Raw genomic sequence first — 57,671 nt, forward strand, 5'->3', positions numbered from 1 at the left:
TCGTATCGGTACGCCTGCAGCAACTTCACGCGGCATGAACGAAGAAGCGATGGTCGAAATCGGTAAAATCATTGCCAAGACACTGAAAAACGCTCAGGACGCAACCGTGCTGGAAGAGGCAAAACGACAAGTAACTGCATTAACTGACAAATTCCCGCTTTACCCAGAACTAAAGTACTAAAACCATATAAAATTTCCCATACTAAGAATTAGCTGACTCGGCTATTTTCTAAAACAAAGGACCGGACTGCTATCACAGTAGATCCGGTCTTTTTTTATAATGTTAGAAGTGCACAGCCAATGAAGGTGCATTTTAAGGATAGGGAATGATATAATATACAGGATTTATCGACTTGCCTGTCTATCATTTCTTATAATGGGGGCTGTTGATGAAGAATGAAGAACCTACCGGAGGGACAAGCAATGGGAAAATTGGTGGTATGTGATCACCCGTTGATTCAACACAAATTGACAATTATTCGTGACATGCGCACGAACACTAAGGATTTTCGTGAACTCGTAGATGAAGTCGCTACTTTAATGGCATACGAAATAACACGCGATATTCCGCTCGAAACCATAACTGTACAGACACCTGTAGCCGAGACAGAAGGCAAGGTCATCTCAGGACGTATGCTGGGACTTATCCCCATTCTGCGTGCTGGGCTTGGTATGCTTGATGGTGTCGTGAAATTGATTCCTGCTGCCAAAGTAGGCCATGTTGGTCTGTTCCGCGACCCTGAGACTTTGCAGCCTGTAGAGTACTATACGAAGCTTCCTACGGATGTAACGGAACGCGAGCTTATCGTAATCGATCCGATGCTGGCAACAGGCGGCTCTGCGATTGCGGCTATTGATGTGCTGAAGAAGCGTGGCTGCACTCAGATCAAGATGATGAACCTGGTTGCTGCACCGGAAGGTGTCAAAGCCGTTCACGATGCGCATCCGGATGTGGACATTTATGTGGCTGCACTCGATGAAGGCCTGGATGATCACGGCTATATTATTCCTGGTCTTGGTGATGCAGGAGACCGCTTGTACGGTACGAAATAAGAAATCAATTTGAATGCAAAGGGGCTCAAACGCGAAATGTCGAAGATTAAAGTTATGACGGTTTTCGGAGTCCGCCCGGAAGCGATCAAGATGGCGCCGCTTATTTTAGAACTGGAACGTCATCCTGATGAAATCGAATCAATTGTATGTGTGACTGCTCAGCATCGTCAGATGCTGGATCAAGTACTGGAAGTGTTCAACATTACACCGGATTACGATCTGGATGTCATGAAGGACCGCCAGACGCTGAACGAAATTACTGTAAGAGTCCTTCAAGGACTTGAGCCGGTTCTGCAGGAAGCAAAACCGGACATTGTGCTGGTTCATGGAGATACCCTGACAACATTCCTTGCCAGCTATGCGGCATTCTTGCAGCAGATCAAAGTCGGGCATGTTGAAGCAGGTCTTCGTACGTGGAACAAGCGCTCACCGTTCCCTGAGGAGATGAACCGACAGCTGACAGGTGTGCTTGCAGACTTGCATTTTGCCCCGACAGATATGTCTGCGAACAATCTCCTACGAGAAAATAAGCCGGAGTCAAGTGTATACGTCACAGGCAATACGGTCACCGATGTGTTTCAATATACGGTACGGGATGATTACACACATCCGGTGCTCGAATTTGCAGAAGGCAAGCGGTTGATTCTAATGACGGCTCACCGCCGTGAATCGCAAGGCGAGCCTCACCGCAACATATTCAGAGCCGTCAAGCGCATCGCAGATGAGTTTGAGGATGTAGCCATTGTCTATCCTGTGCATCTGAGTCCTGCGGTCAAAGAGCCGGCCTACGAAATTCTAGGCGGACACCCGCGTATCAAGCTGATTGATCCGCTGGACGTCGTGGATTTCCACAATATCTATCCGCATACGCATCTGATTCTTACTGATTCAGGAGGTATGCAGGAGGAAGCGCCGTCTTATGGAGTGCCTGTCCTCGTCCTTCGTGATACAACGGAGAGACCTGAGGGTGTTGAAGCGGGAACACTGGAGCTTGTCGGCACGAACGAGGAGCAGGTGTATGCCAGAACAAAGGCGTTATTGACCGACTCGGAGCTGTATGCATCCATGAGCGAAGCAGCGAATCCATTCGGTGATGGACGAGCTTCTGAACGGATTGTCAGTGCGATTTTGCACCATTTTGGCAAAAAAGAAGAGCGTCCTGAGCAATTTCACAGAAAATTCGAAAAATAATTATTTTTATTATCTGATGAAGTGAACAGTACAGCATACAGTTAAACTGTACGGTTTACGCGGCTTTGAGAGATATTGTGAGTTTTTTTCACTGTTTTTCAAGGCCTTTTTCACAGCTGGAGCAAGGAATCCACCGATTGACAAACAGTTTACCCATTCAGTAAGATAATTGGGATTGGACAGGCCAGATGCATAATTCATCGTTTTTTCCGGAGTATTGGCGAAGAACGAGAATTTGACTCATTTTCCATATACAGCGCTTTCTAAGGGATGGGTTGTGTCTACGATGAACCAAGATAAACCATGGTTAATTGCTCTTGCAATCGGGGGTTCTGGCATCCTGCTGGCTACTTACATAACCATTGGATTCTTTGCGAGTAGGTGGCTGATGAATCTCATAGACGGACCGGCTTATATTATCGCGATCGGTTGTATGGTCGGGCTGGTGCTGGGGGTTCTGAATATAGCTATGTTTATTAAGAAGTTTTTGGGGGCACAAAATGATTAGTTTGTCTTCCATCGTAAATGCTGTGACAAGATTGGCATTCTTCCTGCTTGCATTTGCTTTTATGGGATGGGCGCTGCTTCCGGAATATCGTCCCGTGTCTCTGGGATTTATTATCGGTATAAGCGCAGGATTATTTAACTTCCGTTATCTGTCTATCAAAGTAAAGCAAGTATCTGAGATCGCTGTCGAGACCCAGAGTAAGCGTATTAACTTTGGATTTCTGACCCGGATCTGTATAACGATTCTTGCGATTATGTTTGCAATCCGGTTTGATTCTGTATCAATCTGGGCCACCGTCGCAGGACTTTTTCTGGTGCAGGTGCTTGCTGTCCCAGTAAGTATTATCGAAAGTATCAGAAAAAAAGTTTAGTTTAGCACAATATAACTACGGGAAAGGGGTGAAAAAGTCACGATGCATTATTCACCTATAATTGAAGTCGGGTTTCTGAAGATTGATCTTTCCGCTGTAATGATGCTGACGGTGACAGTCCTTGTCGTATTCTTGCTTGCAAAACTCGCAACACGGAACTTGTCTGTCGAGAATCCGTCTAAGATTCAGAACTTTATGGAATGGGTCGTTGAGTTCGTACAGAACATCGTAGCCAGTGCAATGCCGCTAAGCAAAGGTAAGCCTTACATTACTTTAGGTCTGACATTGATCTTGTTTATTTTTGTAGCTAACTTGCTTGGATTGCCATTCGCGGTTATTACAGAGCACACTACTGTGACCCAGGTATTTGGTCAAACTCTTACAGCCACAGCGCATATTGAGCCAGGTTACAAACCACATATCTTATGGTGGAAGTCACCTACAGCTGATGTGTCCATCACAGCAGGCTTGGCGATTGTAGTGTTTATCCTGATCCACTATCTTGGTCTTAAGCATAATCGTAAGCATTATCTTAAGCACTATGTGGAGCCGTTCCCGGTATTTCTTCCGCTCAATATCATTGAGAACCTGGCGAAGCCAATCGCACTCGCAATTCGTTTGTTCGCAAACATCTTTGCCGGCGAGATCTTAATCTCAACGATATTGAAGTTGTCATTTGTAGGTATCCCAATCTTGGCCGTATGGCAAGGATTTAGTATCTTCGTCGGTGCCTTGCAGGCGTTTATCTTCACGATTCTCTCGATGGTATACATCGCACAGGCTTCCATTCACGAAGAACACTAGCATTACTGATAAACTCTGAATACACATTCATAGAATGCTGTCGAAGAGATTATTATATTTATCAAATTGTTATTAATTAAATTTCAAATATCTGAGGAGGATTTTTTCAAATGGAAATGTTAGCAGCAGCTATTGCAGTAGGTTTAGGTGCCCTTGGCGCAGGTCTTGGTAACGGTATGATCGTAAGTAGAACAGTCGAGTCTATCGCTCGTCAGCCAGAAGCTCGTGGTCCATTGCAAACAACAATGTTTATCGGTGTTGGTATCGTCGAGGTAGTTCCTTTGGCCGCTACTGTTATCGCGTTCTTGATTATGTTCTCTTAATATTAGATTTACGGTTTGGCGGGGAGGGCGATGCCATCCGCGCCTTCGTTTTGTTAAGGCATAATGTGATAACTGGAAAGGAGTGACCTGAGTGGTAATTTTATGGGAAAACATTGTTTTTGCCATGGTTGCTTTTGTCATCCTCTATGTGTTACTGCATAAATTCGCTTTTCCAAAGTTGTTTGGAATTATGGAACAGCGTCGTGAATTGGTAATGCAGCAAATGGAAGATGCTAGAAAGACCCGTGAGCAAGCTACTGCATATGTAGAAGAGCAGAAGGCTGCCCTTCAAGAAGCGCGCAATGAGGCTCAAGGCATTATCGAACAATCCCGCAAAACGAGTTCAACTCAAGCGGAGCAAATTATTGATCTCGCAAAGCAAGAGGCGGAACGTCTTAAAACTGATGCGGCTCGTGATATTGAGAGCGAGAAGAACAAAGCTGTTGCGGCTCTCCGTGGCGAGCTTGGAGCAGTATCTGTACAAATCGCTTCCAAAATTTTGGATAAAGAAGTTAAGGAAGACAAGGCTCAAGAAGAGCTGGTTCAGAAGTATCTAAATGAAGTAGGAGGCAGACCATGAGTCGGGATACGGTAGTTGCTAAACGATATGCCAAAGCATTGTATGATGTGGCGATCGAGAAACAGTCCGTCCTGGAAGTGGAAGCCGAACTTCGCGCGGTTGCAAGCTCCATTACGGGAGATCGCGACGTTTTGAAATTTATCTCTTCTCCAAATGTGAGCGTTTCTGCGAAACTGAGTATTCTGGATGCTTTGAAAGAGAAAGTATCCGAGCCAGTTCTGAACACGGTCAAGCTGCTCATTGAGCGCGGTCGCGTTGGGATATTGGATGCTGTTGTTGACAGCTACCTGGATCTTGAAGCTTCATCTCTCGGGATGGTTAACGCTCGCGTGTATTCTACTTATGAGCTGAATGAAGAAGAAAAGCAAGCGGTGTCGAAAGAGTTTGGAGATCGTATCAATAAACAAATCCGCATTGAAAATATTGTCGATAAGAGTTTGATCGGCGGACTGAAGGTCATTATCGGTGATACGGTTTATGATGGAAGTCTAGCAGGTCAATTGAAACGGATAGAACAGTCTTTTAGTAGACGAGTATAGTTGTGAGGGGTGAGGACACTTGAGTATCAGACCTGAGGAAATCAGTACTCTAATTAAAAATCAGATCGAACAGTACAAGACTGACATTGAAGTTAGCGAGGTTGGTTCTGTAATCGAAGTCGGGGACGGTATCGCCCGCGTATATGGACTCGAGAACGTAATGTCCGGTGAGCTCGTTGAATTCTCAACTGGCGTATTGGGTCTTGCACTGAACGTAGAAGAAAGCAACGTAGGTATCGTTATCTTGGGACCTTACACGGATATCCGTGAAGGCGACCAGGTTAAGCGTACCGGTCAAATCATGCAGGTGCCTGTTGGTGAAGCCATGATCGGCCGCGTTGTTAACGCACTTGGTGAGCCTGTTGATGGTAAGGGTCCTATTGAAACAGAACATTTCCGTCCAGTTGAGAATAAAGCTCCAGGCGTTATGGCGCGTAAATCGGTTCATGAGCCGATGCAAACAGGTATCAAAGCGATTGATGCGATGGTTCCTATCGGCCGTGGTCAGCGTGAGCTCATCATCGGAGACCGTCAAACGGGTAAAACCGCTATCGCTATTGATGCGATCCTGAACCAAAAAGGTAACGGAATGAAATGTATCTATGTTGCGATTGGACAGAAGCAGTCTACGGTTGCACAGGTCGTTGAAACTTTGCGCCGCAACGGTGCCATGGAATACACAACTGTCGTAACTGCATCGGCTTCTGAGCCTTCTCCGCTTCTATACATTGCTCCGTACGCAGGCTGTGCGATGGGTGAGTACTTTATGTACAAAGGCGAGCATGTTCTTGTTGTATACGATGACTTGACTAAACAAGCATCCGCATACCGCGAACTTTCCTTGCTGCTTCGTCGTCCTCCGGGCCGTGAGGCATATCCAGGTGACGTCTTCTACCTGCACTCCCGCTTGCTTGAGCGTGCAGCGAAGCTGAATGATGAGCTTGGCGGTGGTTCATTAACCGCACTTCCATTCATTGAAACACAAGCATCCGACGTATCGGCTTACATTCCAACGAACGTAATCTCGATTACAGACGGACAGATCTTCCTGGAAGCGGACTTGTTTAACGCAGGTCAACGCCCGGCGATCAACGTAGGTATCTCCGTATCCCGTGTTGGTAGTTCCGCACAGATCAAAGCGATGAAAAAAGTTGCTGGTACACTGCGTCTTGATCTGGCTCAATATCGTGAGCTTCAAGCATTCTCCCAGTTCGGATCCGATCTTGATAAATCTACTCAAGCTCGTCTGAACCGTGGTGCTCGCATGATGGAAATCCTCAAACAAGATGTGCACAAGCCATTGGCAGTTGAACTTCAAGTTGTCAGCTTGTACACAGCTGCTAAAGGATATCTTGATGAGATTCCAGTTGGTGATGTAACACGCTTTGAGAAAGAATTCCACAGCTTTATGGTAAGCAACAAGCCGGAAGTTTTGGAATCCATTCGCACAAATAAAGACATCACAGCAGATAATGAATCTGCACTGAAAGAAGCAATCGAGACCTTCAGAAAGAGCTTCTCTACTTCTGTTTAAGAGTTTGGATTGATCGGGTAGATTACTGGTTAAATATAATGATTTTGTGCAAGAAAGGCTGCGCGGCTAACGTACGCCGCAGCCTCTCTTGTATAAAGTTTTATAGATTGAATTGCTACGGATTATGTTTTTGACTTTGTCAAAAATTCAAGCTTATGCTTACGATGTTAGTTTTGACTTCGTCAAAACCAAGCTTATGCTTACGAAGTAAGTTTTTGACTTCGTCAAAACCAAGCTTATGCTTACGAAGTAAGTTTTTGACTTCGTCAAAACCAAGCTTATGCTTACGAAGTAAGTTTTTGACTTCGTCAAAACCAAGCTTATGCTTACGATGTTAGTTTTGACTTCGTCAAAACTTTAAGTTTACGCTTACGAAGTAAGTTTTTGACTCCGTCAAAACTTTAAGGTGGTGAAAAAAATGGCAAAAGGCATGCGCGAAATCAAGCGCCAAATCAAAAGTGTACAAAACACGAAGCAAATCACCAAAGCAATGGAAATGGTCGCTGCGTCCAAGCTGAGAAAAGCCCAAGAGAAGGCTGAGGCTGCAAGACCCTACTCCGAGAAACTGAAGGAAGTGGTTACAAGCATCGCATCCTCCTCCAATGAGGTCAGTCATCCGATGCTTATCTCGCGTCCGGTTAAGAAAACAGCTTACCTGATCATTACTTCTGACCGCGGTCTTGCGGGTGGTTATAATGCCAACATTCTTCGTCAAGTCACGCTCACCCTTAAAGAACGTCACTCATCCCAAGATGAGTATGTTCTGTATGTCATCGGAAGAAAGGGACGTGATTACTTCAGACGTCGTGGGCAGGCCATTGAGATGGATGTAACGGATCTATCCGATTCGCCGGCTTTTGCGGATATTAAAACCATTGCGAACCAAACGGTAAATGGATTTGAAGAAGGCAAGTTCGATGAAATTTACATCTGCTATAGCCGTTTTGTAAATGCAATTACTCAAATTCCGACTGTAGAGAAGCTCCTGCCTATGGAAAGACCCGAACAGCAGTCTTCCAGTGCCTCTGCTCAATATGAGTACGAGCCTTCATCGGAAGCTGTATTGGAAGCTCTTCTTCCACGTTATGCAGAAACTTTGATCTACGGCGCACTTTTGAACGGTAAGGCGAGTGAGCTGGGTGCTAAAATGACGGCTATGGGAGCAGCGACGAAGAACGCTTCCAAGCTTATTGGAGAACTTTCTCTTACTTATAACCGAGCACGTCAGGCTGCAATCACGCAAGAAATTACGGAGATTGTTGCCGGAGCCAATGCTCAATCTTAATAGTAATGTATGGAATACTATAATCGAAGGCTAGACGGGACAGGGATTAACATGATCTATTCATGTTGTCTCTAGAACTGATATAGCTTGTAGGAGGGAACTAAAGATGAATAAAGGACGCGTTGTCAGCATTCAGGGTGCGGTCGTTGACGTCGAGTTCGACCGCGGCGGACTCCCTGATATTAATAATGCGATTACGATCAACACAAAGTTAGACAACGGTACTGAGATTAATCTGACGCTCGAAGCTGCGAAGCATCTTGGCGACAATCGTGTACGTTGTATCGCGATGTCTTCCACAGACGGTCTGGTTCGTGGAACGGAAGCGGTCAATACTGGTGAGGCAATCTCCGTACCTGTTGGTGAAGTGACTTTGGGTCGTGTATTTAACGTATTGGGAGATCAAATCGATAATAAAGATGCAATTGAAGCTGCAGCTCTTCGTAACCCGATTCACCGTGAAGCACCTAAATTTGATGAATTGTCTACACAAGCAGAAATGCTTGAGACAGGAATCAAAGTTATCGACTTGCTTGCGCCTTATGCCAAAGGTGGTAAGATCGGTCTCTTCGGTGGTGCCGGTGTAGGTAAGACCGTTACAATTCAGGAGCTTATCAATAACATTGCGCAAGAACACGGTGGTATCTCCGTATTTGCCGGTGTAGGTGAGCGTACGCGTGAAGGTAATGACTTGTACCATGAAATGACGGATTCTGGGGTTATCAGCAAGACGGCGATGGTATTCGGACAGATGAACGAGCCACCAGGCGCACGTCTTCGTGTAGCGTTGACAGGTCTTACGATGGCGGAATATTTCCGTGATCAAGAAGGCAGAGACGTACTTCTCTTCATCGATAACATCTTCCGCTTTACTCAAGCGGGTTCTGAAGTATCCGCTTTGCTCGGCCGTATGCCGTCTGCGGTAGGTTACCAGCCTACACTTGCAACGGAAATGGGTCAATTGCAAGAACGTATCACTTCCACGAAGACAGGCTCCGTTACTTCCATTCAAGCGATCTATGTACCTGCCGATGACTATACGGATCCGGCTCCAGCTACAACGTTTGCTCACTTGGATGCAACGACCAACCTTGAACGTAAAATTTCTGAGATGGGTATCTATCCTGCGGTAGATCCTCTTGCTTCCAGCTCCCGTATTCTTACACCGGATGTTGTGGGTGAAGAGCACTACAATGTGGCACAAGGCGTTAAACGTATCTTGGCTCGTTATAATGAGCTTCAAGACATCATCGCGATCCTGGGTATGGACGAGCTTAGTGAAGAAGATAAAATGCTCGTAGCACGTGCACGTAAAATCCAACGTTTCTTGTCCCAGCCGTTCCACGTAGCAGAAGCATTTAACGGTATTCCGGGTAAGTATGTTCCTGTTAAAGAAACAGTACGCAGCTTTAAAGAAATCCTCGACGGTAAGTACGATCATCTTCCGGAAGCTGCATTCTTGTTCGTGGGTACTATTGAAGAAGCTGTAGAAAAAGCAAAATCAATGGAATAGTTCTTAAGGCTTAGGAACTAATGATCCACACATGAAGTGAACTATCCCTTGCGGGTAGTGTTCAGGAGGGATGACAGTGAGCACCTTTTTATTGGAAATCGTAACTCCGGAGCGACTCATCTATTCTGAACAGGCTGACAGTCTGGTTGTTCGAGGTCTGGAGGGGGAACTGGGTATTTTACCTGGTCACGTTCCCTTCGTGACTCCGTTGCAGATTGCACCTGTAACGATTAAAGCGAATGGTAAAGAACAAAAAATCGCCGTTGCCGGTGGTTTTGTTGAAGTTCGCAAAGAGAAGGTCGTAATTCTGGCTGAAAGTGCGGAGCTGGCTAATGAGATCGACATTGATCGTGCGAGAGCAGCGAAAGAGCGAGCAGAAACACGTCTCTCGAGCAATCGGGATCAGTATGATCACCGCCGCGCCGAGCTTGCACTGCAGAAAGCCATGAACCGACTTAAAGTTTCCGGTCAGTAATCAGTGAGATAGAATGAAGCTTGAGATCATTCTAAATATATATGAAGTGAAGAAGGATCTGGGGCATTTATATATCCCAGATCCTTCTTTTATTTTGATATTATTTCCGAGGAAATGACAGAGAATTACCCGGACAAACAGGAAATGTGTCTGAAAGAGAACAATTTTGACGAAGGTGACTTATATTGGCAGTCAGATATGATGTTTGGCATGTTGACAAGGGGGCGTCTACCGACTATGATTTCTCAGTGTGTGATTTTCTGATGTTATGATAAAGGCGGAGGGTAGGATATGGATCAATTGGTGAACGACCAGCTTAATCAAGCTGTTAGTGTGAATGGTCTGGTAGCGATGATCGTTTCACTCGCCTGTGTTGCGTTAGCCTGGTGGTCATTACAGCATTTGAAATTGGACTTATTCGTTCGTCACCCGCAGAGTCCCCAAGCTAGGATGCTGCAGCTGTTAATCGCAATTGTACTTGGTCATTTCGTGTCTGAGTTCATACTGAAGTATTTGAATTGGACTCAAATGCTGAAATATCTATTCTAGTGAATTTACATAAATTCACTTGTCAGAATCAATTTCATATATAGAAAAAATAAATCATTTTGATCTATATAGACTTGATTAAGCAGCTAAAGTTATTATGAAATTGATTCAACCCTGTGAGATTTTTCTCGAATGTGCTGGATAGCTAGATATCGATTGGGCGTTATCATGAAGCAAGGTGAAGAATAAATTTATAAAAATCTTGTTTTAAAGATATATAAAGCTGGTTAATCTCTGTTAGGCAAGAACAACACGGCTTTTGTCGAATAACATCATCTTTTTATGTGAACAATGAAAGTAATGAACGTCCCTCTAAAAGAGGGTCAAACGAGGCTTAAAGGAAGCCAAAGCTAGAATATTTTGTCTTATACGAAAAAATGCTTGTCTCCTTTATTTATCAGGTGTTATGATGGAATTTAGGGGATTAGCGATTGACTCGCTTTTTCTTCGATTTGTAGTTTAGTTACGACAAAATTATTCTAATAACAATGAAAACGATTCTTTTCTGAAGAAAGACATCTTGACGAACATTCAATAATGATGTCGAAAATGATGTCGAATTTTCCGATTCATTCGGGCAGCAACGGATGATCTGTTTTACAGGATCTAAGATTGTAAGCAGAAAAGGGAAAAAAACGCGCGGAGGGAACCATGATGAGCAAATTTATCGTCCGCGGAGGCAAGAGATTGACCGGAAGTGTCAAAGTCAGCGGCGCTAAAAATTCAGTTCTTCCGATCATCGCCGCCTCTCTCTTAGGGGAAGAAGGAGTAAGCACAATTATTGATGCGCCTCCTCTCGACGATGTGATGACTATTAACAAAGTACTGGAATCGTTAGGAGCGGAAGTACAATACCAGGATGAGGTAATTACCGTAAATGCAACGAAACTAACTTCGTGCGAGGCCCCTTACGAATGGGTTACCAAAATGCGGGCTTCCTTTTTGGTTATGGGTCCTTTGCTAACTCGGATGGGTTATACAAAAATATCTTTACCAGGCGGATGCGCCATTGGTACTCGCCCGATTGACCAGCATCTCAAAGGGTTTGAAGCCATGGGTGCCGAAATCAGCCTTGGTCAAGGTTATATAGAAGCACGTTCTAACGGCAAGCTGCGCGGAGCTAAGATATATCTGGACGTAGCCAGTGTTGGAGCGACAGAGAATATTATGATGGCTGCTACACTTGCTGAAGGAACAACGACGATTGAGAATGCGGCAAAAGAGCCTGAAATCGTCGATCTTGCTAACTACTTAAATGGAATGGGAGCTAAAGTCCGCGGAGCGGGAACTGGTGTCATTCGTATTGATGGAGTTGACAAACTTCACGGCGTGAAGCACACCGTTATTCCTGACCGGATTGAAGCGGGTACTTATATGGCGGCAGCTGCCATTACAGGCGGCGACGTTTATGTCGAGGGAGCGATCTCGGATCACCTCGGTCCTGTCATTTCCAAGATGGAAGAAATGGGCGTAACCATTATTCCTGATGAGAATGGCGTACGTGTTATTGCGGACGGCCCTCTCAAAGCTGTTGATGTCAAAACCTTACCATACCCAGGCTTCCCTACAGATATGCAGTCGCAAATGATGGCGCTCTTGCTTAAATCGGAAGGAACAAGTGTTGTAACGGAAACGGTATTTGAGAATCGCTTTATGCATGTGGATGAGTTTAATCTGATGAATGCCGAAATTAAAGTAGAAGGTCGTTCTTCTATTATTACTGGCGGTGCGAAGCTGACCGGAGCCAAAGTCACATCAACGGACCTGCGTGCAGGGGCTGCTCTGATCTTGGCTGGCTTAATTGCTGACGGTACGACAGAAGTCGGCGGTGTACATCATATCGATCGAGGATATGTTCATTTGGCTGAGAAGCTGAATGGCCTTGGTGCTGATATCTACCGCATTTCTGTGGAAGAGCCGAAGCTGGAGAACAAGGCTAGCGAGAAGAAGGCTGAAGAAACACCTCTTTTCAAAGTTCAATCCAGTTTAGCTTAAAGAAGGTACAAATATAAGCAACAGTGTGTTCGAACAGAGAACCAGGCTCCTCGTGGCCTTGGTTCTTTTTTTATATCGATGGATTAATGCATAGTTAAACGCCGCGGCATTCTACGAAATAGCTAGTATACGACTGTGAGTGTGTTGTTTTGTAACTACTATTAGTAGCTGCTTCTAGTATGAAGGAGTAATAGATGTCCTGTATTGAGTGTTTGAGGATATACATAATAATGGGCATGTATGCATGTTTACGGTTCAGTTCATGCTGTAATTCCATTCTATAAATACCTGCTAGTATCTTCATTTCGATTCTCTTATTTAGTTCTATCAGATGGTGGGGACTCATAAGTATAGCCTATGAAGTCTCTACGAGCCTTGTAATTGACATATTGACAGGCAAATAGAACGGAGGGAACTCGAAGATGAGCGAGACACGCAGCAATGAATCATATAAGAGAGAAGGAGTACGCACCTATCGAAGAAGCCGGATCGTCCGAATCCCATGGCCGGCTAGGCATGCTGTAGATTCCATCTCTATTGCACTGGAAGAGGCGGAATCTAGTCCGTACTTCATCTCAAAAAAGAAGCCGAAGGAACCTGACCACGATGCAGCTGAGTCTACATTAATAGATAGCAAAATAAAACAAAAACCCGTCGAGCTTGAATCCGCTGAGAAGCATGCAGATCATAATAAGTCAGGGAGTGCGCGGACAGCCTCTGTCAGGCATAAGCTGCCTGAAGTATTTTTCTTCGGTGCGACAAGCAAATCCTCGGCAGAATCGGAGTCGGGGCCGGGGGCGCAGCCGGATCGTTCGCCGGCTGCTCACGGAGAGGACGGGCCGGCTCCCGCCACGGCCCGTTATGTCTGGCGCCGCGGCAGCAGCCCGTGGCGCCCCCCTCGGCGGCGCTTCGCACCTGCCGCCGGCCTCGCGGGGCTGGCCCTCACTGCACTGCTGATTCCAGCAGTGCTCGCATGGCCCCGCGAGGGAACTCCGCCGCAGCCCGCGCCAGCGGCGGTAGAGACCGCGCCAGCGGCGGTAGAGACCGCGCCTCCCGCCGCCGGCAAAGGCACCGGCGGGAAGGCGCCGCAGGAGGCAGCAGCTCCGCCCGCTGCCTCTCTGCCGGATACACCTGGACCGGCCGTTACGCAGCCGGCCCAGGTGTATCCGGAACCCATGGTGCGCGTCTACCTGGCGGAGACGGGCACCATTGATACGGTGACGCTGGAGCATTACGTCACCGGGGTACTGGCGGCCGAAATGCCTTCGGACTTCGGCCTCGAGGCACTGAAGGCGCAGGCCATTGCAGCGCGCACCTATATCGTGAAGCGTCTCGCCACAGGCGATGCCAGCGGGGTTCCTGTCAGCGGAGCCGATGTCACGGACACGGTGGATCATCAGGTCTATCATCCGTACGGCAGTCTTGAAGACAAGTGGGCCGAGCTTGGTAAGCAGCAGGAATGGGTGAAGCTGGAGCAGGCTGTCCGGGAGAGCAAGGATACGATTATGACATACAAAGGAGAACCGATTACCGCTTCCTTCTTCTCCACTAGCAATGGGTATACGGAGAACTCCGAGGAGGTGTGGCAGGAGGAGGTTCCTTACCTTAGAAGCGTGGCCAGTCCATGGGATGCCAAGATCGCGCCTGGATTTCAAGAGAGTGTGACGATGTCGCGTGTGGAATTTATGAATAAGCTGAATGTGATACCGGATCCGGTGCCTGTGTCTACCAATAATGCAGGAGCGAAGCCTTTTATCGAAGTGATCTCCAAGACCGAGGGGAATCGGATCAAAGAGATTCGGGTCGGCAGCAAGATTTTCTCCGGACAAGATATAAGAGAGCTGCTGGGGCTCAGGTCTAGTGAATTCAACTGGTCTACCAAAGGAAGCAATATTACGATTACGACGATAGGATATGGACATGGCGTAGGCATGAGCCAGTGGGGGGCAAACGGCATGGCACTGGAAGGATATACGGCAACAGAGATTCTTAAACACTATTATACTGGGATATCGTTCGGACGAGCCTCCGAGCTCTTATATAAAGAGAAATCCTGAACTCTCAAAAAATTTCATAAATATTTTAATAGGCGAGTATAAAAGAGTTGCGCTCGGTAACACTTGTTACTGAGGTGATAGAATATGAATGAACAAAACAAAAATCAAAACCAAGAAGATGCTCCAAAATCCAATCAAGGAGCACAAAGTTCGCAACCTTCATCCTGGAAAAAGCTGTTGTCCAAAAGGTGGGTATACCCGGCAGCTTACATTGCCGCAGCAGCTATTATACTAACTTTAGTGTGGGTCTACCAGGACACAACCAGACAATCTCTAGTGAATGAGACCGTAAACAGCGAGGTTTCAGAAACAGGAGAATCTGTTCCTACGACTGAAGTGAATGTGGAAGAAGAGCCTGCTAGCAGTGGTGAAGGAGAAGGTACAGCCGAGAATCTCGCATGGCCGGTTGCAAGCGCAGCAGATGTTAGTGTCGTAAAACCTTTCTATAATTCAGAAGGGACAAGTGATGAAAAAGCAAGTGCATTGCTAGAGTATGACCAAACGTTTTTTGCTAATGTCGGTATTGACCTTGCAAGAGCAGACGATCAGGCTTTTGAAGTAAAAGCAGCACTCAGCGGTACCGTAACTCGTGTAGAAACACATCCGGTCAACGGAATGGTTGTTGAAATTACGCATGACAATGATTTGAAGACTGTATATCAAAGCTTGTCCAATGTTACAGTGAAACAGGATGACAAGGTAAAACAAGGTGACACCATCGCCTCATCAGGAACCAGCGAGCTGGAGAAGGATCTGGGCAACCACGTTCACTTTGAAGTATACGAAGCAGGGAAACCGGTTAATCCAGAACAGTACCTGCCACAAAAATAATAAAAGAAGAGTATCTTTATAAGCAGCGGGGAAACCCGCTGTTTTTTCTTTTTTGCCGCTTAAATCGCGGAATTGGACAAACCTGTGGATAATGAAAATGAAAATAAATCAATCCAACGAAGCTTGTCACCCTTTGAAACCGTGAATATCTAGGCACGCCCCTCATATAATGTACCAAACTATCCACAGTAGGGAGGCGGGAGCGTGCACGATTACATCAAGGAACGGACCATTAAGATTGGACGCTGCATCGTTGAGACGAGGCATACGGTCCGGACGATCGCCAAAGAATTTGGCGTTTCAAAGAGCACGGTGCATAAGGATTTGACCGAACGGCTGCCGGAAATCAACCCTGATCTTGCCGATCAGGTAAAGCACATTCTTGAGTATCATAAATCCATCCGTCATTTGCGGGGAGGAGAGGCCACCAAGATCAAATATAAGAAATCGAGCGGCAAAAAACGGGAGGTGTTCGCCTCCGGCAAATCTTGAGATTGCCCTGCCTAAGATAGGACCAGAAGCATACAAATGCATTGAATACCTCCCCTGAAGTATGATATGTTAAAAGATGGGATTACGTCGAAATATGACTAGTATACTATTGAACTTTCACATAAAGTTGCTGTCTTTTGTCGAACAATAGCTATATGAGGAATTAAGCATTCATTTGAGTCATTCGAGTGATGCAAGATTCGATATGCAACAAACAACGTATTTTCATGAGGATTTTGCATAAATCCATTTGCCAGCCATTCACATTATGCAAAATCCTGGACCTATAAAATATCACTTTGGGGGCTCTTTTATATGTTAAGCAAGGATATCGGCATTGATCTTGGCACAGCTAATGTGCTTATTCACGTGAAAGGAAGCGGAGTTGTGCTTGACGAGCCTTCTGTCGTTACGATTGAGAGCGGGTCCAAGAGAGTCCTCGCCGTTGGAGAAGAAGCAAGACGCATGGTAGGACGCACACCTGGAAATATCGTGGCCATCAGACCTTTACGTGACGGGGTTATTGCTGATTTTGACATTACGGAAATAATGCTTAAATATTTCATTAATCGGGTTGGCGGCAAGAATTGGTACAGCCGTCCCCGTATTTTAATATGTGCACCGACCAATATCACTTCTGTGGAGCAGAAGGCTATTCGCGAAGCGGCTGAACGCAGTGGTGCGAAGGAAGTGTTTCTGGAGGAGGAGCCCAAAGCAGCGGCGATCGGCGCAGGCATGAATATCTATGAACCGAGCGGGAATATGGTCGTTGATATCGGCGGGGGAACAACCGATGTTGCTGTGCTGTCGATGGGTGAGATCGTTACATCTTCTTCTATTAAGATGGCGGGAGATAAGTTTGATGAAGCTATACTGAAGTATATCAAAAATAAGTACAAGCTCCTGATCGGAGAGCGGACGGCAGAGCATATTAAGATGATGATCGGTACGGTACATCCGAATGGTGAGCAGGCTGAACTCGATATTCGCGGACGGGACATGGTCAGCGGCTTGCCGAAGACTATTATGGTCACATCAGATGAGGTTCAGGAGGCGTTGTCCGACCCTGTTGAATCGATTGTAGCCTCTGCCAAATTTGTACTGGAGCAGACACCGCCTGAACTGGCTGCCGACATCATTGATCGTGGAGTGATTTTGACCGGTGGAGGTGCACTGCTCAAAGGATTGGACGAGCTGCTCGCGGAAGAGCTCCGAGTTCCGGTTCTGGTGGCTGAAGATCCAATGCACTGCGTCGTGAAGGGGACGGGCCTGATGCTCAATCATTTGGATCGTTCCCTTAAGAAAAAGTTCTAATCTGCCGATATAGCAAGAAGCAGTACATATATACATGAAGCAAATTTTGGACTTATGCTTATGAAGCTTTGATTTAATATAGAGAACATTTAAATGAAGGAGGAGTAAGGTTGATTCGTGGTCTTTATACGGCGGCAGCCGGAATGGTAGCCCAGCAGCGCAGACATGATACCGTAACGCAAAATATCGCAAATTTGAATACTACAGGATACAAGCAGGTGGAGAGTGTTACTCGTTCTTTTCCTGAAATGCTCCTGGAGCGGACGGGGGATGCTTCTTCACCTGGCAATAAGAAGGTGGGTCTGCTCAACACAGGAGTATATGCGGAGGAGAGCTTGTATTCGAATATCCAGGGAGCGCTCACACCAACGGAGAACAATATGGATTTTGCGCTGTATTCCGATCTGAGTGTTATTGACCCGAATACAGGCCAGGCCGTGCCTTTTGATGCTTCAGGTAAATATATAAGCAACAACGGCAGCGTCATCTATCAGCCGCAGGCTTTTTTCACCGTTCAGGACAGTGAAGGCAATGTTAAATATACACGAAATGGTGAATTCAGTGTGGATGCAGAAGGCAGGCTTCTCAGTGCAACCGGCTACGAAGTGCTGTCAGATAATGGCGAGCCGATTGTGTTGACAGGATCCGTAAATCAATTTAAAGTGGACGAGCAAGGGCGTCTGGTGAATGCCGTTAACGGTACCCCTACTGGGCTTAATCTAGGTATTTCCATTATTGATCAGCCTCACCAGCTTGTCAGAGAAGGCAATGGTAATTTTGTACTGGATCCTTCAGGTGAAGGGACGGCTAGGCTGCTGGCAGATGGGGATAATGTACAAGTTCAGCAAGGATTTCTAGAGCAGTCTACGGTTGATGCGTCTCAGTCTATGGTTGACATGATGGCGGCGCTGCGACTGTACGAAGCGAATCAGAAGGTAATTCAATTCTATGATAAGAGTCTTGAAAAGGCTGTAAATGAGATTGGCCGTGTCTAAATGGTGATATGGCTGCAGGCAGTACATATCTCTTAAGTTTGGGGGGATAATTTATGAATAATTCGATGATTAGTGCACTCGTCTCTATGCAGAGCCTCCAGCAGCGCTTGAATGTGATTGCCGATAATGTTGCGAATGTGGATACGGTTGGATATAAGAGCAAGCAGGCTTCTTTTGAGGATGTGCTGACAACCTTTCAACAGCAGGCTTCACCGCTGGGTCGGGATGGCCGTGCTACTCCGCTGGGATTCACGCAAGGCTACGGCATTCAGATGGTTTCACTTGCACAGGATATGACGCAGGGTGAGATGAATGCAACAGGCAATCCGACCGATTTGGCTATAGAAGGCAACGCACTGTTCGCTGTTGAAGTGAACGGAGAGAAGGCCTGGACCCGGGCAGGGAATTTTCAATTTGTTCCCGATCCGGCAGATAACGAGCGGATGAGACTTGTTACCTCAGAAGGTTACACTGTACTCGGCAGAAACGGAGAAGGAATTACCGCCCCGGTGAATTCATCTGCTGCTGTGGATGCAAGCGGGAATTTGCTGGTTCGTATAGGTAACTCGCCTAACGCAGCGATTGCAGGTCAGCTGCAGTTTGTAGAACCGATGAGACCGGAGGGTCTCTCTGCGAGTGTGGACAACCTCTATACACTCACACCAGGTGCAACGGAAGCAGAAGTCTTCGGAGAGAATGCAGCAGCACGTATTCCTGGCAGCAGCTCCATTCGTTCTGGGTACCTGGAGACTTCGAATGTCGATCTGACCGCGGAGATGACCAAGATGCTGGAGGTACAGCGCACATACCAGCTGGCTGCGCGTGCCCTCAGCTCCAGCGATACAATGTTGAATCTCGCGAATAATATGAGGGCATAGGTGAACGTAATGACTCAAGAAGATACAGCAGTGGTGAAGAAGAAGGGACCTGCGAAGAAGGTCCTGCGCTGGTTGCTCATCCCAATGCTGCTCATTCTGGCACTTGTCGGCGGTATGGTTGCGGGTTATGTAGTCGTTGGCGGGCAGGATATTGGCTCCGCTTTTGATTATCGAACCTGGAAGCATATTTTTGATTTGGTATTTGCACCATAGACGGTTAAACATTTAAAATACGAGAAGCTCCTGGATTAGCAGGAGTTTTCTTTTTGTTCCCGAAAAATGTATAATGATGGGGGACTTTGTGCGTAAAAGCAAGTGCTCAATATGACAACAACAAAAAAGGGCTTCTCTTAGGAGAAACCCCTTATCTTAACCTTCACTACTGCAGATGATGAAGGATAAGAATAGTTTAGACGAAAAGCTGAGATGTTATGCATAGAATGGAAGGAGATTTACCAAGAATGCTGGATATTAATCAAATTCAAGAGATTATCCCACACCGTCCTCCGTTTTTGCTGGTGGACAAGATCGTGGAGATGGAAGAGGGCAAGCGTGCGGTCGGCATCAAGAATGTGACCATGAACGAACCGTTTTTTACAGGCCACTTTCCTGGTTATCCGGTGATGCCAGGTGTGCTGATTACGGAAGCACTGGCTCAGGTCGGAGCAGTTGCGATTCTAAATGTTGAAGCTAACAAAGGGAAGATCGGATTTCTGGCTGGACTGGATAACTTCCGGTTCCGCGGACAAGTTGTGCCCGGCGATACACTTGAGCTTGAGGTGGAGATTACACGTCTGAAGGGCTCCATTGGTAAAGGAAAAGCAACGGCTCGCGTTGAAGGCAAAGTGGTTGCCGAAGGCGAAATCATGTTTGCGTTATCAGATCCTAGGTAATTTGGTTAATGATTATATAGTAATAGCAGCTCTAATGGTTGTACTTACTGGATAAACACATAGAGAAAAATAATGATCATGGCCGGAGGGAGAAATGATGGTAATGTTAAGTGAAACAGCAGAACGCAGTTTGAATCAATGGCTTGCGGATCCTTCAATTGACGAGGAGACGAAGCAGGAGCTTAAAGCTCTATCGAATGACTATAAAGAATTGGAGGACCGCTTCTACCGAGAGCTGGAATTTGGTACAGGGGGTCTCCGTGGTGTAATTGGAGCAGGAAGCAACCGCATGAACCGTTATACGGTCGGTAAAGCGACGCAAGGATTTGCCAAATATATTCTTGAGCAGCATCAAGGTGAAGGAATGCCTTCTGTTGTCATCGCACATGATTCACGTCACTTTTCACCTGAATTTGCCCTGGAGGCTGCGTTGGTGCTTGCGGCGAATGGAGTTGTAGCTAAATTGTATCCATCACTGCGCTCTACGCCGCAGCTGTCTTTTAGTGTAAGACATCTTGCTGCAACTGGCGGTATTGTCATTACAGCGAGCCACAATCCACCGGAATATAACGGTTACAAAGTATACAATAACTCAGGTGGACAGCTGATACCGGATGAGGCGGAACGTGTCATTAGCTACATACAGGAGATTTCATCACTGACTGAAGTGAAGAAATTGACTCAGGCTGAAGCCGAAGCTGAAGGGTTGCTGGTATGGCTTGGCGAAGCGGAGGATGAAGCTTTTATTGAAACGGTTGCTTCCGTGAGCTTGAACCGAGAACATATCGACTCTGAATACGCTAAGGATTTCAACATTGTATTCACACCGCTGCATGGGACAGGCCATCTTCCTGTTCGCCAAGTGCTTGAGCGGATCGGGTTTACGAACCTGCATGTTGTACCTGAGCAGGCTGAGCCGGATGCCGAGTTCTCTACGGTGAAATCTCCAAACCCGGAGGAGCGTGAAGCCTTCACCCTGGCAATCAAGCTTGGAGAACAAGTAGGAGCGGATATTCTGATCGGTACTGACCCCGATGCAGACCGGATGGGAGCAGTCGTGAAGGATAAGAACGGCAAATACTTTGTACTATCCGGTAATCAATCCGGCGCGATTATGACCCATTACCTGCTCAGTCAGATGAAGGAGCGGGGAGAGCTGCCTTCGAACGGTGCGGTTGTCAAGACGATCGTCACGAGTGAGATGGGGGCAGTGATTGCTGAGCATTACGGCGCAGAAGTGTTCAACACGCTGACCGGATTCAAATATATCGGTGAGAAGATGGATGTTTTTGAAGCGACGGGCAGCCACACGTATCTGTTCGGCTATGAAGAGAGCTACGGCTATCTTGCTGGCAATTATGCCAGAGACAAGGATGCAGTCCTTGCAGCGATGCTGATCTGTGAAGCGGCGGCTTATTATAAAGCACAAGGCAAGACGCTTTATGATGTGCTGCAGGAGCTGTATGAACAGTTCGGCTACTTCCTTGAAGCACTGCAATCCAGAACCTTGAAAGGTAAAGACGGTGTAGCGCAAATTCAGTCCAAAATGACCGATTGGCGTACTTCCGCGCCTGATCAGGTTGCAGGCATCAGAGTGGCAGAGATGCAGGATTACTCCAAGGGCCTTAACGGTCTGCCAAAAGAAAATGTACTGAAATTCATCCTTGAGGATGGATCCTGGTTCTGTCTTCGTCCATCAGGGACGGAGCCGAAAATTAAGGTTTATTTTGCGGTACAGGGGACTTCTGGCGAAGATGCACAAGCACGGATTGATCGTTTGATGGAAGCCGTAATGGCACGTGTGGATGCATAAGGTCAAGGAGTTAACATAAGCTTCACTTTAATTGTAGAGAGCCTTTCCGCACCGTTACGGGTTGTTTGGCGGAAAGGCTCTTCCTATGTCAACAGGTTGTAAGTTTGGATGAGAAGGAGAATTTTTTGGTTCCTTAGGGTATGATATGGAATGTATAAAATGAAGAGGCTATTCTACACCTTATACACTTATTACCCCTTAATGTAACGATATAGCCTGCGGACATAGAAATTTTTTATTTTTTATTTTCTCCATCGAATCAATTTTATCGTTTTGATGAGTTATGAATTTGATTTCATCTGAATCCATTCTTTAATTTCTTACCGTCTCATTACATTATCTTTAATTTATTTTGTTTAGGAGGTACTTTTTGTGCGTCAAAAATGGCAGTATTGGAACACAGTATCCCGCAAATGGCTCTGGATCCTCGTTATCATCGGACTCATCGCCTCAATTCCCATCATTGCGGATCGTGTGAAGACAGAGTCGAGCTCGAAGAACGTGGAGCTTGCATTTGATTATCGGGATCTTGTTGAAGTAGCAGCTTATCAGGTACATCCACAGGATTTTATTGACCAGAAGTTGACTGAGCTGAAGGATGCTGGCGTCATCACGATGGCCGTGTACGAGAGCACACTGGAAGAATTCCGCAAGTCAGAGAGAATCACCATCCTTGACAGCGTACAAGCGGCCAACTTAACGGGCCAAATTCCACCGGTCAATGAGAACTATACGTATATTCTCTTCACATCGGATGATAGCCGGGAAGCATTGTCTCCGATTATCGAAGATACCTTCGAAAGACTCGAAATTCCAGTGAATCAATGGACCTATCTGAATGGGCGAGGTCTGGTTCTCCAGACACCGCCTGAAAATGCGAAGCTGAAACCGATGGCTCCAGACCCGATTGCGATGGCTGATCTCCATGAGCGCGGCTTTAACATCATGCCTCGTCTGGGAGATGCACTGCCGTATGACCAAGAAGCAGCTGCTGCCATGATGGAAACTTTCGAGCAATATGGTGTATCGCGGATTTTATTTGATGGCGATAAAGTAAAGGGTTATAACGATAACGAAGATATGAAGAGTCTGTCTGCCTTCGCAGAATTGATGAACGAGCATAGCATTGGGCTTGCTGCAATTGAGAATCTGAAGAAGCCCCAAAGCGGCTTCAGTACTCTTGCTTACCTGACGGATTATAATGTCACTCGTCTATATTCACTCAGTGAGTCAGATGCGAATCTGGATGTGAAGGTGATCTCAGATCGATTCGCACTCGCAACGAAGGATCGGAACATCCGAATGCTGTATCTGAATGCCGCTCCGGCAAGGAGTGTGCTTACCGCCCAAGTAACGGATCCTTTGGACAACCTTATTGATGCATTAGGAGCAGAAGGAAATGCGATTCAGCGAATGGAGGACAATGGATTTGTGATGGGCAAGGCAGAGCCATTTGATGTTGCAGAAACTGGGGGCGAGCGATACTTTAAGGCCGTCGTCGTTGTCGGCAGCGTGGCGATGATTGCGCTGATGATATCCTACTTTATTCCGTTCCTGACCCTGCCGGCATTTGTTCTCGGGCTGATTGGAAGTGCTGGATTATTCCTGCTGCGACCAACACTGCTTGAACAAGCCTTAGCGTTGCTCGCAGCCATTAGTGCACCAACCGTTGCGATGATATTGGCCGTTAGAAAGATCAATGCTGCACAGGCGAGAACGCCTGACTTGTCTGTGAAGAGCCGGATATCGAAGAGCATCCTGCTGTATGTATGGACATCCATTCTGTCCTTTGTTGGCGTTCCGTTTATGATTGCACTGCTTAACAACATTACGTATTCTTTGGTCATTGATCAATTTAGAGGCGTAAGCTTACTGTATTCCGGACCTGTTCTGCTCGTTGCAATCTATGTATTTTTCTACCTGAAGTCGATGTCAGTTGCTACAATTCGCCAATTGCTGAACCGGCCGATCACGATTTTGATGATAGTGGCAGTGGGTATTGTCGGTGTGGTAGGCTATTATTATATGACTCGAACTGGGAACGCCGGAACGGTACTGCCGTTTGAAGCACAGCTGCGTACTTTCCTTGAGAATACGTTCGGGGTACGTCCGCGGAACAAGGAATTCCTGCTGGGCCATCCGATGTTCGTTGCAGGAGCATTTATTGCTCTTAAATATCGTCATGGGATTTACTTGCTAATCATTGCAGCCATTGCACAGCTATCTATGGTGGGGACGTTCGCTCACATTCATACACCAGTACATCTGTCGCTTATTCGTGGATTGATTGGCCTCGGACTGGGTCTGATTGTTGGACTGATTGCAATACTGGTGTGGCAAGTTCTGGAGGGATGTTGGAAAAAATGGTCACCAATACTACTAAGAAAATAGTTATCTCAGGTTATTACGGCTTTCGAAACAGTGGGGATGAAGCGGTACTTAAGTCGATTCTTACTGCGATGGAAGAACAAAGCCAGCGTACGTCGATTGAGGTTGAGCCTATCGTCTTATCAAGCGATCCTGAATGGACTCAGCAGACGTATGGTGTTAGAGCTGTACATCGGATGAAGCTTGGAGAAGTTCGGCGCGCCATCAAGGAGAGCGACGGTCTGATCAGCGGAGGCGGCAGCTTGCTGCAGGATGCAACCGGCTGGAAGTCCATTCCTTATTACTTAGGCATTCTTAAGCTGGCACAGAATATGAAGAAGCCGACGTTTATTTATGCGCAGGGCGTAGGGCCTGTACACCGGAAGATTTTTCACCCGATGATCCGTGGTGTCTTCAGACACTGTGAATATATCTCTGTACGTGACGAGGATTCGGCCAAGCTTATTCAGAGCTGCGGAATTCAGTGGAATGATGTCAAAGTCGTGCCTGACCCCGTGATGGGTCTGCCACTGCCGGATGAATCCAAGATGAAGAAGGCGGCTGCATATGGCGGAGGAAGCGCAAGAAGAACGACACCGAGTCAGGAAGAGGAAGATCTTCCTGTGATCGGGGTATCGGTTCGTTTCTGGGACAAGGAGAGAAGAGAGCTTGATGCCATCGGCGAAGGACTCAAGAAGCTGGCGGAGCAGCGCAAGGTTCATATCCGGCTGCTTCCGTTCCATCTTCCTTCGGATGAGGAAGCCTCCGCTTATGTGAAGAATAAGATCGGACATTTGAATGGGACAGGCAGCAAGGTGAGTACCTGCTCTCAGCAGACTGATCCGCAGCTGATGCTGCTGGAGGTATCCCGCTGCAAGCTCGTCCTCGGGATGCGTCTGCACAGTCTGATTTACGCTGCATCACAGCGGGTACCACTCGTAGGTGTATCTTATGATCCCAAGATTGATGCATTTCTGCAGCGGCTGAACAGTGAGCCTGTCGGCAACACCGATTCGCTGGATGCAGACAAGCTGCTTGCTACACTTAATGACATGCTGGATTCCCATGCAGAATGGCTTGCTGACAAGGAAGAGGCAATTGCTGCCCTGAAAGAGCAAGCTCAAGAGCCAGCAGCTCACATTCTAAAATTTATTAGCGGCAAAGGATGATTGAACGTCATGACAGAGCGTAAGGAAGAGGTGCCGGTGGGCCCAACAGATAGTACACAGTCAAGCGGACGAACCGCACTGACGGCATCAACAACACCAACAGCGCCAACAGCAAGTACTGTGCATACAGCAGTAACCGAGCCAAACGCACGCACCGTGCCAACGGTACCGATCTTTGGCATTCCGTTTTCGCGTATGAATATGAAGGACACCGTGGCTTATTTGACTGAAGCGATTGGGGCGGGCAAGCCGCATCAGATTATTACTGGAAATCCGATTATGGTCATGACTGCACTGAATGATCCGAAATATATGAACATTATGAAATCCGCTGAACTGGTCGTACCAGATGGTACCGGCGTGGTTTGGGCAGCTGAATATTGCGGTGTTCCTGTAGCAGAGCGTGTTGCTGGATTTGATCTGTTACATGAACTCATGCATGTTGGTGAATCCTATCAGTGGAGAGTGTATTTGCTCGGTTCTACAGGAGAAGTGATTCAAGAGACAGCAAGCAGGTTACAAAAGCAATATCCTGGCATTGTGGTGTGCGGATATCGCGATGGCTTCTTCGGTGAGTCCGAAGATCCGGAAGTCATTGAGCAGATTCGCGCAGCCAATCCCCATCTGCTGTTTGTAGCAAGGGGTGCAGATACCCAGGAGCCATGGATCGGTAAATATAAGGAGCAGCTTGGCGTTCCACTGATGATGGGCGTGGGGGGCAGCTTCGATATTATCTCTGGCAGATCCAAGCGTGCCCCGGTCGTATTCCAGAAGCTGAGAGCGGAATGGCTGTACCGTCTGCTCAAGGAACCGAAGCGTGCGAAGCGAATGCTTGCCTTACCACAGTTCGTATTGAAAGTGAAAAGAGAGAAAGAAAACGTGACAAAAACAGTGTAAATACAGGAAGATCTGTTAAAAACAATGATTTTTGCTAGAAAAAAAGAATAGTAATTCAGAGGTCAAGAGAGTATAATGCTTTTCAGTTGGGTCATGAACAGATTCGTACAGGATTCTTTGTTTTTAAAAATTGGGGGTTGAATGAACAAATGTACATGTTCTATATCTTGGGATTTATCGTGGCTCTCGGACTTGCGGTAGGATTGACGCCTCTAGTGAAGAAGTTTGCGGTAAATGTGGGAGCCGTGGACGTGCCTGATGCACGTAAGGTTCATACCAAGATTATGCCTAGACTTGGCGGTCTCGGTATTTTTCTTGCTTTCATGGTCACGATGCTGGCGCTACTTCCGTTTGTTTCGGAATACTTCACTGCAAGAGATTCCCGATTCATCCAAGCTTTTATGATTGGCGGTACGATGATTGCCCTAATCGGTGCGCTCGATGACCGATTTCAATTGTCAGCCAAGGTTAAATTTCTGGCTCAGATTATTACGGCGTGTGTCGTTGTGTTCGGATTTCAGATCCGTATAGATTTTGTAAATATTCCTTTTGTTGATGCTTACTCATCACTTGAACTATGGATTTCGATTCCACTGACGATCTTTTGGATTGTTGGTGTGACGAATGCGATTAACCTGATTGACGGACTCGACGGTCTTGCCGCGGGTGTGTCTGCCATTGCGATTGGAACGATTGCGGTGATGTCCTTTATTATGGGGAATATTACGACTGCACTCATCTGTCTGGTGCTGCTCGGCAGCATTATCGGATTCTTGTTCTTTAACTTCCATCCGGCCAAGATCTTCATGGGAGATACAGGCTCCTTGTTCCTGGGCTTCAGTCTTGCCATGCTCTCGCTTCTTGGTTTTAAACAGATTGCTGTCGTATCCTTGATTACACCGCTGATCATTATCGCTGTACCATTGTCCGATACGCTCTTTGCGATTCTTCGCCGCTTCCTGAACAAGAAGCCGATCTTCGCACCGGATAAAGGCCACTTGCATCACCGTCTGCGTGAGCTTGGATTCAGCCACCGTCAAACGGTGCTAATTATCTACGGTATTGCCGCATTCTTCGGTGTGCTTGCTGTTATCCAGTCTTCTGCAACGATGCATGAGGCGAACTGGGTTACGTTTGTCGTGATCTGTGTCATGATGTTCTTCCTGCAGATCGGTGCAGAGGTCATCGGCTTGATTGACAAAACCAAACGTCCGCTGATCAACTTCTTCATGAAGCTGAGAATGAAGGCGTCCGAGTCTCGCACGAAATCATAAGTGTAATGAACTGCTATTATATAATCTATAATTTAAACCTTTGAACTATTATTAACCAGCCTTGTTCCTATTTAGGGAATAAGGCTTTTTTTGTGGAAACTTCTTCATATTTAACGCAGGCCTTCCGATATAAGAGGTAACTATATTTAAAGGAGAGATTATATGCAGCGCATCAAACGGCCGATGGTATGGCTGCTGTTAGTAACACTTATTGTTTCACTGTTCCCCCCTGGTTTGGTTAATAAGGCAGAGGCAGCAGATAATGTATCTACGAGTTATTTTGCTCCGGATATCGAGACTCTGAAGAATACGGTACAGTTGAAGCTCGAAGGAACGGATAAATTACTGAGTAGAGACAATGCATATAAAGTAACAGAGAAAATGCTGACCGTAACGGGTACCTATACCAAAGTTACAGGCTCTACACTCAGTGCCAGCATTCAGCAATTGACATGGGATCCACTCACTTCAAAGTGGACTCGTGATACTTCCAAAGTAACTCCAGGTACCATCCAGCTTGATTTGGATAGTCCGGATAACCGTTTCACATCTACACTTACGCTGTATCCAGGAATGAATGAAATTACTTTCTCTGGAACGCAAGGCAATATGACTCGGTCAGAGAGCTTCTATGTATTGTTTGACCAGGTTCCATATGTAGAGAGTCTTAGCGTTCTAGGATTGTCTCAACCAGTAACCTTGAATGAGGGAACTCAGGTGGTCATCCCGAGAAAGGATATTACCCTTCAAGGTAAAATTCAAAATGCGACGAGAGCAACGATAGCACTGAATGGCGGATCAGCACTAGCAACCACATTATTGTCAGATGGAACGTTCTACTCTCCGCAACTATCGCTAAATCCTGGACTTAACAATATCGTGCTCGTTATTGAGAATGGTTCAGATCGGATTACGGTGAATCACTCGTTGTATTATTTTGATACTAGCAATCCGATTGTTTCTATGTACTTGGCAGACTCAAGTCTTAATGCAAATAATCTATTAACAGGAACACCGACATGGACAGGAGCGGAAGATACAGCGACTTTGTATGTACAAGCTCTAGTTCCCGATGAAGGCGATGCTGTGAGTAAGTCAATTAAGCTTAATGGTATTGATGTAACTCCGGTGTATTTCTCTTCCCTGTCACTAGACAGCTCAGGCAAGCTGGTCACTGCAGGCAATAGCGATGTTGTCATTCAAGGTGTCGAGGGAGCAACCTCCGCGTACCGACTGATTACTTTTGCAGTTCCGAATTTTCCTTTTCTTGACGATGCAAGTGGAACGACAGCAAAAAGCCAAAGGCACTCGTTAAATATCACCTACGGTTCGACGATGGTGAACAAGGCTGCTAATTTCAATTTCGCTCTAGGAGAAGTCGTAATTAGTCAGCTGTATCATTTGAAAGGCTATACGGTAGGTACGGATAATAAAGCAACGTATTCCAAAGAGAATCTCAACGGAGCAAATGTAGATTCCAGTGATTTCTATATTTCCGTGAAGACGAATTCTCCTGTCACAGACCCTAATGCCTTAGCAGCAAAATACTTACCTGTAGGCAGCAACATGACAATCAGTTATGTGGGGCCAGTGGAAGGATCAACAACAGAGTATATCTATAGAATTTCTGGCTTCCAGAACGGGAATCAAACCGTTCGTTTCCAATATTCCGGCTCCACACAGTACAAGGACGCTGTCATTTCATTTGTCTCCAAGACCTATATTTACGTCTCCAACCTGACCGACGGACAGACGGTGACGATTGATTCGAATCAGACAACGAACCTGCAGGTTTCAGGGGAGTACATCGGGTTTGATCTGAACAGCACGGCTTTCAAAGGAGAAGTGTTTGTAAACGGAACAACTCCAGCTGGTCTTGGAACTTCATGGCTGACGAATGGAAAGTTTAATTTGAATCTTCAAGTCAATGCAGACTCGGGGCCTTTATATTATGGTGAGAACAGGATTGTATTTACCGGGACGGTAGCAGATGATAACAACCAGTACCGGGTTGTAAGAAAAGAAATCCGAGTCTATATTCTGGATGAGAATGTTTCCAACATTGATAAATTCCAGCCGGCTGTAGGCAACAACAGAGTTACTTTCCCGCTGGAATATACAGATAATGAACAATGGGCCAAGATTTTTAACCTGACTCCTGATTTCATTTACAATGGTGGTACCTATACAACGAGTCTCCAAGAGCATGATATCGTTATTCGTGGTAATGGAGCATCCAAGGTGAACTTGAATCTCGGATCACAAAATTTGTTCTCCTTGGATGTTACAGACACAGTAATTAAACAGACTAGTGAGTTTACTTACAATAATAAGACTTATGCATATGAATACTTCGGCAGTTCTGCTGAATTTGTCATTCGTGTACAAAATTTGCCTGCTGAAACGCCTGGAACCTATGTTTATAACCTCGAATTGATTAATAGTACAGGTGCGAAGACAAGTCAGCAGCTCCAGTTGGTCCGTGAGGTTAAGCCTTATCGATTGTTAGCACCACAGCCAACAGTTGATGGAGCCTATGTTGTAAATAAGAACTTTGTTCGTTTTGATATTGAGGCCGAAGGTGCAACTGAAGTATTGATTGATGGCGAACCTGCTGTAAAGAGAACGGATCTGGGTGATGACCGTTTCTTGTATGATTATGTAGGGCTCAAGCAAGACAAAGCGAATGATATTGATATTGAGATCGTACGTGGAAGTACAACACTTGAAGACACCATATCCGTGTATTATACAGGTGCCGTTGCCGTTGATTCCCAATACATGGCTCCTAAAGTAGCTAATAAATACAGTGTATTTAACAAGAGCCTAGAGCTTGAGTTTCCTAAGGGAACCATCATGCAATCTACAGATACAAGAGGAATTAACAAATACTATCCTACAACACAGCTGTTATTCGGTCTCGCTGATCCAAAAGACGGCGTAGTTGAACGTAGAAATGATTATGGCAACATTATTGGTTTCCCTAATAACGGTCTTTCTAATGACGAAACAGGATTACCAGTATGGGATATCCCGGATGAGTACTTCTTGCGTTTCGGAGCTTCTTCTGGAGATAAACAGAACTTTACGACGATTTCTAATGTTTACTGGATCAGTGGAGGTCTAGGGGAACGTGGAACACTAGGTTCTGCTGATTACTTGCCGCCTACGAATGGACTTGCGCCATATTCAATTGAAGGCTTGTATGGTGATCCGACAATTGCAGCTGAACGTGAGGTTACTCCATCACAGCGAGGGGAACTGACACTCACTTATAACAGCAGTGTAGTTGACGAAGTGGGATCCACAATCACGGTATTTAAATATACTTCTGATCGCGAATGGGTAAATGTTGGTGGTATTGTCGATGCGAAGAACCATACCATTACTGTTCCTTTTGATGAGTTCGGATATTATGTGGTTATGAAGCTGAGCCGAAGTTATACAGATATTACGAATCATAACTGGGCTCGTAACGTCCTGAACGCAATGTATTCGAAAGGCTTGATGGAGAATATCCGATTTGATCAGTTTGGTACTGACGATCGCACATCACGCGGTGAATTCGCAACATTGCTCGTTAAGGGTATGAATCTGCCTCTGAACTACGACAATAATCAAACATTCGTGGATCTGGTGCCTGGGGCACGAAGCGAAACATGGGATTATGAGCATATTGAAACAGCAGCAAGAGCAGGAATTGTAACAGGATTAACAGAAGGGGTGTTTGCACCGAGCCAACCTCTGACTCGTGAGCAAGCGGCTGTTATGATCGCCCGTGCAATGAAACTCAAACTAGCTGCTAATGACAGCAAGCTTACGGACAATCTGGCGAAGCTGTACGTAGATTCCGGTAGCATTAACTATTATGCGAAGCCTGCCGTCCTTGCAGTAAACAAAGCAAAAATTATGACAGGGAATGCAATTACGGTTGCTGGCCAGAGCAAGCCGCAGTACAGCTTTAATCCGCAGGGCTTCCTGACGCGTGCAGAAGCAGCTAAAATCGCTGTGGAGCTATTCAAAAAGAGCAACAAACTTTTTCCAAATAATTTAAGTTAAAATCTTCTAACAGAGAAAGAACTGCTCCTCTGAGGCGCAGTTCTTTTCTGTCTATAGGAAGAATCATTCACTAGATTTTGTAATTTAATAGATTATAAGATACAATAGCGTTAAAATACACATTTTGCTAAAGGGTGAAGGTATCTGATGAAAGCAATCTATTCGAAAGCTCAGCTTGGCTACATGAAGGCAAAGACACAGTTTGAGAAACAAGCGGCGATTCTGGAAGTAGAGATTGAGAAGGCACGCAAGACTCAGGAGATCTCGCAGGAAGTTATGGAAGGTCTTGTTATGAAGACTGGATTCCACGATGCATATAATAATTTGATGGCAGCAGAGAATGAACTTATTGAATGGTCCCATGTCACGATCAAGCACGAGAAGACATACCGTGATAACAAGAAACCGATCGAGGATATGTACGAGAATTTGAATACCGATCCAAAACTGCGTGCTCGCATCATCGAGCTGGCAATGAAGATTAAGTAAACCCACTGGATAATTAGATGAAGGTGCCGAAATTCGGCACCTTTTTTATATTTTTATAGTTCAAGTGGTTACGTTGTTATTTCTTCTGAAGGGATTTTCAAATTTTTTTGAATTATCACTTGAATTGAAGGATATTCCAATATTGTTTGTGGTTACATATAACTTAGAGTTACCGCGCTATTCATTATCAATTAATTGGTACCGATATTGTATATTGAAGGATGAATCCCATCATTTTTTAATTAGTGGAAATTTTTTTTCGAAACTTCGCAACTTTTTTGAAACTAATGCGTTTAAGATGTAGAGCCAAAACGATGGAGGATTTAGGAAAGAGATTTGTGGAGAATTTTGTCTATTTATTAGAAAAATTTTCTTTACGTCTTCTAAACCACATTGTATAATACGATAGGTAGGATTAGGAAACTACTCTATTTTTTCTTACCCTGGCTTATATTTACTAGTTTCTGTGATCTATCACAGACATCATTTTATATGGATTTACTTGCTCAACTCTGGAAAGGGGGTGTATCGGCTAATGAGTAACACGGGCAACCCATTTACTAGTACTAGTAATCATAAAGAAAATAATCATGTGATGATTTCTCGAGGAGGAGAAAAAAAGGTTATGAAGAAAATTTTATCCGTGGCTTTGTCTACAGCAATGGCATTCTCCATGTTTGCTTCTGTAGCATTCGGTCAAACTGGTCTTACTGATGTAAACGCGCAATACAACTACTTGAAAGATAAAGGTATCTTCTCTGGATTCCCAGACGGTCAAGCACACCTTGACAGACAAATGACTCGCGCTGAGTTCGCTAAAGTCATCACTAAGACTTTGGGTCTTAAAGAAGTAGAAGGCGTTTACTCCTTCAAAGACAAAAACTACGGTGAGAACCACTGGGCAGCTCCTTATGTAGAAGCAGTTTACGCTGCAGGTATCATGGAAGGCGTTAACTCTACTAAGAAAATCTTCGGAGTTTCTAACCCAGTAACAATTCAAGAAATGGCAACTGTACTTGTACGTGCGCTTGATCTTGAAGTACCAACTGAAACTAACAACTCTGCAACAACATGGGCTAAAGGTTATGTTCAAGCAGCAATCAACGCAGGTCTGGTTGACGCTAACGCTAACTTCCAATCCAACGCAACTCGCGAACTTCTTGTAGGCGCTGCTTACGCAGTTGATCAAGAACTGAGCCTGTCCGTTGAATCCTACACAGTTATCGAAGACGGTAAAGCTGTTGAGTTCAAAATGACTGACGGCGAAACTGTTAAAGTAACTTTGGATACAGCTCTTGAAGCTAACAAAGAAACTGAAGTTAAATTTACTTACCAAGAAAAAGAATTCACTGAGAAAGTTACTTATGTAGTAACTTCAGCAACAAAAGTTGACAAAGTATCTGCTGATAACCTTCGTGAAGTGAAAGTTGCTTTCGATGGTGAAGTAGAAGAAGCTACTGCAACTGACGAAACTAACTACACAATTGATTCTGACACAGGTGTTGATGTAACTGTTAAGAGTGCATCCCTGTCTGCTGATAAGAAAGTAGTAACACTTACTGTAGAATCTTCTGTAAATAAAGGTTTCGACAACCAAAAAGAATACACACTTGACGTAACCAATGTTCGTGCAGCTGGTAAAGTAATTACAGCATCCGATATTGCTTTCACTCCTGTTGATGCTGCTCTTCCAGTAGTTCAATCTGCTGAAGCACTTGGTAACAAAGCGGTTAAATTGACTTTCAGTGAGCCAGTTGTTTCAACTGTTAACTCCAACAACTTCAAAATTGATGGTGCTGCAGTAATCGGAACAACAAATGTATCTGGTAACACTGTGATCTTGAAACTGTACACAGCTCTTTCCAACGCTGAGCATACAATCAACGTTAGTGGAGTCGCAGACTACTCTGGATTGGTGAACACTACAACTGATCACAAATTCACTGTTGTTGAGGATACAGCTGCTCCTACTGTAGCTAATATCGTAAATGCAACTTTCGAATCGGTTACAGTACAATTCAGCGAGCCAGTTGATCCAGCTACTGTATCCGCAGGAAACGTATTCTGGAAACAAGGTAACACTGAAAGAACAGCAGATGGCTTTGAGCAAATCTCTGACACAACTTACAAGTTCAGTTTCAGCGGTGACAACAAATTGATCTACGCTACAAACCTGTTTGTAACTGGAGTACAAGACTACTCTGGAAACACTATCGCGGCTAACACTTCTGTAGCAGTGAACCCAGTTGTAGATCAAACTCGTCCAGAAGTTATAAGTGCTAAACTGTCTGACAAATCAACTACTGAAATCGTAGTTAAATACACTAAAGCTGTAACAACTGCTACAGCAACAGATGAAGATAACTATGTAATTAAAGATGCTGATGGCGATGTTGTTTCTGAATTCAAAGATATCGTACTTAGCGACAACGGAAAAACAGCAACAATTACTCTTTACGAAGGATTGTCCGAAGGTGATAAATATACTCTGACAATTTCCAATGTTGCTGATACAACTACTTTGAACAATGTAATTCTGCCTTACACTGCAGACATTACTGTTGGTAACGTATCTGCACCAACTGTATCAAGTGCAACTTACGCTTCTAACAACCGTGTAATTGTTACATTTGATAAAGCTATGGATCCTTCTTCTGTGAGCAACACAGCTAATTACATGTACTACACTGGTTCCCAATGGAAAGCTATCCCTAGCTCCACTGGAGTTGCATTGTCTTCTGATGCTAAATCGGTAATCTTCACTTTCCCTACAAGTGTAACTGTTGCGAATGAAGTTAAAGAAATTCGCGTTGCAAATGTTAAGAGCGCTGGCGGCGTAACATTGTCTGGATTGACTGATGATGTTGAGGTTGAACAAGCACAAGCACTTCAACTGTCTAGTGCAAAAGCAACTGCAACTAACACAATCAAAGTTGATTTCAACCAAAATCTGCAAAGTGCTTCTGCTAGTGACTTTGTAGTAACAGCTGGCAACCAAAAATTGTCTGTAACTGGAACTTCTATCGATGGTGATGAAGTTATTCTGACACTGGCAAGTGGAAGCAAGCTTGATACAGATGCTACAGTTAACGGTGCTGTTGTTAATGTAGAAGTACTTGCCAACAAAAACCTTGTTACTCCTACAGGTGCTAAATTCGTACCGGCTTCTGGAGATACTGTAGATGTTGATGTTAGCGATGCAATCAAACCTGAAATCACTTCTGTTGACAGATCTGTTGAAGTAGCAGCTGACGGAAGTGTAGCATTGTCTGTATACTTCTCTGAAGATATTGACGCAGATACTCTTGAAGCAGGCGAGATTGATCTTGATGTAGTAGTTGACGACACAGCATTGACAGTTGGCCAATTTGCACTTGAACTTGGCGAAGACAATGAAGTAGTAATCAGAACTTCTGCTGGAACAGTTGAAGCTGGCGACATCATTAAAGTACGCGTTAAAGGTAGCCAATACCTGAAAGATACCGCAGGTAACACAGCTTCCACTACTAGCAGTTACTTCTCTGCTCGTACTACCCAAGCAGTTCAATAATTAAAAGTTGTACATTAAAAGAGAGCCATTTGGCTCTCTTTTTTTATTTTTAAGAAACTTTTCTAACTAAACTCGCGTCTATATAGTAACTTCAAAAAAAGGAAACAATTGGGGGTACAGACGTGGATCATAAACATACTCAAAAAGCCTTACTTTGGATCACTGCTGCCGTTCTTATTATCGGGCAAGGCACTTCCGTAGGCGCTGTGTCCGATAAATCAAACGATTTAACAAGAACGCAGAATACTTCACTTACTCTACAAGATCAAGTAGTACAAGCTCTGCCTATTCATCCTTTAACGTCAACTTTAACTCCATCGCACTTACTGTATAGCGGGCAGGAGCCAAGAGTACAATTGCTTGGAGCAGGCTTGATCAATTCCAATTCCGATCTTAATCAAATCGGAGCCTCGGTTAGTAACTCTAAATCAGACTCAACATCAAAGAATTCCTCAACAAGTAAAAGCTCCAATTCATCATCGGCAAAAAGTGACAAACCCATACATACACTTAATAACCTCAAACCCGTTAAATTAACCTCTAAGAGCACTGTTAAACTTACGGACCTCAATGTACTCACGCAAGAGGATGGCAAGACCCTTACCTACACCCTGACCTATCAGAATGATGACAGCAAGACGTTAATGCTTATTGATTATTGGACCAAAGTGAAGGCCAAAGGCGGTACGTTATATTCTCCGAACCTCATCGCACGCGATCAGGATAAGAAGAGTGTAGCTGCTGGCTCGTCCCTTGCCGTTACCTATATCGTTAAGGTTGGAAAGAACGTAAAAGTCAGCGATCTCCTGTTTCAGATCGTCAAATGGGATTTTAGCAAACCGAACTATGAGAGCCATTTAGGGCATTTTAATGTGCCTGCATCTTATACGTTGTCTACACCTGTCAAACAATCCAAGACCATTCGTCTCAACGATATTCCGATCAAGATTAAAGTATCAAAATTTGAGCTTCATTCCGGCTCGGATTACAACTATGCAGAGGTAAGTGTGAACCTCCATAATACGGGCTACAAACTGCTGGAGAACCCTACAGCAAAATGGATTCTGAGAACAGCTGGAGGCAGTAACTATCCGCTGCTGTTGGATTCGGCAGATGCCACCTTTAGTATTCAGCCACAAGAGAACAAGACATTGAAGCTGCTCTCCAGTATTCCGAAGTCGGTCAAGCTGGCAGGAGCGGAGCTCATTGTAGTGGAAGAGGAAGGTGAAGCCAAGACCGTACTGCCACTCGCTACCTTACAGCTGCCTACGGCGAGTACAACACAGACCGTAGCGACAGCACCTTTTAAACCAAGAGAAATAGCAGTGGAGAATCTAAAGCTTGAAACGACACTGGAAGCTGCGACCGTCAGTCAAAGTTATAGCAGCAATGATTTATCCTTAACCTTCAAATTCAAGAACATTAGTAAAGAAACCATTACGGTACCCAAATATCAATTCTTATTAAAGAGCGGAAATGGAAACTCATATCCGATTACAACTAAAGCGCTGGAGAATCTATCATTACAGCCGGGTGAAGAGAAGTCGATCAAGCTGGATATTTCGGTGTCCTATGAAGTTGCTCAAGGTGCACTTAAGCTGATCATGAATACTCCTAAATCAGAGGATCCGGAGAGCAAAGCACCAGCTTACAGTTATCCGGCAGGGGTATATATACTTCCTCAGCCATCCTCATTGCAGAATACACTTGGACAAGAGATTACTGTGAAGAATGATAGCGGTACCTATGGTGTGACATGGTCTTCCATTCAACGTTTGCCTTGGACAGACGGGGATCTGCTCTCTGCCAAGCTGACGATTAAGAACACTTCGGTGAAGACCCTTCGTCTTCCAGATCTGCAAGGTGTATATACCATTGATGCAGCTAAGGATGCAAACAGTACTAAGCTGATTAAGAGTCAGGCTGCTTCTTTGCTTGGACCAGGGCAAGCGGTTGATATGTATCTTGTAACGAAGATACCTACATCACTAGATATTGCTCAGCTGCAGGTAGCCCTTGAAGAGAAGGTAGGGGAAGAGTCTACAGAGTGGATTAAGCTGACGAATATTGGGGCCATCCCACAGGTGCCGGAGATTGAGAAGGATGAAGCATATACCTTAACAACGCTAGGGAAAAAAGCAGAGATTAAAACAAGAAAATCCGTCGTCTATCCAGGGACAACGACTGATCTTGTGTATACAGAGCTTGAGATGACCAATATGGAGAATCGTCAGGCGGATCTGTCTCAGCTCAGTGGATACTATATGTCTTCCAGCGGCCTCTATTTCAAAGCAAATGTCAAACAGATTGATTATCCCGCCGGACCTGAAGACAAGAGCATCGTAACCATGTGGACAAAGATTCCTAAACGAGTAACCGTTTCCGATATGCGCCTTATCGTGGGTGAAGGAGTTACGGAGGATAAGCTGACACCGGTCAAAGAAGTGTCTACTGGCTACGTTAATGCGGCATCCCTTGAGATCAGTCCTCAGCAGGTTACGGCATTAGCCACAATTCAGAATTTTGAATTATTTCCTTATCAAGTGCAGACACACACCTTTGATGCATACCTGTCTGGCGGATCCAATGTATCTATAGAATGGTACTATACGCTTAGCCAAAACAACGAGTATAGTCTTCCTGAGAATGAGCATAAGTTCATTGTTGAGATCACCGACTCTACGGGCAGAGTCTTTGCCAAGGAGCTCGTTCCAGGCACGGACATAAAGCTCGGAGCGAACCAGCTTCTATCCTGGTCGATAGATGATCGGATTTTCGAGGACCGCAGAGCCGGAACCTATCAAATATCAGTCTATGACGAGTTCCAAGGGGAGAAGTTAAAAATCGCAGGCCAGTCCATGTACTATAACCCAAATCGGCTTCCTGCTGTAATTCCGGAAGAATAGACTGCAGTTACCAAGTTCTTCTTGTCTATATAGCAAAATCACTCTATCATATTAATTATGGGATTTGATAGATTAGAGGAGGAACACATCATGAAGCGCATGTTGAAATTAGGTATGGCTGCCGTCGCGATCGGCGGTGGCGTATGGATCGGATCGGTCATGAATATTACGGCAGACGGTGCATCGGTTAATTCTCAGCCGGGAACAGCAGATGATCCTGTCGTTACGAAGAGCTATGTAGATCAAGCGATACAAAATGCACTGAACGGTGGAGGAAGTTCAGGACCATCTGAACCATCCACCCCAAGTACAGGGGAAGAACTGAAGATCGTTGTGGTGAAGCCTGGACAACGCCTTGTTGCGGGAGCTGGCACGGAGTTTATCGTTCGTAGTGGCAAGGCCGTTATCTATTCTGCAGATGCGAACGGTGTAGCAGATCTGACTGCAGGACAGGACTTGACCAATGGAACAGCGATTACGAACAACCATCTCCTCTCTTTCCCTCGTGAGGGTAGAGGCATAGAGGTACAGCAGAGCAATAAGTACAATCTAACGGTTATGGTTCGCGGTAATTATAATCTCTTCTTAGTTCCTTAGCATTTGGTAATTAGGATATTATAAAACAAGGTTATATTTCTATAGCTCGTTAATTCTAAGTATGCGACGTTTTGCTTCATATTATATATGAGGCGGAACGTCTTTTTTCTTGAGTTTCGGTGTGCGTCGATGGTTGTTTCTTATTGTGTGTCATTTTTCCATAAGTAACAATGATTCGCCAGTCTACAAAGCTCCTGAGGTGCAAACAATATGACTGCAAGACCAATACGCAGGAGGTGCATAGATCACATGGCAAGAAACAAAAGCAAGCTGGTCCCGGAATGCCGTCAAATGCTGGAGCAAATGAAATATGAAATCGCAGCGGAGTTTGGTATATACACAGGAGGTTCACATGCAGGGGGGGGCGACACAGAATTCGGTGATGAGCTGGGTTCTACAAATGGCCGATCTTCGTTTACTGGATGGGGTTACCTGACCTCAAGAGAAAACGGATCTATTGGCGGTGAAATTACGAAACGCCTTGTCCGATCTGCGGAGTCTAGTTCTTTCCAGATACCTAATCTGTAGGAAGCATAACTGCATTCTGTCTGTAAACAGGCAATAAAACCGTAATATCCGAGTGGAATATTTATACTTTATCTGATTGACACGGATTGACAAATACGTTAACATGTCGTATGAGGATGTATTGCAACCTTTTCCATGGTGGAAAAGGTTCGTTTTTTTGTTTTTAAGGATAAACGTATGGGGGAAAGACCATAATATCCATATATGTGGGAGGTTGATTACTACAATGTCTGTTAAAGGGCGTCACTTATTCACATCAGAGTCCGTAACTGAAGGGCATCCAGATAAAATCTGTGATCAGATATCAGACGCAGTTCTGGATGCATTTCTTGAAGCCGATCCAAATGCCCGTGTAGCTTGTGAAGTATCTGTCGCGACCGGACTTGTGCTGGTTATCGGTGAGATTACTTCTACAGCTGACTATATCGACATTTCGGCAATTGCGCGTAACACCATTAAAGAGATCGGATATACACGTGCGAAATATGGTTTTGACTACCAGACTTCTGCTGTACTCACTTCCCTGAACGAGCAGTCCAAGGATATTGCTCAGGGCGTAAATGCGGCACTAGAGAACCGTGACCCGGCTCTAATGGAGAAGGAAACGGAAAATATCGGCGCAGGTGACCAAGGTCTGATGTTTGGTTTTGCAACAAATGAGACACCAGAGCTTATGCCACTCCCAATTGCTCTGTCTCACCGTATCGCTCGTCGTCTGGCTGAAGTTCGTAAGGATGGCACACTTGGCTACCTTCGTCCGGATGGCAAGACCCAAGTCACGATTGAATATGACGGCAACAAGCCGGTACGTGTGGACACCATCGTAGTATCTACACAGCATGCCGAAGATATTACGCTTGAGCAGATTCAGGCTGACATTCGAGAATATGTGCTGTCTCCTGTCGTTCCTGAAGAGCTGCTGGACAATGAAACGAAATACTTCATTAACCCGACAGGACGCTTTGTTATTGGTGGACCTCAAGGGGATGCAGGACTTACAGGACGTAAGATTATCGTGGATACGTATGGCGGCTATGCTCGTCATGGCGGCGGTGCTTTCTCCGGTAAGGATCCTACCAAAGTAGACCGTTCTGCAGCTTATGCAGCACGCTATGTAGCGAAGAATCTGGTTGCAGCGGGACTTGCTGACAAGGTGGAGATTCAGCTTGCATACGCGATTGGCGTAGCGAATCCGGTATCGATCAACGTCGATACATATGGCACAGGCAAGATCAGTGAAGAGAAGCTGGTTGAACTCGTACGGAATAACTTCGACCTTCGTCCGGCTGGCATTATTCGTATGCTGGATCTGCGTCGTCCGATTTACAAGCAAACGGCGGCATATGGCCACTTTGGCCGTACTGATATTGATCTGCCTTGGGAACGCATTGACAAAGCAGATGTATTGAAGAGCCAGGCAGGTCTATATTAACAATTGCAGACGGAAAGAACGGAATAAAACAAGCTCGTAACAAGCTCGGAATAAGAGAGCTGCCTAATTTAAGCCTTCGATGGATTACCATCGGGGGTTTTTTGGTATGGAGAAATGGTGTTTAGCTGAATTCGGACGTTGAAGCCTTCACAGCTAAACTATATTTTCCAATTGACCGATGAAAAGAAGAGGTCTGTATTCATATCTAGGTAAGTTGCTCTTGATATTTAATGCTGAAAGGAGGAAGTGCAGTTCAATGAAGAAGAAAATTTCGCTTCTACTGACGGTTGCTTTATGCGCTCAAGTTGGATTCAGCTGGGGCATGGAGAAGAACTACGCGGCAGAAGCAGCAGTGACACAAGCATCTACACAAATTGAAGATGTAAAGGATATCAGTCCATATTCCGGACAAGTAGAAGTGGCTCAAAACCCTAGCCTAACGATGGAGTTAACCCAGCCAGTCAGAAAAGGGGAAGGCTCTATCCGAATTAGGTCTTTGTCTGATAATAAGGAAGTGAAAGCATTTGATTTAGCGACAGAAGTAACGATTTACGAGACCAAAGGAGGGAATGAGGTTTCTCCCGAGGGGTACGGTACATATATTACTATGAATTTGGGCGCTACTCAGCTGCAAAGCGGCGGTTATTATGTGCTGATTGATGCAGGGACGTTCATGAAAGAACAGGGAGCACCTTTTGCTGGAATTCAGGATGCGAGCAAGTGGCGTTTCTGGACCGTGGGAATGGGCGAAGTATCTGTCGTTGAGAAAGTGCCGGCGAACGGAGCATCAGGAATACTACCATCTTCAACACTGACACTCAAATTTGCTAAGGAGATGTATCCGGCGGCGGGTGCAATTCAGATCATTAATCGTAAGAGTGGTCAGACCGTAGAAACCATTTCTTCCACCTCCTCTAATGTCAGTGGGGGCGGTACCAATACCATCAAGATTAAACCTGGAACGCCATTTGAAAATAATACATCTTATGAGGTTCTCGTAAGCGCTGGTGCGTTCTGGGACGCGCAGCAGAATAGAAGTGCCGAGATACGTGGGGGAGATTGGCGGTTCCAGGTATCAACCGATACGACCGCACTCACGGTCACTTCCTTATCTCCATATGACGGGAATATGAGCGCACCGGTGGATCAGCCGATTACCTTAACTTTTAATAAAGCGCTGGATACGAATTACCCGGGGAACGTCACTTTACGCAAAGCGGGTGGCAGCGTCGTTAATACGACGACAACCGTCATTAATGATAAGAACCCCAGGCAGCTCGTGATCAGCCCTTCTGCTCAGCTCGAGCATAATACTACATATCAGGTTGATGTACCCGGGGGTGTTTTCAGAGATGCGGCTGGTAATACATTCGCGGGGCTTGTTGGCAGTAGTTCATGGAGCTTCAAGACCTTTGCAAGAGATACCTCCGCTCCTGTGCTGCAGACTTCCAAAATGTATACGAATACGCTGATACGTCTTACTTATGACGAATGGTTGAATTCGAATACGAGACCGTTACTATCGAGCTATTCGGTGACGGTCAACGGCGAGACCAGAGGTATAAGTGATGTCAGTATTTCAGGAGACAGTGTCTATATTATGCTTGATACGGGAGTAGCCGTAGGCCAAGTCGTACGTTTATCCTATATGCCGGGCATCAGGCCGCTGCAGGATGATGCGGGGAATGCCGTTGCCGCTTTTTCAAGCAGAGAAATAATAAATGATCTGGATTCTGTGCTTTCTAAACCGAGAGAAGGTACGATATACGGAAATACACTCTATTTATATTTTACGGAAAGTATAAGAGTGACCTCTTCGTCGGCCAAGGATCAGTTTGTTGTCACGGCGGATGGCAGCAGCATCGGAATTAACAGTATCTCTATAAGTAATGGTTCTGTCGTAACGCTGACTCTTGACCGATCGGTAAGAGATGGTGAAGTTATCCGGGTAAACTACACTCCTGGATCCTATCCACTGAAAGATAACAGGGAGCAGTCACTTGCAGGGTTTACTGATTTTTTTGTAAGAAACAATAATGACACAAAAGCTCCGGAGTTTGTAGAGGTAACAGCTAGCGGGAATAAAATGTACATCAGGTATAATGAAGCTCTTCGTACGAATGATTTACCTTTAAAAAGTCAGTTCTCTGTGCTTGTGAATCGGACGCCGTTGTTTGTTAACGCGGTGGAAGCAGAGGAAGATACGGTTACCCTCACTTTAGCTAATACATTACAAATGAATCAAGACGTGACTTTATCGTATATTCCGGGTGTAAAAAGGCTCACGGATCTTAATTATAATCCGGCTGGCTATATAAATCTGGTGCCTGTCACGGTGTATGGCAGCGGCAGTGTTAGGCAAGGTGAGGTTCAAGGTACAACAGTGGTGCTGACGATGACAGAAGCCATGCAGAGTTCGGGAACGGTTGCTGCTTCCCAGTTCACTGTGAATGCGGGAGGACAAAATATACAGGCAACAACGGCCGCAGTACAGGGGCAGACAATAACCTTGACGCTATCTAGTGCTGTAGTGACTGGACAAACGGTGACCATCATGTACACGCCGGGTACAACACCACTTCGAACAGCAGCAGGAGAATTGATCGCAGGTTTTGGGCCAATCACTTTGCAGAATAAAACAACAGGTAGTACCGTCCCTGGCAGCGGCAACAATGGAACGGCTGGAATGCCAAGCGGGTTGTCCGTGCTAAACTCCGGGTTGTTTAATGAAACGGGCTACGCGCTTAGCACGGCGGCTACCAAGAGAACGACAGCTTTATCAAAATATAACCGTGCTGTAGGTTCATATAGCGTAAGTACAGAAACATTGAAGCAGACATTTGCGTTTGCAAGCTCGGCTTCTGGAGTATCCAAGACACTGGTTGTAGAAGTTCCAGAGACAGAGGCTTCCGCTATGGTTGGCTTTCCATCACAAGCGCTGGACGAAATTAAACGTCAATATCCTGATGCAGTGATTGGTGTTAGATATGGTGATCGAATATTCACTGTAGGAGTGTCCGATCTGGATCTCAGCTCTATGGCTGCAAGAGTGTACAGTGATATCACGAAGACGATGCTATATCTTCAGATTGAAGATGTACCATCTAGTTCATCAGTAACGATTGATACCATGCTATCCCAAGCATCAGCAACAAAGCTGTCCACTTATACGGATGTCAGCTCCTTCATCGTAAGTGACACATCTACTAAGGCAGAGGTAGCAGTAAAGGGACAGTATAAACTCAGGCTCAGCAGCATGACAAATGGCAGAACGCTTGGAGTAGTGAAGCTGGATAACACGATTCAAAGACTTAGCCCGGTGCCGAATAAGATTTCGCAAGCAACAGACGCGGTGCTAGTTCAAGCGAATCTTTCAGAGAACCAGGCTTTGATTGCAGCTAACCATCCCGTTCAGTATATGGGCCTGTATGGACACTGGGGCAAGGAAGCGGTTGAAGGGCTGGCAGCAAAGTGGATCATTGATACTGCAGCAGGTGCAGAATATGGTCCGAATACAGCGATCACGCGTGCTGAATTTGCTGGCATGATAGCAAGAGCACTAGGTCTGAATGGGAGCTGGGATACAACGCAGCAGTTTGGAGACGTATCTTACAACGTATCAGGTGCCTATATTGGTGCAGCAGCAAAAGCAGGAATCATTACAGGGCATCAGGATGGTACCTTTAAGCCTAATCAGCTGATTACGCGTGAACAGATGGCGATTATGATGGTTCGTGCGCTGCACTATGGAGGTCATGAATCCACACTCAGCGGGTCACCAAACAGCGTTCTGAGCAAGTTCAAGGATCGTATGCACATTCAAGCACCAGATATCGTGGCAGAGGCTGTCCAGCAAGGAATTATCGAGGGGATGACACAGAACACATTTAAACCGGGTGGCAATGCAACACGCGCTCAGGCAGCTGTGATGATTACTAGAATGCTAAGCATTTATACAGAATAATCGGACTTCAGCTTTATGACTTGACAGAGATGAGCAATCCTCTTAGATGTTGTTTTCAACAAAATCAATGGATATGTTCAACTTGCTAGATTCTGTTTATAAAGTTAGAGAAAGAGCGTAACTTTTTCCATTTTTAGTAGTCTATTATTGAGAGGATGTACATGTCTTCAGCTCCGTAAGTCTCGATCAAGAGATAAGCGGGGCTGAACTCATATAATAGAAACGCACATAAGATGGGAGAGGCGCTTTTTTTATGAGTAAAGAGAGGGAGCAAGCGGGGAAACTGGCGGCAATGTCAGGCAAGAAGTGGATGATTGTTACGATTGCAGGAGTATTATGGGTTACCCCTGTTCTTGGTACAGGACAGGTGCTGCAGAATACCCTTCAAATATCAAGTGTAGCCATGGCGGCAAGTACAACCAAAATATCTGAAGAGATGATCACGGCGGGAGCCAAAATGATCAATTATCGATATACAACAACGCGTTCGGGGGCTTCATCAAGCGTACTGGCGAATGTGATTCAAGTAGATCTGAACAATCCGAATGTGAAACTGGATGTGATGACAGGTAAACAAGGCAAGTTCAACAGCAAGCAGAGCACTGGGGGAATGGTGAAGGAAACCGGCGCAGTAGCCGGAGTGAATGGTGATTACTTTAATGTAAGCGGAGAAGGCGCGCCGATTGGTGGTCAGGTAATGGATGGAGTGCTGATGTCGACCCCTTCTGAGCTGACCGGAATGCAGGCTTTAACGGTAACCAAGGACGGCAAGCCGATGATTGATGAATACAGCTTTGATGGCTCCGTTACCGCTGCGAATGGATCAACCTTCAAGCTGAGAGGAATGAACAAGGAGGATTACACCCTGGAGTCCGGATCGGTCAAATACAGTCATGCAAACTCGATGTATATTTATACATCAGCATGGACTTCACTGAAGCGTCCGAATGATCCGGCAACAGCTGCCGCTACAGAAGTGCTGGTACAGAACGGTATAATTCAGCAAATCTCCTATAAAACGCCACTGAACACGTCCATTCCAGAGGGAGCGTACATTCTGCGAGCTCATGGTACGGCAGGAGAGTGGATCAATACGAATCTAGCAGTCGGACAATCCATTAGTGCAGATTATAAGCTGATCGCGAAGACCACGGGACAAACCGTGAATCCAGACAATTTGGATATGATGATTGGCGGGCATACGCTTCTGGTGAATAGCGGTAAAGCAGCTTCCTTCTCAAGAGATGTATCCAGTATTGGAGGGTACCGAGCTCGTACGGCAGTGGGGTATTCTCAAGACGGCAGATATGTGTATCTAATCGCAGTTCAGGACAACAGCTCAAGCTCGGGAATGTCACTGTCTGAGCTGCAGAAGTTCATGGTAAGTATTGGCGTGTGGAAAGGGATGAACCTTGACGGCGGCGGATCGACAACGATGATTACGAGACCGCTTGGTGAAATGAACACAGGGCTTGCTTTTGCAACGGAATACGGGACAGAGCAGCGTGCTGTCATTAATGGTCTTGGTGTATATTCCCTGGCGCCACAAGGGCAGCTGAAGGGGTTGACGATCAGCGGTACGTCCTCCATGCTCGTTGGACAGGAAGGAACTTACAGCCTCAAGGGCTACGATACGTATTATAATCCTTATGACATGAGCAGCGCTTCAGTGACTTGGAAGTCCAGTAACGGCAATGTCATCAGCACAAGCGGCGGCAAAATAACAGCCAAAGGCGGCGGTACAGCAACCCTAACCGCAGTGAGCGGCTCGGCAAGTGCCAAGATGCAGATCACGGTTGTGGGGGCAGGTAATTTGAAGTCACTTCAAGCGGGCTCTGGTGCGGGTTCACTGCAAAGAGGAGCGGCCATCGCTGTGCCGATCACGGCAACGACCAAAGACGGACAGTCCGTCTCGCTTCCTGCAGACAGCTTGAAGTGGGAATTCGTTGGATTTAAGGGAAGTGTATCTGGTGATACGCTCACGGTATCCTCTGTCGATTCGGGAGCTTCGGTGGGGTATGCCATCGGCCGATATGATGGCTTCAGCACGGTTGTGGTCCTGACGACTGCGGGACAAACGATGTGGGAAAACTTTGAGAATGTAAGCTATCCGATCAGCTTCACGACGAATGCATCCGGTGTTACCGGATCAGCAGGCGTTGTTAACGGAACTGGCGAGAAGTCCGGCTCCAAAGTGTTGGAGCTGAGCTATGATATGAACGGCGGAAGTGGTAAAATGTATGCTTATGCACAGCTTAACGGCACTTCCGGTAAACAAATCGAATCCAGCGCAACGGCGCTGTCTATGGACGTACTTGGTGATCACAGCCTGAATTGGCTGCGGGCAGAGGTACTTGATGCGAATGGCAAAACGGTATACATTGATCTTGCGCGCAATATTAACTGGACTGGCTGGAAGAACATTAGTGTTGATCTAAGCGGTTCAGGCATTGCTTATCCGGCGAAGCTGAAACGGGTATATGTCGTCAATCTTGAGGAAGGTCAGGATGAGAGAGCGATGGCAGGAACGGTAGCCTTCGATAATATTGCGCTGACGATGCCTTCCCTATCTAGTGAAGCAGGATTACCAACAGGAACCGCCAAGTTTGTCATTGGACAGAAATCGGTGACCTTCAATGGAACGAAGAAGGCGATCGATGCGGCACCTGTGCTGAAGAACAACACAACCTATGTACCAATCAAGCATGTGCTGGATGTGTTCGGAGGCAGGGCCACCTGGGACAGCAAGAACCAGCGTGTGACGATTCTCCGCGGCGGCAAGCTGATTGATCTTACAGTAAACGAGAAGGAATTTATCCTTAACGGGCAGCGCCTTAGCGCGAGTGTGGCTCCGTATATTTCCGGTGGTAGGACTTTGGTCCCGCTCAGACTAGTATCTGAACAACTTGGCCTTACCGTAAAATGGGAACAGAAAACGAAGACCGTCACTATCGACTCGTGATATGGTATGATATATCCTGGAAACGTTAGGAATGGAGTCGAAAATTTGTGGACTTTCAAGCTGATGCTATTGACCGCGTCATAAAAAACGCCATGCAGGTCATGGAAAGTAGTAAATATCAGATTTTTGAAATAATGGACTCAGCTCGAACCGAGCTGAAGACGCTCAATCAGGAGATTCAATCCATCCTGAAAGAGACGGCGGAAACGATCGAGAAGGTCGATCAGCTTGAACTCAATTTCCGCCGGTCCCGAATCCGGCTGACAGAGGTCAGCCGGGATTTCGTCCGCTTTTCCGAGCATGACATCAAACAAGCTTATGAAAAGGCGACACAGCTTCAGCTGGATTTGATGATTTACAGAGAGAAGGAAATGTATCTTAAAGCACGTCGTGACGATCTGCAGAAGCGTGCGAAAAGCATTGAGGAATCTGTGGAGCGGGCAGAAACCATCGGTTCACAGATGAATGTTGTCATGGAATATCTATCAGGGGAATTAGGTCAGGTGACCCGAATCATTGAGTCTGCCAAGAATCGACAAATGATCGGTTTGAAGATTATTCTGGCCCAAGAGGAAGAACGCAAAAGAATCGCCCGGGAAATCCATGACGGCCCTGCACAAATGCTTGCAAACTTAGTGCTTAGGACGGAAATTGTAGAAAGAATGCTGGTTAAGCAGGATTTTAAGATGGTACAGGCCGAAATAGTAGATTTGAAGAAACAGGTTCGTTCAAGCCTTGGGGAAATGCGCAAAGTTATATTTAATTTGCGTCCAATGGCACTGGATGACCTGGGCTTAATTCCCACGCTTCGAAAATACGTGCAGGATTTTGAAGAAAAAACGAAAATTCGTGCACTTTTTGAAACGAGAGGGAAGGAACACCGTTTGTCTTCGGCTATGGAGGCTGCCATTTATCGTTTAGTGCAAGAAGGCTTGTCGAATGCAGCCAAGCATGCATACCCGACCTATGTGGTTGTGGAGATCACTTTTCAGGCACAGCTCGTCAAGATTGTTGTACAGGACAACGGGCTTGGCTTTAAGCCCGAACTTCTGGAACAGAAGAGCAAGGACCATTCACACTTTGGTCTGATTGGTATGCGTGAGAGGGTCGAGCTGCTCGAAGGCCGGATGGAAATTGAATCAGGAGAGAATCAAGGCACCAAGATTGTGATTCATATCCCGACAAACGTGGAAAAGGGAAAGGAGTAGCAGGATGGAAAACCAGAACATAATGAGGGGTAACATTAAGGTATTATTGGCTGATGATCATCAGCTGTTTCGTGAGGGTTTGAAACGAATCTTGAACATGGAGGACGATATCGAGGTTATCGGCGAATGCGGCGATGGTATTCAGGTATTGGAGTTCTGTAACCAGAGCAAGCCGGATATCGTTCTTATGGACATCAATATGCCTGTGGAGAACGGGGTTGAAGCGACGGAGAAGCTGAGAGAGCTGTTCCCGGACGTGAAGGTTATTATTTTGTCGATTCACGATGATGAGAGCTATGTATTTGAAACATTGCGCAAGGGCGCGAATGGTTATCTGCTGAAGGACATGGAGGCAGAGTCGCTTATTAACGCAATCCGTTCCGTGCATGAGGGATATGCCTTTATCCATCCAAAAGTAACAGGCAAGCTCATTTTGCAGCTGCGCCGGATGACATATTTAAATGAGACAGGCGCTATGAATGAAGGCGGCGTGAAGGAAGCTGGCGTCAAATTCGTTGCAGGCGATAACAATCCGTTGACCCGCCGTGAAGCAGAAGTGCTTCGTCTGATGGCGGAAGGCAAGAGCAATAAGATGATTGGTGAGTTCCTCTTTATCAGTGAGAAGACAGTGAAGAACCATGTCAGCAGTATTCTGCAAAAAATGGAAGTGGATGACCGTACGCAAGCCGTAATCAACTCCATTAAATATGGATGGGTTACGCTCTAAAGACGACATGAGTCTTCGGCATAAGGGAAGTCAGTATATGGCTTGCCCTGGGGGAACTGCTGAAGTAATACGTACAGTTAGTGGTCTCTGGTGCTACATAGAAAGCATGTGCGGGGGAACGTTTCATATGCTGTGTACTCATACAGCGTTGAAACGTGAGAAGATATAAGTTGATCTAAAGTTAAGGGCACTGACGTTGATTTGTCGTTTCTGACTCTGAATCGAATGATACGGCAAGGAACAAATTAGTTTTTACTTTAGTTCGTTTGTATAGTTATGGAATTTTTGAAAGCGCAAGAAAAAACAACATTTCTTTTCATAAAGATAGAATGTTACATTTCTATAGTATAGTAAAGAACTAAAGCACAGAACGAAGGATGCTTTAGTTCCATGTATGCTTGATAGAATGAGCTAGAGGACGCACATTATTGTTTTTATTCGATTTGTTCATATTGGCTCGCACCCAATAATAACGATTCTTCCTGCGGTTCATCTGTTCAGTATATCGTGTTAGTAAAAAATAAGTTCTATTCTATGTTCTGAAGATCCATTTGACTGTGTCACCGTCCCGGGTATCCGCATATATTGGCGGTATAAATAAGATCCGCCGGCTGGTCATTCACACGGCTGCTGTGAAATGAGTAGTTTTGCGGGCAATTGCATCCATGGATGCAATAGGGAGGTGTAGTCGTATTTGATCGAACATTTGATATGGATTGCGCTTGTCTATGGCTTAACAGCCTTATGCGTTCGGTATTTGTACGCACGTTCACAGACGAAGCAGCAGCCTGCCGCCATACCCGTTCACTATGTTCTCATCACATGTAACCATGGACTTCAGCTGGAGTGGATTATCCGTGGGTTGTCCATCGACGCTATGTTTCGAGGTACTATTCATAAAGTAACTGTGATGGATCTTGATTCCAAAGATGAAACTCTTTCGCTTCTATACCGGCTCGGGGGTATTGCAGGCTTGGATTTGAGTATTGTCGCAGCAAGCGAGGAGCCGATGAGCACCTTATCTGCATTACAGCCAGCAGTGTACGAAGACGTCAAGTTCATTGATCTTCGCAACGATGTAATTTTAACGGAATTTCCGTTCGTCACTAAACATTAATCTTATTATAAGACGAATATATCGTTAAAAAGTTGCGGTATTGTCATTAATATTGTAAATATAGGCACTCTTTGGTTTAATTTAACTGTAGAAGAAAAGTATGAAGCACATACTTCGGCAAATACGCCGGGTATGTGCTTTTTTTTGCGTTCATAGATGGAGGTTTGGCTGAAATTGGAAGGTTAAATACTGAGGAAAATGAGGGGATTAGATGAAAATCGGTCTATATGCGATCAGATCATGCACATCGTCTGGAGAATGCAGTGATTGGAGGATATATTTATCTCTTCACTTGAGTGTAGATTGGCTGTGGTGGAGAGAGCAGCTTCGTGAATTATCTTCAGCAGAAATATGGCAGGTAGTCTTGATATCAGAAGGTATGCCTTTATCCTGGGCGTATCGGGTGCAGAAGGGATTATTTATAGATGGGGCAAGGACATTGGGCTTTGGAGGATCAGGCAGAGCTGGAGTTGACTGGTGGGAAAGTATAAAGTTTTTGCTTGCCCCTTTGATCAGGGCAGAGCCTGGTGAGCAAGGAGAGAGGATGTTTCGAGCGTGTGTAGAGATAAGGGAGCTTCAGATTGGGCTTAGCGGGATGGAGGAATGGGGGGAGAGACAAAAGGCTAAGTCAGAGGATGAATTATTTAGGGAGGTTGCGATAACAGAGCATGTAGATCAGAGAAGAGCAGGTTGCATAGGGTTTAATTCGGAGGATGAGTTATATCTGCTGAGAGTGAGGGCAGAGAGAGCGGCACAGCAGCTGGCAGGAAGACAGCTGCTCATGCCGGAGGCCCAGGCACTGCTTGCCGAGACTGCTCCCGAGATAGGGAGCGAGTGGCAGGCTGCAGTGCAGCTGGCGTATTTGGCGGGGCGGGTGAAATACAGGCCCGCCCTTGCCCCGCCGCAGGCGGCGCGCTCTTCTCGATTCGACTGGCCTTGGGCCAGACGAGAGCAGCTGCGCTGCCGCCGATGCGGCAGCATGGCCGCACAGCAGAGTGCGTGTGCGGCCTGCGGATCTGCGGCGTGCGCCTATTGCGAGGCCTGCCTCGCGCTCGGGCGCAGCCGCTCTTGCGCGCTGCTGCTCGAAGGCGCAGCGCTTCCGGCCGTGCGGGGCACGGCCGGGGGTTCCCCCACCGATCTGGTGAGTCGGTGGGGGCTTAGCCCAGCGCAGAGCGCAGCCACAGGCGCGGCGCTGGCGTATTTGGCCCGGCGACGTGAGGACGCCCGGGCGAAGGGCCGGTTCTTGCTCTGGGCCGTGACCGGCGCAGGCAAGACCGAGATGACCTACCCGCTGCTGGATTACATCCTCGCGAGCGGCGGCAGCGTGCTCGTCGCCACACCGCGCCGCGATGTGGTGCTCGAGCTCGCACCGAGGGTGGCCCGCGCCTTCCCGAATACGGCGAGGGTCACCCTCTATGGCGGAAGCAGCGAACGCTGGCAGCGAGGGCAGCTGACCCTCGCTACGACCCATCAGCTGCTGCGCTTCCGTCACGCCTTTGACCTGGTCATCATCGACGAGCTCGATGCCTTCCCATATCACAATGACCCCATGCTAGGCTATGCCGCCGAAGCATGCTGCAAGCCGGGAGGCAGCTTCATCTATTTATCTGCCACCCCACCTGCACAGCTGCAGCGGGAAGCAGCCCGGGGCAAGCTCGCTCATGCCAGAGTGCCTGTTCGCTTCCATCGGCACCCGCTGCCTGTTCCGGTATATATGAAGCTTCCGTACGTAGCGCAGCAGCTGAAGCAGCGCAAGCTGCCACGCGAGCTTCAGCTGAGGCTTAAGCAATCCTTGGAGCGAGGAGCGCAAGTGTTTCTATTCGTTACTCGGATCGCACAGATCGAGTCCTTCGTTGCCCTTCTTCGAGCAGGCCTGCCAGGTATTCGTGTCGAAGGCACTTCTTCAGAAGACCCTTTACGGGGGGAGAAGGTAATATCTTTTCGCAATCGCGAGATTCGTTTGCTCGTAACAACAACCATCCTGGAACGCGGTGTGACCGTACCGAAGAGTGATGTATATATTTTAGATGCTAACACCAGGTTGTTCGATGATGCATCGCTCGTGCAGATGGCAGGTCGAGCAGGTAGATCCAAGGACGATCCTGCTGGAACCGTCATTTTCGGCGCTCCAGAAGTAAATCGTGCCCAGAAAGTCGCGGTCCACCAGATCAAACGCATGAATACCATCGCTCGCCGTAACGGTTATCTGGTAAAGTAAGCGCGCGCCGTGTCTCTTTGCATGCGGTGTTGTAGGGAGATGTCACAGGCACCGGATGCCAGAGGGGCTCCGTCGTCGAACGTTTCAGCAAGATTACATTCAGCTAAAAACAGTGAACCTTTACAGCCACATAACAACACCATGCTCATAGACCAATGAAATGAGGGAAGCCCATGAGAATGAACATTTTGAACCGCATATCTGCATTTATACATAGCTTGGCAGCTCCTTCAGGGAATACTTGTCTCGCCTGCGGCACACATGCTCCGCTCTCTAAGGAACTGCCCGGAATCTGCCATCGCTGCGTTCATTCTATTCCTTGGATTACTCAGATTCGCTGTGTAAAATGTGGACGGGCAATAGGCTGCCCGGACTGCTCAAGAGAAGATCATAACCGCCGCTCCTTTGAATGTAACCGAAGTGCTGTAGCATACGACGCGTTAATGAGAGAATGGCTGGCGGTATATAAGTATCGGGGGAAAGAAAGATTCGCTCCATTATTCGGGGCGATGCTCAATAAGGCGTACTTGGGAATGCAGAGAGAATATTCAGCAGCAATGTTTCAACACGACACCTGCAAGATGGGTAACCGTCTGAGCGTAAACCAATCTATTGATATCGAAGCCAAGGTTTCGGGAATTAACCCCCGTGAACTATCCGTAAACAAGTACAAACCAGATATCTGGCGAGCAGATGCGATAACCTATGTGCCTGTAAGCCATGAGCGACTGATGGAGCGAGGATTTAATCAGGCCGAACGGATGGCAGTCGAGCTATCGAGGTATCAGGGGCTGCCCGTAGTTCCTTTACTGCAAAGAACCAAGCACACAGAGAAGCAGAGCTTCAAGGGACGAAGAGAAAGGGAAGTCTCCATGCGACATGCTTTTAATCTGCGTCCGGACACAGATCAAATCTTCAGTGAACTAATCAATCACAAATTGAACAGCAATCTATATGGAGATAAGAACCACACTATTAACGATAAGATACAGATGAATATCCTATTGGTAGATGATGTTTACACGACAGGCAGCACTCTGGAAGCATGCTGTAAAGTGATTCAAGAGTGGGGAGCACACAGAGGAGTTCATATTTTAATGTATACCATTACGTGGGCTAGATCTTAAAAAGAAGAATATTTGGTAATCATCATTTCTAAGCTTATTTTCTGAATCCCGTTACCGATAAATAAGGTAGGGAGTAGTCAGAGAGACCGAGTTATACTTGTAGAAGTACAGAGAGAATGAGATTCAGGAAAGAATCGATTTTACACAATCATGCAATTGTTATATGTATGTAATGGAGTATTCCTATACAGATGACAAGCTATTTTAAGGTAGGTTATAATGACGGAAAGTAAATGGTTTTCATGCAGAAGGGGGCGTATAGAGGATGAATGTCGGTAACTGTCCTCGCTGCGGCAAGCTGTACGTGTTAAACATGTTGGAGGCTTGTCCTTCTTGTCTAAAAGAGGTTGAGCAGCAATATTATGAATGTGTGGAATATTTACGCAAAGAGAAGGGCGCGAACATACAACAGCTATCGGATGATACAGGTGTATCCATTAAACAGATAACGAAATTTATCAAAGAGGGACGCATATCGGTGAAGGATGCACCCAATTTGACCTATCCCTGCGAGGTGTGTGGTACTTTTATTCGAGAGGGCCATATGTGCGACGGCTGTCGTGCGCGCTTGACTAAGGAATTGGCCGGTGCAACCCAGGAGGTAAGTCAGGGGGAGGCATCTGGTTTAGGCTCTGGTGCCTACAATGCAATCGACAAATTTAAGCGTTCTTAGGAGGCATGGCTCAATTCTAGGGTGCTCTATAAACAATGTTTCAACCTCTACCGATAACTTTAGTAAAGATTATCGGTTTTTTATTTTAGGAGATTCTTGATCCTAAATTCTTATGAAAGCAGGTGTTCATTATGAAGATTAATGAATCCGGACGAATTGGAGCGATTAACTCTTATTCGAGAAATATAGAATCCGGTCAGCAGACCGAAAATAAGAAGAGCAAGCGTAAGGATGAGGTATCGATCTCGCCCGAAGCTATGGAAATGCTCAAGCAGCAGGAACAGGTAAATAACAGCGAACGTGCTCAGCGTATTCAGGAGCTGAAGCAGCAGGTCGCTTCAGGAACATATAAGGTAGACACGGAGAAGCTGGCAGAGCGATTGATGCCTTATTTCAAACCGGGCTCGGATAAATAGGAGAGACGAATCGATGTCCTTAAATCAACTCATTGTATCTATTGAGGAGCTTAATACTTGCCATGAGCAGCTGATTAAGCTAGGTGAAACCAAGAAGCAGACCATCATTAAGAATAAAGTAAACGAAATGATTGCTATAACAAATGCAGAATCCAAGTTAGTGAAAAGAATTGAGGAATTGGAGCTGGCACGTCAGGAAGCGGTTTACGGTGTTCTTCAAGAACGCGGGATCAAATCGCGTCTCAATCTGACGATGCCTGAACTGATTCGACTCATCTTCGATCAGGCAGATAAGCAGCGGCTGGAAAAGGCGCTTGGGCAGCTCTCAGACACTTTGGTAACGCTTAAACAGTTGAATGAGATTAATCAGCAATTGCTCAAGCAGTCGCTGTCATACATCGATTTTTATGTAGAGACACTATCCTATAGGCCTGAAACAGAAGTCACATATCAAAATCCAGCTGATAAACAGCATAATGCACAGAGCTCCGGGTTATTTGACACGAGAGCCTGATTCAAGGAGGTTCGTATGCCATCCACGTTTCATAGTATAGAAACAGCAAAACGTAGTCTGTTTACGCAGTCTGCTGCGCTAAATACCACAGGTCATAACATTTCCAATGCTAATACCGCCGGTTATTCCAGACAGGTTGTTCACATGACAGCTTCCAGCTCAATGGAGGCCGTTAGCTTGTATCGCAGCACAGCGCCTGGACAACTCGGTACAGGTGTGGAATTTAATGCAATCACACGAGTTCGCCAGACGTTTCTCGATGATCAGTATCGCAATGAAAATACTGGTCTTGGAGGCTGGAACGTTCGCTTCGATACACTCGATAAGCTAGAGACGATCATTAATGAGCCATCGGATACCGGAATTCGGACGGTGATGGATAATTTCTGGAATGCTTGGTCAGATTTGAGCCAGGATCCTCAGGACATTACAAACCGCAAAATTGTGAAAGAGACGACACTTGCTCTGACCGATGCGCTTAATCAGACAAGCCGTCAGCTTGATGCTCTAACTCGTGATCTCACGAGCAATGTTGAACTGAAGGCAGGAGAAATCAACTCCTTGCTGCAAACAGTGGCGAGCCTCAATCAGAATATCTCCAGAGTCGAAGGCTTGGGAGATAATGCGAATGATTTAAGAGACAAGCGTGACTATGCCATCGATCAATTATCAAAGATTGCGAATGTTCAAGTTACAGAACTGGATACGGGGTATCAGGTTACTCTCGGAGGACAGCAGGTTGTGACGGGAAATGCAGCTACTGAAGTAACTCCAGATATGCTGGAAACGGCATATGCTTCAGGCACACTGACAGGTGGAGAAGTGTATGGGATGATCTTTTCCCGCGATGTCTATGCAGCGGACTATAAACAGCAGCTCGATCAGCTTGCAAATACACTTGCCAATGGCAACATTGAGGTGTCACTTCCTGCAGGAACCGTTCTTCCCGAAGGCACTGTACTGAACGGAGTCACATATTCGGATGCTAATGGCAACCGTACGTTGACTGATAATTTGACAGTAACTGTACAGGGAATTAACGGACTGCACCAGCTCGGATATACCGTAAACGGTACAACGCCTGAAGCAGGAGGCGCATTCTTCACTTCAACGGATGGTGGTGCCATTACTGCTGGTAATATTACACTAAATCCGGAAATCCAGAATGATCCGAACAAGATTGCAACGTCTATGAGAACGGATGGAACAGGAGCAGGGGAAGCTGTAGTCAAAGGGAATAACTCCCTTGCGCTCATGATGGCAGGACTTAAGGACACCAAGTTTGATTTTGGAACTGCACTGTCCAAGCCAGGCACGGTAGATGATTTCTTCAGCTCTATTGTTGGACAGCTTGGGATTGAAGCCCAAGAAGCCAAACGCCAAACGGAGAATGCAAGTCTGTTGACTCAGCAAGTGGATATCAATCGTCAATCTGTAAGCGGCGTCTCACTGGATGAGGAAATGTCCAATATGATCAAGTTCCAG

The 57,671-nt window shown here is 46.0% G+C and carries 46 protein-coding genes (2 of these 46 cut by a window edge); all 46 read left to right on the forward strand.

Going from position 1 to position 57,671, the window contains the following annotated elements; all coding sequences use genetic code 11:
- A protein-coding gene (gene glyA, locus ACFQ3J_RS18035) for a serine hydroxymethyltransferase (protein WP_251582895.1) crosses the window boundary here: on the forward strand, positions 1-181 show its 3' portion. The gene continues 1,067 nt to the left of window position 1, outside the view; 181 of the gene's 1,248 nt are visible here — the last part of the coding sequence; its start codon lies off the left edge, out of view; its stop codon occupies positions 179-181.
- 242 nt (positions 182-423) lie between these two features.
- On the forward strand, positions 424-1,053 hold the full coding sequence (upp, locus tag ACFQ3J_RS18040) for a uracil phosphoribosyltransferase (RefSeq protein WP_047912401.1): 630 nt from the start codon (positions 424-426) through the stop codon (positions 1,051-1,053).
- A gap of 36 nt (positions 1,054-1,089) precedes the next feature.
- Positions 1,090-2,244, forward strand: coding sequence for a non-hydrolyzing UDP-N-acetylglucosamine 2-epimerase (gene wecB, locus ACFQ3J_RS18045; RefSeq protein WP_091160826.1), 1,155 nt, complete (start codon positions 1,090-1,092; stop codon positions 2,242-2,244).
- Positions 2,245-2,530: 286 nt separating this feature from the next.
- Entirely contained in the window at positions 2,531-2,752 is a 222-nt protein-coding gene (locus tag ACFQ3J_RS18050; RefSeq protein ID WP_091160825.1) for an ATPase F0F1, read from the forward strand.
- The gene (locus ACFQ3J_RS18055) at positions 2,745-3,122 is read left to right on the forward strand and encodes an ATP synthase subunit I (RefSeq protein ID WP_251582894.1); all 378 of its coding nucleotides are present in this window, start codon (positions 2,745-2,747) and stop codon (positions 3,120-3,122) included. Before ACFQ3J_RS18050 ends, ACFQ3J_RS18055 begins: the two co-directional genes overlap by 8 nt.
- A 42-nt stretch (positions 3,123-3,164) precedes the next feature.
- Positions 3,165-3,926 (forward strand): F0F1 ATP synthase subunit A, encoded by a 762-nt coding sequence (atpB, locus tag ACFQ3J_RS18060; protein WP_091160821.1) that lies wholly within the window; start codon positions 3,165-3,167, stop codon positions 3,924-3,926.
- Between the two features lie 110 nt (positions 3,927-4,036).
- Positions 4,037-4,249, forward strand: a complete 213-nt coding sequence (atpE, locus tag ACFQ3J_RS18065) for a F0F1 ATP synthase subunit C (protein WP_091160819.1) — start codon at positions 4,037-4,039, stop codon at positions 4,247-4,249.
- A 91-nt stretch (positions 4,250-4,340) separates the two neighbouring features.
- Entirely contained in the window at positions 4,341-4,829 is a 489-nt protein-coding gene (gene atpF / locus ACFQ3J_RS18070; protein ID WP_251582893.1) for a F0F1 ATP synthase subunit B, read from the forward strand.
- Positions 4,826-5,368: a F0F1 ATP synthase subunit delta gene (locus ACFQ3J_RS18075; protein WP_251582892.1), complete on the forward strand. Its 543-nt coding sequence runs from the start codon at positions 4,826-4,828 to the stop codon at positions 5,366-5,368. Before atpF ends, ACFQ3J_RS18075 begins: the two co-directional genes overlap by 4 nt.
- A gap of 19 nt (positions 5,369-5,387) precedes the next feature.
- Positions 5,388-6,902: a F0F1 ATP synthase subunit alpha gene (gene atpA, locus ACFQ3J_RS18080; protein ID WP_091160813.1), complete on the forward strand. Its 1,515-nt coding sequence runs from the start codon at positions 5,388-5,390 to the stop codon at positions 6,900-6,902.
- A 418-nt stretch (positions 6,903-7,320) separates the two neighbouring features.
- Complete coding sequence (gene atpG, locus ACFQ3J_RS18085) at positions 7,321-8,187, forward strand: ATP synthase F1 subunit gamma (protein WP_091160812.1); 867 nt, start codon at positions 7,321-7,323, stop codon at positions 8,185-8,187.
- Between the two features lie 106 nt (positions 8,188-8,293).
- The gene (gene atpD, locus ACFQ3J_RS18090; protein WP_379293564.1) at positions 8,294-9,700 is read left to right on the forward strand and encodes a F0F1 ATP synthase subunit beta; all 1,407 of its coding nucleotides are present in this window, start codon (positions 8,294-8,296) and stop codon (positions 9,698-9,700) included.
- A 76-nt stretch (positions 9,701-9,776) separates the two neighbouring features.
- Positions 9,777-10,175 carry a F0F1 ATP synthase subunit epsilon gene (locus ACFQ3J_RS18095; protein WP_251582891.1) on the forward strand — a complete coding sequence of 133 codons (399 nt, stop codon included), beginning with the start codon at positions 9,777-9,779 and terminating at the stop codon, positions 10,173-10,175.
- Between the two features lie 291 nt (positions 10,176-10,466).
- A complete protein-coding gene (locus ACFQ3J_RS18100; protein ID WP_091160807.1) occupies positions 10,467-10,724 on the forward strand; it encodes a DUF1146 family protein in 258 nt (85 codons plus the stop codon).
- A gap of 654 nt (positions 10,725-11,378) precedes the next feature.
- Positions 11,379-12,719 (forward strand): UDP-N-acetylglucosamine 1-carboxyvinyltransferase, encoded by a 1,341-nt coding sequence (murA, locus tag ACFQ3J_RS18105; protein ID WP_091160806.1) that lies wholly within the window; start codon positions 11,379-11,381, stop codon positions 12,717-12,719.
- Positions 12,720-13,141: 422 nt separating this feature from the next.
- Positions 13,142-14,776: a stage II sporulation protein D gene (gene spoIID, locus ACFQ3J_RS18110; protein WP_251582890.1), complete on the forward strand. Its 1,635-nt coding sequence runs from the start codon at positions 13,142-13,144 to the stop codon at positions 14,774-14,776.
- Between the two features lie 84 nt (positions 14,777-14,860).
- Positions 14,861-15,607, forward strand: a complete 747-nt coding sequence (locus tag ACFQ3J_RS18115) for a M23 family metallopeptidase (RefSeq protein ID WP_091160800.1) — start codon at positions 14,861-14,863, stop codon at positions 15,605-15,607.
- A gap of 204 nt (positions 15,608-15,811) precedes the next feature.
- Complete coding sequence (spoIIID, locus tag ACFQ3J_RS18120; protein WP_091160798.1) at positions 15,812-16,099, forward strand: sporulation transcriptional regulator SpoIIID; 288 nt, start codon at positions 15,812-15,814, stop codon at positions 16,097-16,099.
- A 315-nt stretch (positions 16,100-16,414) separates the two neighbouring features.
- A complete protein-coding gene (gene mreB / locus ACFQ3J_RS18125) occupies positions 16,415-17,413 on the forward strand; it encodes a rod shape-determining protein (protein WP_091160797.1) in 999 nt (332 codons plus the stop codon).
- 110 nt (positions 17,414-17,523) lie between these two features.
- Positions 17,524-18,408: a flagellar hook-basal body protein gene (locus tag ACFQ3J_RS18130; RefSeq protein WP_251582889.1), complete on the forward strand. Its 885-nt coding sequence runs from the start codon at positions 17,524-17,526 to the stop codon at positions 18,406-18,408.
- A 53-nt stretch (positions 18,409-18,461) separates the two neighbouring features.
- On the forward strand, positions 18,462-19,286 hold the full coding sequence (locus ACFQ3J_RS18135; RefSeq protein WP_091160794.1) for a flagellar hook-basal body protein: 825 nt from the start codon (positions 18,462-18,464) through the stop codon (positions 19,284-19,286).
- Positions 19,287-19,295: 9 nt separating this feature from the next.
- A complete protein-coding gene (locus tag ACFQ3J_RS18140; RefSeq protein ID WP_091160942.1) occupies positions 19,296-19,499 on the forward strand; it encodes a DNA-directed RNA polymerase subunit beta in 204 nt (67 codons plus the stop codon).
- Positions 19,500-19,747: 248 nt separating this feature from the next.
- The gene (gene fabZ / locus ACFQ3J_RS18145; RefSeq protein WP_047912381.1) at positions 19,748-20,179 is read left to right on the forward strand and encodes a 3-hydroxyacyl-ACP dehydratase FabZ; all 432 of its coding nucleotides are present in this window, start codon (positions 19,748-19,750) and stop codon (positions 20,177-20,179) included.
- A 97-nt stretch (positions 20,180-20,276) separates the two neighbouring features.
- A complete protein-coding gene (locus tag ACFQ3J_RS18150) occupies positions 20,277-21,992 on the forward strand; it encodes a phospho-sugar mutase (protein ID WP_251583178.1) in 1,716 nt (571 codons plus the stop codon).
- Positions 21,993-22,493: 501 nt separating this feature from the next.
- Positions 22,494-24,383, forward strand: coding sequence for a DUF5693 family protein (locus ACFQ3J_RS18155; protein WP_379293617.1), 1,890 nt, complete (start codon positions 22,494-22,496; stop codon positions 24,381-24,383).
- Complete coding sequence (csaB, locus tag ACFQ3J_RS18160) at positions 24,356-25,528, forward strand: polysaccharide pyruvyl transferase CsaB (protein ID WP_251582886.1); 1,173 nt, start codon at positions 24,356-24,358, stop codon at positions 25,526-25,528. Before ACFQ3J_RS18155 ends, csaB begins: the two co-directional genes overlap by 28 nt.
- A 195-nt stretch (positions 25,529-25,723) precedes the next feature.
- Positions 25,724-26,425: a WecB/TagA/CpsF family glycosyltransferase gene (locus tag ACFQ3J_RS18165; RefSeq protein ID WP_251583177.1), complete on the forward strand. Its 702-nt coding sequence runs from the start codon at positions 25,724-25,726 to the stop codon at positions 26,423-26,425.
- A gap of 149 nt (positions 26,426-26,574) precedes the next feature.
- Positions 26,575-27,699, forward strand: a complete 1,125-nt coding sequence (locus ACFQ3J_RS18170; RefSeq protein ID WP_251582885.1) for a glycosyltransferase family 4 protein — start codon at positions 26,575-26,577, stop codon at positions 27,697-27,699.
- Positions 27,700-27,861: 162 nt separating this feature from the next.
- The gene (locus tag ACFQ3J_RS18175) at positions 27,862-31,758 is read left to right on the forward strand and encodes an S-layer homology domain-containing protein (RefSeq protein ID WP_251582884.1); all 3,897 of its coding nucleotides are present in this window, start codon (positions 27,862-27,864) and stop codon (positions 31,756-31,758) included.
- Between the two features lie 147 nt (positions 31,759-31,905).
- Entirely contained in the window at positions 31,906-32,247 is a 342-nt protein-coding gene (locus ACFQ3J_RS18180; protein ID WP_047912375.1) for a hypothetical protein, read from the forward strand.
- Positions 32,248-32,782: 535 nt separating this feature from the next.
- Positions 32,783-35,797, forward strand: coding sequence for an Ig-like domain-containing protein (locus ACFQ3J_RS18185; RefSeq protein WP_251582883.1), 3,015 nt, complete (start codon positions 32,783-32,785; stop codon positions 35,795-35,797).
- 122 nt (positions 35,798-35,919) lie between these two features.
- Positions 35,920-38,703, forward strand: a complete 2,784-nt coding sequence (locus tag ACFQ3J_RS18190; protein ID WP_251582882.1) for a DUF4352 domain-containing protein — start codon at positions 35,920-35,922, stop codon at positions 38,701-38,703.
- 90 nt (positions 38,704-38,793) lie between these two features.
- Positions 38,794-39,300 carry a hypothetical protein gene (locus tag ACFQ3J_RS18195; RefSeq protein ID WP_251582881.1) on the forward strand — a complete coding sequence of 169 codons (507 nt, stop codon included), beginning with the start codon at positions 38,794-38,796 and terminating at the stop codon, positions 39,298-39,300.
- Positions 39,301-39,549: 249 nt separating this feature from the next.
- Positions 39,550-39,828, forward strand: a complete 279-nt coding sequence (locus tag ACFQ3J_RS18200) for an alpha/beta-type small acid-soluble spore protein (protein WP_251582880.1) — start codon at positions 39,550-39,552, stop codon at positions 39,826-39,828.
- A gap of 226 nt (positions 39,829-40,054) precedes the next feature.
- On the forward strand, positions 40,055-41,260 hold the full coding sequence (metK, locus tag ACFQ3J_RS18205) for a methionine adenosyltransferase (protein WP_091160775.1): 1,206 nt from the start codon (positions 40,055-40,057) through the stop codon (positions 41,258-41,260).
- A gap of 256 nt (positions 41,261-41,516) precedes the next feature.
- Complete coding sequence (locus ACFQ3J_RS18210) at positions 41,517-45,224, forward strand: SwmB domain-containing protein (protein ID WP_251582879.1); 3,708 nt, start codon at positions 41,517-41,519, stop codon at positions 45,222-45,224.
- A gap of 253 nt (positions 45,225-45,477) precedes the next feature.
- The gene (locus ACFQ3J_RS18215; protein ID WP_251582877.1) at positions 45,478-48,186 is read left to right on the forward strand and encodes a stalk domain-containing protein; all 2,709 of its coding nucleotides are present in this window, start codon (positions 45,478-45,480) and stop codon (positions 48,184-48,186) included.
- A gap of 47 nt (positions 48,187-48,233) precedes the next feature.
- Entirely contained in the window at positions 48,234-49,394 is a 1,161-nt protein-coding gene (locus tag ACFQ3J_RS18220) for a sensor histidine kinase (protein ID WP_091160771.1), read from the forward strand.
- A 4-nt stretch (positions 49,395-49,398) separates the two neighbouring features.
- Positions 49,399-50,121, forward strand: coding sequence for a response regulator transcription factor (locus ACFQ3J_RS18225; RefSeq protein ID WP_091160769.1), 723 nt, complete (start codon positions 49,399-49,401; stop codon positions 50,119-50,121).
- Positions 50,122-50,815: 694 nt separating this feature from the next.
- A complete protein-coding gene (locus ACFQ3J_RS18230) occupies positions 50,816-51,238 on the forward strand; it encodes a hypothetical protein (RefSeq protein ID WP_091160768.1) in 423 nt (140 codons plus the stop codon).
- Positions 51,239-51,449: 211 nt separating this feature from the next.
- Positions 51,450-53,456 carry a DEAD/DEAH box helicase gene (locus tag ACFQ3J_RS18235; RefSeq protein WP_251582876.1) on the forward strand — a complete coding sequence of 669 codons (2,007 nt, stop codon included), beginning with the start codon at positions 51,450-51,452 and terminating at the stop codon, positions 53,454-53,456.
- Positions 53,457-53,629: 173 nt separating this feature from the next.
- Entirely contained in the window at positions 53,630-54,583 is a 954-nt protein-coding gene (locus tag ACFQ3J_RS18240) for a ComF family protein (RefSeq protein ID WP_251582875.1), read from the forward strand.
- 265 nt (positions 54,584-54,848) lie between these two features.
- Positions 54,849-55,256 carry a TIGR03826 family flagellar region protein gene (locus ACFQ3J_RS18245; RefSeq protein ID WP_091160763.1) on the forward strand — a complete coding sequence of 136 codons (408 nt, stop codon included), beginning with the start codon at positions 54,849-54,851 and terminating at the stop codon, positions 55,254-55,256.
- 131 nt (positions 55,257-55,387) lie between these two features.
- On the forward strand, positions 55,388-55,672 hold the full coding sequence (gene flgM / locus ACFQ3J_RS18250) for a flagellar biosynthesis anti-sigma factor FlgM (RefSeq protein ID WP_251582874.1): 285 nt from the start codon (positions 55,388-55,390) through the stop codon (positions 55,670-55,672).
- 13 nt (positions 55,673-55,685) lie between these two features.
- Complete coding sequence (locus ACFQ3J_RS18255) at positions 55,686-56,186, forward strand: flagellar protein FlgN (RefSeq protein ID WP_251582873.1); 501 nt, start codon at positions 55,686-55,688, stop codon at positions 56,184-56,186.
- A 15-nt stretch (positions 56,187-56,201) separates the two neighbouring features.
- Positions 56,202-57,671 carry the 5' portion of a flagellar hook-associated protein FlgK gene (flgK, locus tag ACFQ3J_RS18260; RefSeq protein WP_251582872.1) on the forward strand. The gene runs 90 nt beyond the window's last position, so the window shows 1,470 of its 1,560 coding nt (coding positions 1-1,470); the start codon lies at positions 56,202-56,204; the stop codon falls past the right edge of the window.

The organism is Paenibacillus provencensis (assembly GCF_042678545.1).
GTDB lineage: Bacteria > Bacillota > Bacilli > Paenibacillales > Paenibacillaceae > Paenibacillus > Paenibacillus provencensis.

Excerpts from the sequence above, each read along its gene's own strand:
- wecB (WP_091160826.1), top strand. The coding sequence starts at position 1,090 with ATGTCGAAGATTAAAGTTATGACGGTTTTCGGAGTCCGCCCGGAAGCG.
- atpB (WP_091160821.1), top strand. The coding sequence starts at position 3,165 with ATGCATTATTCACCTATAATTGAAGTCGGGTTTCTGAAGATTGATCTT.
- atpG (WP_091160812.1), top strand. The coding sequence starts at position 7,321 with ATGGCAAAAGGCATGCGCGAAATCAAGCGCCAAATCAAAAGTGTACAA.
- csaB (WP_251582886.1), top strand. The coding sequence starts at position 24,356 with ATGGTCACCAATACTACTAAGAAAATAGTTATCTCAGGTTATTACGGC.
- ACFQ3J_RS18170 (WP_251582885.1), top strand. The coding sequence starts at position 26,575 with ATGTACATGTTCTATATCTTGGGATTTATCGTGGCTCTCGGACTTGCG.
- flgM (WP_251582874.1), top strand. The coding sequence starts at position 55,388 with ATGAAGATTAATGAATCCGGACGAATTGGAGCGATTAACTCTTATTCG.
- spoIID (WP_251582890.1), top strand. The coding sequence starts at position 13,142 with ATGAGCGAGACACGCAGCAATGAATCATATAAGAGAGAAGGAGTACGC.
- ACFQ3J_RS18050 (WP_091160825.1), top strand. The coding sequence starts at position 2,531 with ATGAACCAAGATAAACCATGGTTAATTGCTCTTGCAATCGGGGGTTCT.
- ACFQ3J_RS18075 (WP_251582892.1), top strand. The coding sequence starts at position 4,826 with ATGAGTCGGGATACGGTAGTTGCTAAACGATATGCCAAAGCATTGTAT.
- ACFQ3J_RS18140 (WP_091160942.1), top strand. The coding sequence starts at position 19,296 with ATGACTCAAGAAGATACAGCAGTGGTGAAGAAGAAGGGACCTGCGAAG.
- ACFQ3J_RS18235 (WP_251582876.1), top strand. The coding sequence starts at position 51,450 with ATGAAAATCGGTCTATATGCGATCAGATCATGCACATCGTCTGGAGAA.
- fabZ (WP_047912381.1), top strand. The coding sequence starts at position 19,748 with ATGCTGGATATTAATCAAATTCAAGAGATTATCCCACACCGTCCTCCG.
- atpE (WP_091160819.1), top strand. The coding sequence starts at position 4,037 with ATGGAAATGTTAGCAGCAGCTATTGCAGTAGGTTTAGGTGCCCTTGGC.
- ACFQ3J_RS18150 (WP_251583178.1), top strand. The coding sequence starts at position 20,277 with ATGGTAATGTTAAGTGAAACAGCAGAACGCAGTTTGAATCAATGGCTT.
- murA (WP_091160806.1), top strand. The coding sequence starts at position 11,379 with ATGAGCAAATTTATCGTCCGCGGAGGCAAGAGATTGACCGGAAGTGTC.
- atpD (WP_379293564.1), top strand. The coding sequence starts at position 8,294 with ATGAATAAAGGACGCGTTGTCAGCATTCAGGGTGCGGTCGTTGACGTC.
- ACFQ3J_RS18210 (WP_251582879.1), top strand. The coding sequence starts at position 41,517 with ATGAAGAAGAAAATTTCGCTTCTACTGACGGTTGCTTTATGCGCTCAA.
- ACFQ3J_RS18245 (WP_091160763.1), top strand. The coding sequence starts at position 54,849 with ATGAATGTCGGTAACTGTCCTCGCTGCGGCAAGCTGTACGTGTTAAAC.
- ACFQ3J_RS18055 (WP_251582894.1), top strand. The coding sequence starts at position 2,745 with ATGATTAGTTTGTCTTCCATCGTAAATGCTGTGACAAGATTGGCATTC.
- upp (WP_047912401.1), top strand. The coding sequence starts at position 424 with ATGGGAAAATTGGTGGTATGTGATCACCCGTTGATTCAACACAAATTG.
- ACFQ3J_RS18185 (WP_251582883.1), top strand. The coding sequence starts at position 32,783 with ATGAGTAACACGGGCAACCCATTTACTAGTACTAGTAATCATAAAGAA.
- ACFQ3J_RS18215 (WP_251582877.1), top strand. The coding sequence starts at position 45,478 with ATGAGTAAAGAGAGGGAGCAAGCGGGGAAACTGGCGGCAATGTCAGGC.
- mreB (WP_091160797.1), top strand. The coding sequence starts at position 16,415 with ATGTTAAGCAAGGATATCGGCATTGATCTTGGCACAGCTAATGTGCTT.
- ACFQ3J_RS18175 (WP_251582884.1), top strand. The coding sequence starts at position 27,862 with ATGCAGCGCATCAAACGGCCGATGGTATGGCTGCTGTTAGTAACACTT.
- ACFQ3J_RS18225 (WP_091160769.1), top strand. The coding sequence starts at position 49,399 with ATGGAAAACCAGAACATAATGAGGGGTAACATTAAGGTATTATTGGCT.
- ACFQ3J_RS18115 (WP_091160800.1), top strand. The coding sequence starts at position 14,861 with ATGAATGAACAAAACAAAAATCAAAACCAAGAAGATGCTCCAAAATCC.
- ACFQ3J_RS18180 (WP_047912375.1), top strand. The coding sequence starts at position 31,906 with ATGAAAGCAATCTATTCGAAAGCTCAGCTTGGCTACATGAAGGCAAAG.
- ACFQ3J_RS18165 (WP_251583177.1), top strand. The coding sequence starts at position 25,724 with ATGAATATGAAGGACACCGTGGCTTATTTGACTGAAGCGATTGGGGCG.
- metK (WP_091160775.1), top strand. The coding sequence starts at position 40,055 with ATGTCTGTTAAAGGGCGTCACTTATTCACATCAGAGTCCGTAACTGAA.
- ACFQ3J_RS18100 (WP_091160807.1), top strand. The coding sequence starts at position 10,467 with ATGGATCAATTGGTGAACGACCAGCTTAATCAAGCTGTTAGTGTGAAT.
- ACFQ3J_RS18240 (WP_251582875.1), top strand. The coding sequence starts at position 53,630 with ATGAGAATGAACATTTTGAACCGCATATCTGCATTTATACATAGCTTG.
- ACFQ3J_RS18255 (WP_251582873.1), top strand. The coding sequence starts at position 55,686 with ATGTCCTTAAATCAACTCATTGTATCTATTGAGGAGCTTAATACTTGC.
- ACFQ3J_RS18200 (WP_251582880.1), top strand. The coding sequence starts at position 39,550 with ATGGCAAGAAACAAAAGCAAGCTGGTCCCGGAATGCCGTCAAATGCTG.
- ACFQ3J_RS18135 (WP_091160794.1), top strand. The coding sequence starts at position 18,462 with ATGAATAATTCGATGATTAGTGCACTCGTCTCTATGCAGAGCCTCCAG.
- ACFQ3J_RS18195 (WP_251582881.1), top strand. The coding sequence starts at position 38,794 with ATGAAGCGCATGTTGAAATTAGGTATGGCTGCCGTCGCGATCGGCGGT.